This window comes from Fibrobacter sp. UWB15 (genome assembly GCF_900177705.1).
Classification (GTDB): domain Bacteria; phylum Fibrobacterota; class Fibrobacteria; order Fibrobacterales; family Fibrobacteraceae; genus Fibrobacter.
Genome location: NZ_FXBA01000001.1, coordinates 115,344 through 173,014, shown reverse-complemented (window position 1 = coordinate 173,014; position 57,671 = coordinate 115,344). Strand labels below are relative to the sequence as shown.

Genomic DNA, 57,671 nt, shown 5'->3' with positions numbered 1-57,671 from the left:
GACTGGCAACGCTGTAGGAATTGACAATTTTAAAATTCGCATACGCATTACCGATTAAGCCTCCGCTAAAAGTACCGTCAACTAGCCCTGTCGCATAGGACTGTTCGATAACGAGATTTCCTCCGTTCAGTTTTCCAACAAGTCCACCCGAAGTCAGCGAACCCACGTACGATGAAGAATGGCAATTTTTTATAGACAAAGTTCCCTTATGGTCAGCATCGACAAGCGCGACAAAGGCTCCCGCAACGTTGTCACTCATCAAATACGAATCTTCGATGCCAAGGTTCTCAATTTTTACTTCGCGAAGGCTATCGGTTCCCTTAACCGAGCCGAACAGTCCCATATGTAATTCCGCCGCAGCGGTGCCAGGAAAATCATTTTCAAAAAACAGACCCGATATCGTATGTCCTGCTCCATCGAATGATCCATTGAAATCTTTTATCGGATACCAACGAATTCGACCGAATTTATCTCCATTCAACGTATCGTTCTTGAGAATGTCCTTGTTGACAACGATATCCTTTGTCAACTTACCACACACAGGAACTTTTTTATACGAATACATGTTCGCGATAACAGCGAATCCATAAAGTTCTTCTGTCGAGCCGATTTGGTAGCAATCATCAACAAGTGCAGGAGTCTTGACCACCAGGGAATCAAAATCATACATATCTATATGATACTCTACCAACATTTTTCCACTTAATTCTAGACCGGACGCTCCAATACGTTGTCCCCATACAGAACCATCTACGCCATCCTTATTGTAGCCACGCAGCAACATTGCTATCACGCCATTTTCGAGATTATCTCCATCTGCCAAAGACGCAAAAGAATTCGCCTCATGCTCACGGTCTCCATAATAAAAGCAATTATCAACATAGGTTTCGGCCTCATCGTACTTACCTAAAATGCGAACAGGCGTTGACTCAAAGGTGCCCGAAACTGCATACAAATTAATTGAGTTAACTATATTTAATTTTCCTACCGAAGAACCAACAAAACCACCAACAACGTTACCGCGGACAGAGCCAGAATTGTAAGAATTCACAATAGAGAGACTACCGCTGTTAAAGCCCACCAAGCCTCCTGAAGCAGAATTAACCGTATCACGTGACGATGTAGAAACATAGGCATGATTGGACGATTCGCTTATTTTAACATCACTCGCACAACCAATCAAACCACCGGTAATCTTTCGAGAATTTATAGTTCCAAAGCTAGAAGATCGGCTATTCAGAATCTCAGCGGATTCGGCTTTTCCGGCGATTCCACCAACGCAACCCTCACCTCCCCAAAAATACGTTTGGACCAACCGCAGGTTCTTCACGACTGCCTTTTTTTCAGGAGCATTGCCATCGCCTAAATTTCCGCGAAGTTCTGCAAACAGCCCTACATCCGAAGAATCCTGTGTCTCGTTCATCAAGCCCGAAATAGTATGATTTTGTCCGTCAAACACACCGCTAAAAAGCTTGATCGGGGTCCACAAAACCGAATCCCCTTTTACGCTGAGTATACCACCTTTACCGACAAATTCATTAACGGCAATATCATTCATGAGTTTGCCGCATTCGTCGTGAGTTTCAGACGCATTCACAATATCTGCAAAGCCGAACAATTCGTCGGCTGTCGAAATGGCGTAACAACCGTCGGTATCAAGCGTGGGAACCGACGACGTAACAGTCTTGGCCGCGAACGCCATAGACGTCAAAGCGAGAAATAGGATTTTTTTCATAGAATCCTCTTCTCAATAATCACCAAACGATGTAACGGTTCGCTCGGGGTTCTCCCCTCGCAATAAAAAAACTACAGCGTCACCTTGACTTTTTCGCGCATGGCCATGACCTGGGCCTTGGCTTCTTCCACCGTGTTGCGGCGGGCAAGCAGCACGCCCAGGCGGCGGTGGCCCTTGAGTTCGGGTTTGCCGAACAGGCGGAGTGCCGTGTCAGGTTCTGCAAGGACTTCTTCCAAGCCACCGAACTTCACATGATCGGAATTGCCGTCCACGACGATTGCCTTCGAAGCACTCGGGCCATGGAACGCGATGTTCGGGATAGGCAGGCCCAAGATAGCGCGGGCGTGCAGCGCAAATTCAGAAAGATCCTGGCTGATGAGCGTCACCATGCCCGTATCGTGCGGACGCGGAGAGACTTCGCTGAACAGGACTTCGTCCTTGCACACGAAAAGTTCCACGCCGAAGATGCCGCGACCGCCAAGGGCGTCGGTCACCTTTTTCGCAATGACCTTGGCCTGTTCCAGGAGTTCCGGCTTCATCGGCTGCGGCTGCCAAGATTCCTGGTAGTCGCCGCCCACCTGGTGGTGACCAATCGGTTCCAGGAAACTCGTGCCCGCCACATGGCGAACCGTGAGCAATGTAATTTCGTAATCGAACGGCACGAAGCCTTCCACGATCACGCGGCTGGCGTGGCCCGTGCGGCCTTCGTGCTGCGAAATGTCCCAAGACTTCTGAATGTCGGCTTCGGTCTTGATGACGCTCTGGCCGTGGCCAGAAGAACTCATGACCGGCTTGATGACGCACGGAATGCCGATTTCCTTGACGGCCGCCTTGAAGTCTTCAAAATTGTCGGCGAAGCGGTACGGGCTCGTCTTGATGCCGAGTTCTTCGGCGGCAAGGCGGCGGATGCCTTCGCGGTTCATGGTAAGCTTGGTAGCCTTGGCCGTCGGAATGACGTTGTAGCCTTCTTTTTCAAGTTCCACGAGCGTGTCGGTCGCAATGGCTTCGACTTCGGGAACAATGTAGTCCGGCTTTTCAAGTTCAATCACGCGGCGGAGCTCGGCACCGTCGAGCATGTTAATCACGTGGCTGCGGTGAGCTACCTGCATGCCGGGAGCATTGGCATAACGGTCCACGGCAATCACTTCGACGCCGAGACGCATCATCTCGATGATAACTTCCTTGCCGAGTTCGCCAGCTCCGCAAAACAGCACCTTGGTGGCACTAGAACTTAGAGGTGTACCGATTTCTGCCATATTAAACTCCTTGGTTTGCAAATAATATAGGAATAGTAGACCTTGGGTACTTGAACGCAGGCAGGGAAAAGGGAGTTTCTTTTCGTTTAAAACTTCTTGTCGACCGGATTAAAGGTCATCTTGATGCCGGAACGGATCCAGCCATCCTTGCCGTCTTCATGCTTGTCATGCGCCAGGTTCTCGTAACTGCGGAACCCACCGCCGAGGTAGAAGCCAAACCAGCTGTTATACTGCATGGAATAAAGCGCATCGACCAATGCCTGCGATTCCTTTACACCAGACGGGGCCTTTTCTTCTTGAATGGCGACATCGTAGTCAGTGTAAAGTTCCTTGTCGCCTTGCTGCAGCCAGGCAAGCGTCATCTTGAGGGAATGTCTCCCCCATTTCCAGCCGAGGTCAAGCCACATGTCCAACGCATCGGAGCCGCGGCGGTAACCAATCGGGTAATCGACAAAGTACATATCGGCGTAATCGGGGTCGTCCTGTTCGCGGTAGTTGCTGCGGTAAAGGCGGCGGCTCGAATATTCCAGCAAAGGCAAGCGGCCGTTGTTATGCAACGGGTCAGTGCGAACCACATCGAAGCGCCAAGAGAACGTGCCATAACGGCGCGTCGGAATTTCCTGGTAGTAGCCCGCCATGAAGCTGATCATGCTGCGGTTCGTGCCCTTGTCGTCATCTTCGCCCACGGGGCTGTTGATGTCTTCCATGTTGATTTGGCCATAGAACCTGGAAGTTCGAATCGGGGTGAAGCCGAGTTCAAAAGTCGTGACCGCCTTGGTGTAGCCGCCCGCAAAATTGTTGTGCAGGAACATGAACGGATTCATGGAGCGGAATTCCAAATCCTTGCCGCCCACCATGCTTTCTTCAATAATGTAAGTCCAAAAGTGCGACGTTTCGACACCGATGCGGTGGTACACGAGATTTTTCACGTTGTCGTCGTAAATGCGGTCGCGCTGGTTACTCGCCTGCTTGCCGTGTGCGGGGCACTTTTGTTCGGCCGCTTCGGAGCCCTTCGGGTAAACGCAACCTGTTTCGTCCGCAGCGCCCGGGACATCGTCAAAGAGCCAGGCGTTTAACGAGCTTACCAAAAAGTCATAGCGGAAAATACCGGCCTTGAACTTCCAATGCAAACCATCGTGGTAAGGGGTTCCTCCCAAAGCGAGGTCATTCGGGGAAACTTTGAGATCGGGGTCAAAGCGACCCAACTGCACGTAACCCACCGGGTTGTTCCACAAGGCATAAGCGTTAATGGGCACGCCAATGTCCAGTTCGCTCGGTTTGTAGGTAAAATTCGTTTTGAGCTTACTATCGTACCAGGCTTCGATATCTTTGCGCAGCGGCGCTTCCATCAAGAAATGGAAATCGCCATAGCCCGCACGAAAGCTAAGCGTAAAGAACGGATCGATATGTTCTTCGTAGCTGCGGGCGTTTTCTAGAGGTACACGAAGTCCGCGCCAGTTGTTGCCGTAATATTCAGCCGTATCGACCGCGAACGTCGGATCCGTCGGGCCACCGTTAAAACCGAAGTTGAAATCCGTACCAATCTGGAAATAGCCCTTGTACGTAGCAGAATCCGAAGACTCTGCAAAAGCCAAAGCCGTTCCAAGAGCACATAAACCAAAAAATAAGGACTTCAATTTCATAGAAAGAAATTTAAGTAAAAAAGGAGAAGCCCGCCTCCGCGGGCATGACAAATTAAGGTTTTCCAGCATAACGCGAGCGGATTGAGCGCGAGCGGTAAACGTGAGCCATAAGCGGCACAGCGTAAGCGTGCCGTGTTGGCGAGAGCGAGCGCGCTGGGGACGTACTTGTATGATTGAGCGCGAACGGTATAACGTGAGCCATAAGCGGCACAGCGCAAGCGTGCCGTGTTGGCGAGAGCGAGCGCGCTGGGGACGTACTTGTATGATTGAGCGCGAGCGGTATAAATAAGGATCACCCAGGCAGGGAGTCCCGGGTGACCCTTTTGTGTTGTGGTGAGTGCGCACCCGCGCACTCGTTGTGTGTGTGTGTTTAATTCTTGGGGAATTCAGCAAAACCCACCGGGGCTTTCGCCGCGGAACAGACCTTGCTGATTCTTTCAGCAAGACTCATTAGAAGTTGTTTGCGTTCATGTTCCTGTTGCGCAGGTAGGCAGGCAGGCTGAAGTCGATTGCAGACGGAGCCGGAGCAACTTCTTCAGCAACTTCCTGACGGGTAGCGGCAGGACGTTCCATGGTCACAGTAGCGCCATTGGCGGCATTGCGAGCGTAAGCAGGCATGTCGTACTGAGCAGACTGAGATTCGTAAGCGGGAACACCGCCGTTCATGCGATCTTCTTCGGCAACAGCAGACATTTCAGACGTTTCGGAACCCTGAGACACCACTTCTTCTTCGGCCGGAGCGGCAGCGTTAAATTCCGGAGAGCTGAACATTGCTGCATTCACAGAACGCATTACAGACGTTTCAGTCAGAGACGGAATAGAAGAAGTCATTGCTTCAGGAGCCGACTGAGAAGCGGGCGTGTACTGCGGACGGGTGAACATTTCCGGAGCTTCACTCTTGTTCGTCTGGAAGTCGAAGAAGTTAAAACCAGTCGGACGCGGAGTGGCCTGCTGAACAGCAGCGGGAGCGGCAGGAGCCTGCTGTGCCGGGGCAGAAGCCGGAGCAGCCTGCTGCGGAACAGTGAAGCTACCGAAGCCGAAGCCAGCGGAGCTGACCTTGGGCTGGTTCACAGCGGTGCCACCGCAACCGGTAGCGATAATGGTGATGCAAACCTTGTCGCCGAGAGCCGGATCAGTGATATCGCCGATAATGATGTTCGGGTTGCCTTCTTCGCCGACCTTTTCGTAGATGTGGTCCATAGCGTCGCTATGTTCGAGCAAGGAGTAGTTTTCGCCGTGGGCAACGTTCACGAGCACGCCAGAAGCGCCTTCGATGTTGATGTCTTCGAGAAGCGGAGAGGCAAGAGCCATGTCGGCAGCCATAATACCGCGGTTTTCACCCTGAGCGTAACCGGTACCCATGAGAGCGGAACCGCCCTTGAGCATGACCTTGCGGATATCGGCAAAGTCAACATGCACAAGGCCGTGGCGGAACATGATACCGCAAATGCTCTGAACTGCGTTGCCGAGAATTTCGTCAGCCATTTTGAAAGCTTCATCCATGGTAGCCTTCTGATTAGAGGCCTGGAGAAGCGTCAAGAGTTTCTTGTTTTCCACAACAATGATGGTATCCACTGCAGCGCGCAGGGCGTTGATGCCTTCCTGTGCGATAGTGGAACGAGCGTTACCTTCGAAGCGGAACGGCTTGGTAACCACAGCGACCGTGAGAATACCGAGTTCACGTGCAACGTTTGCAACGATCGGTGCAGCACCCGTACCCGTACCACCGCCCATACCGGCAGTCACGAACACCATGTCAGCGCCCTTCATGGCGTCCTTGATGTCGTCAAGATTTTCTTCTGCAGCCTTACGGCCAACTTCGGGATCCATACCGGCACCCAAGTTTCTGGTGGTCTTTTCGCCAATCAGAATCTTGTGGTCAGCAAGGCTCAAGTCGAGAGCCATTGCATCGGTATTGATGGAATAGTATTCCACACCATCGATGTTCATACGCTTCATGCGGTTCACGGTATTACCGCCGGCACCGCCGACACCGAACACCTTGACCTTGGCGTTGTTGAAAGATGGTTCCTCGCCCATAATGCGAGACTTTACCTCGAAGTTGATGTTGTCGATTTCACTCATGTGTTTATCTCCCTGATGTTGAGTGTTGGTGTTTGTTATAAATAAGTCCTGATGATTTCAATGAAACGCTGGAATCCCTTCTTGACAGATACAGCGATTTGCGTTCCCGTTTCACGATTCTTCTTTTCGCGATGTTGCTTGTTCGCGTAGTACAAAAGTCCAATTCCAGTCGCATAAGAGGGGTTCTGGTAAGCATCTTGAATACCACTCATGCCTTTCGGGCGACCAACGCGGGCCGGCTTTCCGAAAACTCTGCATGCAACATCATCAATGCCTTCCAAAGCGCAGCAACCGCCCGTCAGCACAACACCGCCATTAATAATGGTGTCCAGTTTGTGGGCCTTAAGCTGTTCACTAAGCAACTTGAAAATTTCACCGACGCGAGCAGAAATAATTTCAGCAAGCAACTTGCGCGAGCACGAGACATCGCCACGATTGCCCACAGCAGGCACCGGGAAGGATTCATCTTCGATAAGATTGCTAATAGTACAGGTGCCGTACTTTTTCTTGATTTCTTCGGCCTTAGAAAGAGCAATAGGAACATTGAGGCAGCAGCTAATATCGCTCGTGATGGAATTACCCGCATATTCAAGAGAATAGGTAAAGCGGACGGAATCATTTACGAACACGGCAATGTCGGCTGTACCGGCGCCGATATCGACCAGAGCTACGCCAAGTTCTCGTTCATCGTTGGTGAGCACGGCGCTTGCGGCAGCTAACGGTTCAAGGACAAAGCCTGCCACATTGAGTCCCGCGCGGTTCACGCACTTGGCCAAATTTTGCAAGGCGGTCTGACGCACCGTCACCACCTGGACATCGACTTTAAGGCGACGGCCCGAAAGACCCTTCGGATTGCGAATATGCGGTTCGTCATCCAAGGTGTATTCACCCGGGAAAATATGAATGATTTCGCCGGCCTGCGTCGGCAAGGTGCTTGCCTGCTTGGTCACGTTTTCGATATCTTCTTCGCGAACTTCGCCAACGGGAAGCGTCACCAATCCTTGGGTATCCAAGGAACGCACATGCTTACCGGCAATGCCCACATAGACATCGTGCACATCGACACGGGTCGTATTTTCAATGACTTGGACTGCCTGCTGCAAGGTTTCCACGACGGAATCCAGGTCGTCTGCATTCTTCAGCGGAAAGTCGCCGCATTCCACAACGCGAACGCTTTCGCCTTCGGATACACCCACGAACAGGTTTATCTTTGAAGCCCCAATGTCAAGGCCAAAGATGTATTCGTCTTTTTTCTTGTCCATTTTATTGTCATCCATTGACGCACCTCTTATCATAATTTCTTATATAGGCAAAGCCCAAAAACCTCATATCAACCTCACCGGCACATTGCAAATCTTTCGTGAATCCGTTTTCTAGAGACTTGTACAGCGTAAACTGATCTTTGTTCGATTCCTGGCCCTTAAAGAGAGCGGTAAAGCCCACATCCCTGAAATAGACCTTCATGCAATCGTCTTCAGTAGACCAAGTCACCTGCGACACGCGTTCATAAAGTTCAGCATCGCTATTACGCATTTCCACCAAGAAACGGGTAATCGTTTTCACATGTTCCATAGATGCCACATCCATTACCGGGAGCCTCATGGCAGTCGCCACCGAGTACGGCAGCGGGAAACCCTTTTCGGAGTAGATCATTGCGCGACCTTCCGAAAGTACTGTCAGCACCGGCGATGTTTCGTGAAGTTTGATATAGAGCGAAGACGGGAATTTCTTTTCGACCTTCACCGACAATATCATAGGGAGCTGAGCCAAAGCCGCTTCAACGGAATCGGCGTTCAGTTCCGACATAAGCATGCCAGTTTCTACCTGGGCACTCTGCATCACGTCTTCCCAAGAAAGCATACGGTTGCCTTCAATTTCCACATACTGCAAGTGGCGTAGTTCCAGCGGATTGAATCGTTGCAAGTAGAAACGGTTGTGTATTGCCAAAGCAGAAAGAATCACTAGGACCACAGCCAGAATCCAGCCACGGTGCTTGAACCAACTCCATACGCATTCAAACCCGTGTTTCACTTTGCGAACACGTTCCTGTTTGCGCAGGCGCTCGTTGGTGCCAATTCGGCGGCCAAGCAATGTGGTTTTACTTCCAGTCAACTTTCTCTCCCCATATTCCTACAGGCATTCCTTCAGGATTCTTTCACCAAGCTTCCAGATGTTGCCAGCGCCCATGAGCACCACCACATCGCCCGGCTGCAATTCCTTCTTGAGAATCGGCAGCAGGTTCATCTGATCGCCTACAAAGCGGGAATCACGGTGGCCGCGGTCCGAAGCACTGTTCGACACAAGCGCGCCCGTCACGCCTTCAATCGGCTTTTCGCGGGAAGCGTAAATGTCAGTTACCAAGAGCACATCGCAGTTTGCAAAGGCACCGCCAAAGGCATCATGCTGGTCGCGGGTACGCGTAAACAAGTGCGGCTGGAAGGCAACGATAATGCGGCGGTCCGGGAAAGCATCGCGGAAGCCAAGCAAAGTAGCTGTTGCTTCGGTCGGATGATGAGCGTAGTCATCAAAGACAAGAACATCGTTCTTTTCGCCGATGAATTCGAAGCGGCGCTTGACGCCTTCGAATTCGGCGCAGGCCTTGCGGGCGATATCGGCAGAAATACCTTCTTCAATAGCGAGGGCCACAGCAGCGGTTGCATTCAGCACGTTGTGACGGCCCGGAATCTGGAGCTTGAATTCGCCCAAGCTTTCGCCGTCGTTCAAAATTTCAAATACAGGGTAACCCTTTTCAAAACGCAGATTGTCTACGCGGTACTTAGCTTGGCGCGAAAAACCGTAAGTAATCACCGGTTTCTTGAGGCGTGCCAAAATCTGCTGCACATTCGGATCGTCCAAGCAGACAATCACCTGGCCGTAGAACGGAATCTTGTTCGCGAACTGCACGAAGGCATCCTTGATGTCTTCAATGTTTTCGTAGGTATCCAAGTGGTCTGCGTCAATGTTTGTGATGATTGCAGAAGACGGCATCATCGAAAGGAAGCTGCGGTCAAATTCGTCACTTTCGGCAATCAGGTAATCACCCTTACCGACCTTAGCGCCCGAGCCTTTACCCTTGACAACACCGCCCACGATAATGGTCGGGTCAAGGCCGGCCTCTTCCCAAATTTGACCCACGATAGAGGTGGTCGTGGTCTTGCCGTGAGTGCCAGCAATCGAAAGCGTGTACTTCATGCGCATGAGTTCGCCCAGCATTTCGGCGCGGCGAATCACCGGAATGTGGCGGTTACGAGCTTCAACAAGTTCCGGGTTATCGTGCGGAACCGCAGAAGAATAAACCACCAAGTCCGTATCTTCCACATTAGAGGCTTCGTGCTTCGAGAAAACCTTAATGCCAAGGCCCTTCAGGTAATCAATCACTTGGCTTTCACCGGTATCGGAGCCGCTCACCACGAAACCGTTATCGTGGAGCACTTCGGCAATACCGGACATGCCGGCGCCACCGATACCAACGAAATGAAGCTTACGGACACGCTTACAATCATTAATCTGCATTAATCATTCTCCTTAGAGAGGATTACACGAGCAATCTGGTCGGCAGCATCGGGCATACCGAGCTTTTTAGCCGCAAGGGCCATGGAATTTAAACGGGATTCATCAGCCAAAAGCTGTTCCACCTTTTCCCACAGGTGATTTTCTTCGGCATCGAGTTCCACCAAAGCGGCACCCGCTTTTTCCACTACGCGGGCGTTATGTTCCTGGTGATTCGCGGTAGCGTGCGGGAACGGCAAAAGGATTGAAGGCTTGCCGAAGGCCAAGATTTCGGCCAAGGCAGAAGCGCCAGCACGGCTAATAATCAAGTCGGCATGTTTCATGTAGGCGTAAATGCCATCCAAGAATCCGCGAATAGCGATGTTCTTGACTTCACCCACGCGAGAACTGATGGATTCCACGTTCTTGACACCCACCTGCCAAACCACGGATACATCGTCACGGGCTGCAATTGCCTTGACGCTTTCTTCAATCTTGTTGTTGATACCTACTGCACCCTGGGAGCCGCCCACAATAAACACGGCCTTCTTGCCCGGAGCAAATTCGGCGGGACGCGGCAAGGAATCACCCACAGGCAATTCACGCACCGGGTTTCCAAAAATCATGCATTTTTCAGTGGGGAAATACTTGGCCGCTTCATCCGAAGTCACAAAGACCGTCTTGGCGTAACGTGCACCCACCTTGTTGGCAACACCAGCCACGGCGTTCTGTTCCTGCAAATAAACCGGAATACCAGCAGTGCCTGCGGCAAGCACGATCGGAAGCGACACGTAACCGCCGGTTGCAACGACAACGTCGGGCTTCACTTTCTTAATCACACTCTTGGCGCGCACCAAGGCCTTGGACAAGTTGAAAGGCAACGCCAAATTCTTGAGGAACGGGCCACGGTGCAGAGGAACGGCCGAAATATATTCGTAGGGCCAATTCTTTGCCACAAGGCGTTCTTCCATAGAATCCTTACGGCCAGCAAAGGTAATGTCCGTCACGCCCATTTTCTTAAGGCTATCTGCAATGGCTACGGCCGGGAAAATATGTCCGCCGGTACCGCCACATACGAAAAGGAACTTTTTCATACGCCACTCCTTGAAAATTCATAGTTTCTGTAGGCACTGCTTTCCAGCGAGGCTCCGCTCATATACGGTTCCTTGATCATCTTGCCCGTATTGGGTCTCGAAATATTCAACAGGATTCCCACTGCCACGCAGCTGTAAATTAAATTGGTTCCGCCGAAGCTGATAAACGGGAGAGGTTGGCCCGTTGTGGGGAAAAGTCCCACACAGACGCAGACGTGAACCAAAAAGTTGAAGAAAAGCGAGAACGTAAGAGCCACCGCCAGGTACTTTCCAAAACGGGTCGAAGACTGACGAGCTATTTTGAAGCCCTGCGCAAACAAAACCGCATACAAAGCCAACAAGAAGAAGGTTCCCATGAATCCGAATTCTTCGCCAGCCACCGCATAAATCACGTCTTTGTGAACTTCGGGCAAGTAACCCAGTTTCTGCACGCCCATGCCGAATCCGGTTCCCGAAAATCCACCGTTACCCAAAGCGAGCAAGGCATGTTCTCCCTGCCAGTTAGAAGCGGCCATTTCACCTTCGGCAGCCGTAAACGCCTGAATACGCTTGCTCGAATGTCCTGTCATGAGCAGCATGACAATTCCCGGCGGAATGGCGGCACCAATCGTAATGGCGAGGTACTTGTAATTCACACCAGCCGTGAGCATCACGCAAATCACGACCATCGAAAGCATCATAAGCATCGAGTAGTTCGGCTGCATAATCAAGAGGAACGCCGTAATGCCAAAGAAGATTCCCGGCTGAATGATGGTGCAAGCGACACTCTTGATGTTATCGCCTGCCTGCGAGAACTTTCCACAAATGCAGATGAGCATACCGAGCTTCATGATTTCAGAAGGTTGAATCCCCAAAATCCAACGGTTTGCACCCTTGACGCCATGGCCAGCCACAAGGGCCGCCACCGTAAGGACTACGCCTACAAAGAAGGTAATGCGACCGAGCCAGACCCAGTGACCGTAATCCAGGAATCGTGCAAGGCCAAGCATCAGAATCAAACCGAACACAGCCTTGATCAAATGCTTTTGCAGGTAGTATTCTGCAGGAAGTCCATGGGACACAGCAAAATGGGCCGATGCCGTATAGACAATAGGCACACCAATACAAATCAGCAGCAATACTACTACCAAGAGTAGCTTATTCATGCCGGTATTTGCGACTGTGTTTTCCATTACTTCGTTATATCCTTAAGCCTTGACCTTCGTGAGTTTAAGCATGGCATCCACCACAGTTTCCATATGCATACCGCGGCTGCCCTTGATCAAGAGCACGTCGCCTTCAGCCACGATTTTGGTGAGAGTGTCAATCAGTTCCTGAACGTTTGCAAAATGGTGAGCAGCCTTCATGCCCTTGGACTTTGCGCCCTTCACATAAAGTTTTGCCTTTTCGCCCACGGTCAGGAGCATATCGAAATTCATTTCGGGCACCATAGCACCCATTTCCTGATGCAGGGCGTCGGTCTGGGCGCCGAGTTCCAACATATCGCCAAGAACGGCGATACGGCGGTTCACCTTCATATTGCCGATAGTCTGCAACGCCATCTTGGTCGAAGACGGGTTTGCATTGTAGCAGTCCGACACAATCTTGAAACCGTTTGCGCTCTTGATTTCCATGCGCATATTGGTCGAACGGAAGTTCGCAAGAGCCTTGGCGATATCGGCCTTTGGCACTCTGTACTGCAAGCCGACGGCGATTGCAGCAAGAGCGTTATAGAGGTTATGGATGCCCGGCACGTTCAACGTGAACTTGGTGCGGTCTACAAAGAAGGTTGCGCAGTTGTCTTCGTTCCATTCGAGCTTTTCGGGCTTGATAATGCCGCGTTTTACGCCGAAAGTCACCACCTTGTAGCTGGTATTGCTGCGGCACTTGCAAAGGCGCGGGTCATCAGCGTTTACAATCAGCACGCCGTTCTTCTTGAGGCCAGCGACAATCGTCTTCTTTTCAGCGAACACGCCGTCCAAATCCTTGAGGCGTTCCAGGTGAGAGGCACCAATGTTCGTAATCACGGCCACATCGGGCTCGACAGCGAGCGAGAGCGGACGGATTTCATCCGGGCCGCTCGTGCCCATTTCGATCACAGCCGCTTCGTGGCTGTGCTTGAGCTGGAACAGCGTCATGGGCACACCGATGTGGTTGTTGAAGTTACCGGCGGTAGCATGCGTGTTGTACTTCTGCGAAAGAACGGCCTTCACCATCTCTTTAGTGGTGGTCTTGCCGTTGCTGCCCGTAATGGCAACTTTCTTCACCTTGAAATTCTTCTGGTAGCCCTTGGCGAGCTTGAGGAGCGCTTTCGTCGTATCGTCGACGGGCGCATACATCTTGAAGTTTTCAATGCCTTCGGCATCAGCGTTCACGACACTCATCAATGCTCCATTTTTTTCCATTTGAGTTACAAACTGGTGGGCGTCAAAACGGGCGCCCTTGATCGGCCAAAACACAACACCTTTGGCAGGTTCGCGAGAATCCATGCAGAGATTCACCTTGCGGTTCTTGGTACGTCCATCGACGCCTACCGAGTAGGTTTCGAGGATTTCCAGGAGTTCCTTGATTTTCAAATCCAGCTTATACATTTTCCATCGCCTTCACCGCTTCTTCGCGGTCATCAAAATGGTGTTTGGTCTTGCCCACAATTTGATAGTCTTCGTGCCCCTTGCCCGCAATCACCAACCAGTCGCCATCTTTAAGTTCCGCACAAGCCTTGGCTATTGCCTCTTCGCGCTTTTCGACCACGCTAAACTTGTCCGTCTTCATACCTGCACGAACATCGTTGATGATGTCCGTCGGATTTTCGGTACGCGGATTGTCCGAAGTGAGCCAGGCCTTATCGGAGAGGCGTTCGGCGATCGCCCCCATAATCGGACGCTTGGTCTTGTCGCGGTCTCCACCGCAGCCGAACACACACGAAAGCTTGCCGCGGCAGAGGCTACGAGCGGTCGTAAGGACGCGTTCAAGGGCGTCGGGAGTGTGGGCGTAGTCCACAATCACGTGGCGACCATTCTTGTTCCAGACTTTTTCGAAACGGCCCGGAACGCGGACTTCTGCCAAAGCCTTGCGCATGGCAGATTCGGCAAGGCCAATCGCCTTTGCCCAAGCAAGCACCAGCATCACGTTGTCTACATTAAAGTCGCCACACAACGGAGTTTCAAACGGTTCTGCACTAATGGCAGGCAACAGCATCTTGAGACCGTCTTCGGTATTCTGCACGGCACCTTCGGGCTTCACAAGAGCACTAACGACCCCTAGACGCGAGACAGCCACCCTCCGGTCCGCTTCTATCCCGGCTAGGGAATCGTATAGTTTCTTTCCGTACGCATCATCGATATTGATAACGGCAACGCCATCATCAGCAAGGTAACGCGTAAACAAAAGTTTCTTTGCCTCAAAGTAGGCATCCATCGTCTTATGGTAATCGAGGTGATCTTGAGTCAGGTTGCTAAACAAGGCACTCTTGTAAAGCACACCTGCCATACGGCCCTGATCCAAGGAATGCGAAGACGCTTCCATCACCAAGTCCGTACAACCGGCCTCGACTGCTTTTGCGGCAAAGGCATACAGATCCAATAGCCCCGGCGTCGTTAATGTAGCGGGCACCGAAGTTTCGCCAATTTTATTCTTGATTGTTCCAAGGAGAGCAACCTTATGGCCAGCAGCCGAAAGCATCGCATCCATCAGGAACGCACTTGTTGTCTTACCATTCGTACCCGTCACAGCATGAGCATTAAGCTTTGCAAACGGGTCCTTATAGAAAATCTTCGCCGCTTCAAGGCGTGCAGCCTTCACGTCGGCAACTTGTATCCACTTGGATGTCAGTCCCTCGGGAGCAACCGTTTCGCTCACCACGGCCACCGCACCGGCAGCCACCGCAGTTCTAGCAAATTCATCGGACTTATCGATCGATATTGCACCCGGCATCGAGAAAAACAAGTCTTTCGCCTTCACGCGGCGGGAGTCGTCGCACAGGCCCTGTACATTCAATTTCTGCATCAACGTTTCAGAAATCATTTAGCCTCTCTCCTTGAGCGTAAGCTTGCAAATCTGACCTTTGTGGAGTGTCTCCCCTACCTTCGGGGACTGGGATACCACGCGGCCCATACCAGTATATTCCACGTTCATACGAATGTTACCGGCAATTTCAAGAGCATCTTTCAGCGAAAGGCCCTTCAGGTCAGGCATCGTGGAGGCATCAACCTCACCAAGCTTAAGCACGAGTCCTACAGAATCGGTCATGTCCCTACGCGCCGCCAGCACGCGAGAACCTTCGCCTTCAAAAACCACCGGGCATTTCTTGCCTGCAGCCACGGACTTCGCCGTTTCTCCAAGCATTCCCACATAATCACCATCGCAAGCCGACTTCTTGCTCACAAAGGCAAGTTCATGCGAAGCCGGCGAAAGTCTCGGATGGTAGTAAATGCCTTCCATAATACGACGGAAAATCGGACCTGCCGTAGCACCACCCGTATGACCGTACAGTTTGTCGGCATTCGGGTCGTCCACCAGCACCATGCACACATAGCGCACATCTTCCACCGGGGCAAGCCCAATAAACGATGCCACCTGGTGTTCGCGATCGTACTTGCCGGTTTCCTGGTTATACTTTTCAGCCGTACCGGTCTTTCCGCCAAAAATCACATCCGGAATCTTCTTGCTTGCAACGCGCTTTGCCGTACCGCTATTCACCACGCGATTCAGCATCTTGCGAATCGAGGCTGCCGTACGTTCCGAAATCACGCGGCGCACCTTTACCGGTTCCTTCTTTTCGACCAAGTTACCGTCGGAATCGCGCCATTCCTTCACGATCATGGGTTCCATCAAAGTGCCCCCATTGGCGATTGCAGCATAAGCCATCACCATCTGGATCGGTGTCACAGACACGGCGTGGCCAAAGCCCATCGTTTTAAGAGTACGGTCATCTCGCGTAAGTTCGTAAGGCATGTAGAGGCGGCCCGCTTCTTCACCGGCCAAGTTTTCGGAAGTCTTCATGCCAAAGCCAAAATTGCGAGCCATGCGATAAAGTTTTTCTGCGCCCACCTTGTCGGCAACCTTCGCATAGACAATGTTCGAAGACTGAACCATCGCTTCGGCCATATCCATATCGCCATAGATATGAGTATCGCAAATGCGTTCGGCACGGGCGCTCCAACTCCAGCACTTACCTTCATCTACAAAAACGGTATCTTCAGGCATCACGCCGTTTTCGAGAGCAGCCGCAGCCGTAATCACCTTGAAGGTAGAGCCCGGTTCATAAGACATTGCCACAATGTCGTTCTTCGCCATTTTGCCCACACCCTGCTTTTTGGAGTTCGGGTCAAATGTCGGGTAACTTGCCATGGCCAGAATTTCACCCGTGTAGGGGTCTACCACCACGGCAGAGGCGCTTGCGGCGCTAAATTCTATCACGCCATCCTTCAAAGCCTTTTCCACGATTTCCTGCATGTCGCGATCAATCGTCAGCACCAGATTCTTGCCCGGTTTGGCTTCGGCCACGTTTTCAGAACGTCCCAAAATTTCGCGTTCCCTTGCATCCTTGACACCCACGCGGAATCCTTCATTACCGCGCAGGCGCAAGTCGTACATGCGTTCCATGCCCATGCTACCCTTGCCATCGTAATTCACCTTGCCCACAATCTGGGAGGCAAGCTTACCCTGCAAGAAAATGCGGCTATAATCTTCAGCCTTGCCGGTATCACGCAAGTTCTTTGCAAAAACCACACCATTCCTGTCCAGGATTTCGCCGCGTTCGGCGTAAATATTCCTAGTACGTGTCGTCTGGTCCTTGGTTTCCTTCTGGTACACTTCGCGGTTCAGCACCTGAATGTTAAAGGTCTGCCATGCCAGAACGCCAATAGCGCCCAGCACAATCATCTTTGCAACCGACAGAGCATCCATATTCACAATATTCATGGAGCCCCCGTCACGCGCACCTTGGTGGGCACGCCATTCAAGTCAAGACCAACACTGTCAGCAAAGCCAGCCAAGTTTTCAAGTGAAGACAACTTGTTGATTTCAAGTTCCTGCAGGGTCCTTTCACGCTGCAGCTGGCCAATCTCGTAGGCCAGTTCATTGGACTTGGAATAAAGCTTGGTAAGGCAGTTCTGCATATACAAAGGCAAAATCAGCAAAAGGCCGGCCACCGACACGGCGCCAATGAACACCCACACAATGGTGCGGTTAGAGTTGAACAGGGATTTTTGATTTTTTTCGCTCATACCCGTTCGTATACCCTAAGCTTTGCAGAGCGAGCCCTGCTGTTCTTTGCAATTTCTTCGTTAGAAGGCAAAATCGGCTTGCGATTCACCTTCTTAAGGCGCTGGTGATTGCCACCGCACGTGCACACAGGCAAGTGTTCGGGGCAAACGCAGGCCTTTTCAAATTCAGCGGCCGTTTCCTTGACGCAACGGTCTTCCACGGAATGGTAACTCATCACCACCAGACGGCCACCTACCTTGAGGCAGTCCACGGCAGCGCGCAGACTATCTTCGATTTCCTTGAGTTCGCCGTTCACTTCCATGCGAATCGCCTGGAACACGCGGGCCAAAAGGCCGTTCACTTCGCGCCTCTTGTCGGGGAACACCGATTCCACCACAGCCTTCACGTCAGAAGGCAAAATTTCCTGGTCACCCTTGGAGGCAGCCATTTCAACGAGGCGGGTCGCAAGCTTGAAGCCGCGATCCATATCGGCATTCTTGCGGAGTGCGGCTGCAAGCGTATCGGCATCTACCGTCTTGAGCCATTCCTGCGCAGAAACACCTTCGCGGCGGTCCATGCGCAAATCCAGCGGATTGTCGCCCACAAAAGTAAAGCCGCGGTCCGAGGCATCTACCTGATGGCTGCTAATGCCCAAATCGTAGAGAATGCCGTCCAAGGTATTCGGCACAATTTCTTTACCCAGTTCACCAAAGCGAACCGGATGCACAACGAACTTGGGCTTCACACCGGCAAGGCGCTTTGTAGCAAAGGCAACGGCTTCTTCATCGCGGTCAAAGGCGTGAAGCGTTCCATTTTCATCTAATTTGTTCGCAATAGCGTAAGAATGTCCGCCACCGCCCAGGGTGCAGTCGCAATAAGTTCCGTTCGGCTTGATGTTCAAGCCTTCAAGGCATTCCGCAAGCATCACCGGATCGTGATAGAACACGCCGTTTTCGACGCCGGCAAGGGCTGCTTCGGAATGAGCAGCCGTAGCGCGGCCGTCCAAAATTTCATTTGTATGTAATTCATTCTTGCGGAGGCTATTTACGGCCATCGGACCCCTCCGTCAAGCTTTCACCATAGAACGCGGCATCGAAGGCGGCAATTGCATCTTCAGTCTGCAAGCCGAACTTTTCATTGAAGCGTTCAGGATTCCATAGTTCAAGAGTTTTTCCGCTAGCTTGTACGTAAAGGACTTCACCCTTAAGACCAGCATACTCCAACAAAATCTTTGGAAGTAAAATGCGGTTCTGACCATCGAGCTCCACTACCGTAGGAGCGAGGCCTCTCCGAACTAGGTCAGCTTGACGGCGGTCGGACCGGCAGTCCAAGTCCGCCATGAACTTTTCGTATTCCGGCAAGGTAAACAACCGAAGCGTTTGATTCGGACCACGAGTGATCACGAATTCTTCGCCCTCGGTTGGCCCGAGCTGACGACGGAATTCCCTGGGGAAGGAAGACCTTCCCTTTCCATCGATAGCCGTTTGGGCTTGACCTATGAAAGACGTAAAGTTCATACTAGTTTGACACATTTTACCACAACACAGTACAAATCTACCATTTTCTACCACTTTGGCAAGATAGAGCAGACATTTTCAACCCGAAAGCATACAAAAAGCATACTTCGATCCGAGGTTCAATAAAAAAATAGTGAACATAAGTTCACTACACAAAAAAAAAGATTCAACACTTGTCTTTCAACCTAGAACACGCTTTGTTGAAAGATTATCTATTTTGGGTGTGATGAATTAGTTAAAGACGGTCTTGGTTTGTTTGTTGTTTTTTTCAGTCTCAAGCTTTGCCGCAAAAACGTCAGAATCTGCATGGAGTGAATCCAGGTGCCGATTCTTTCTGCATACAGGCCTGCTAGATGGAGGACTCGGTTTGAAAGTCCGCTTGAGTCATGAAAATGGTGTGTACATGAGTCGCTCTTGCTAGATGTGCGCTACGCGTTATAGAAACAGTTTTTTTTCTGCGTTAGCGAAAAGTCAAGCTGGATTGAACGCTGTTATCGCTATTTTTCGAGCGGAGTGTCTTGAATTACCGTTTTCGCAAGGTCATCTACAACGTTTTCCCAGTCTCCCTTGGTCATCGCAAACTTGAAGCTCGATATTCCATAGCACAATCCATAGGCGAGAATCTTTTCTTCATCTGCCGAAACAATACTATATGTGCCATTCACCACTAACCAATGATTAGCGGTTGTTCCTGTCGCACTGTAATGTTTTTCCGTCTTACGTTTGAACTTGATTGGGTGTATACTAATAACTACACCGTGAAGACCGCTGATACGATCCAAATTCGGAATCGGAGTCTGTAAAAAAGTTTCTTTTCCAAATTCCAGTGGAACCAAATTAAAATTCTCATCGAGTTCGACCTTAACAGAAGGCTTTTTTTCGGTTCTTTTTTCAAGTGCCGTCGCAATTTCTGCGCTAAACCACTCTTCAAAATTTGATGTGTATTCCGGAAGGTCATCGGCCACATCGTCAGGATTTCCAACAAATGGTCTGCTCACAAGCACTGTGTATGAATCTGGAGCATTTTTCCATTCCGGGTCCACCATGGAATGTTTACCGGAACACCCCACAAGGAACAACACCGCAAATGCAAACGCTAGGCCCATTTGACGCATAAACTATTCCTCAATCAAATCCAAATATTTTTCATCATACATCGAGCGCGGTTTCGGAGTCCAAAAGCGAACTCCCACGCCGAAATTCAAGTGATACTGCGTAGCAAATTCTTGGGCGCTATGTCGATTGTCAGAAGTGAGTTCTTGGTAATAAAAGCCAGTCCACGCTGCTTGTGCCGAAAGAACCAAACTAATGCAATCCGTCAATTGGATAGCTTTACTATACTGCAAGCCGACCAAAGGTTCAAAATCAGAATCTTCCAAATACAGATATTTACCATGGGTGTCCACAGAATTCACTCCCAGGAACAAATCAATCGACCAACTTTTAAGAGTTCCGATAGATCCACCCAACATCACCAAAAATCCGTTTTCGGCAAAGGAATCATCAAATGTTGTCCCGGGAACCATATAGTATTGGTATTGCAGGAAAAATCTCCGGTATTGCCACTTCAGCCCCAAAGTATACATGGTAGAGACATCATACTCGTTATCAATAGAAATTGGACCATCCGTTTGAGGAAAACCAATCATGCCAAATAAACTTAACGCCATCCAAAGTTTTCTCTCTTTCAAGTCATTCGCAATACTTTGGGCCGTCTTCAAATCTTTTTCATGTTGTTTTCCAGCTTGTATACGGGAGCGTTCTGATTCATAATCAACGATGACTTGATTTACGAAATCACTATACTTGCTATCGGGATAACGGTTCAAGAAAGCCTTCTTATCGTTTTCAACTTTATCAAAAGAGCACTCGTAATGGAATGCAACTTGCTCACAACCATAATCGCCATACTTGTACCTAAGGTAATTCAAGTACAGCAACGCAACATCCTTGCTTTCTCTATCCACGGGCATGTCTTGAATAAGTTCGGAATAATCCCGATCCTTGAACAAATACTTTTCATCTTCCATGTCGAATTCATCAACGATTTTGGTTTCCGCTTCATAAGACTTCAACGAATCATAGTTGAGGATAATTCCAAAAAAGTATTCCGTGAATCCCAAATTCAGCATGTAGCCCGTAAATTCATCGAGCGACATTAAAGCCCCTTTGTCAAGGCTCTGTTCTGCGCAGTCACTCATACGGATAATTTCCTGAGAGAGTTCCCTAAAGCATGTCGCACGTTCATCTACACCAGACTCGCCCTCCCAAACCTTAAACCAAAGAACATGTACCGAATTAACAGAATAGGCGTTCACGCACTCGTTATATTTTTGAAGCAGTTTCCGTTTACCATTCGAAAGTTCATCATTGCTCATGCGACATTCGCCCTTTTGGGGTTCGATTTTGGGCTGAGCATTTTCGACAGCAACATCACTGTTACCAGAATGTTCGTAATAGAAACTTGCACCTGAAAAACCGTAAGCGAGCAAGAACAATATCAAGCATTTTTGAAGGATATTTTTCATACAGACCTTTTTAACATTATTTTCTAAAACAGCTTTTACATCCCTCTAAATCTGCTTATTCAGCCCAATGATTGCCGTTATAATTGCGGGCGGTATCGGCATCCATGCCAATCTGGCGCACCAGATCGTCCAAGCTCGGGAACTTCTGTTCAGGGCGCAAGTATGCCATCAAGTCGAGCACCATCGGGCGACCGTAAATGTCTTCACTAAAGTCGAGCAAGTAAGCTTCGATAGCCAAGCGCTGATTACCCGTAGAAGGTTGCGTGCCAATGTTTACGACTGCGCGGAAAGAACGTTCATCATGTGCACCATCCGCATCGACTCCACCCGGGAGGCGGGCGGTTGCCACATACACGCCGTGCTTGGGCAAGAACTTGTACTTTTCCACCTGCAAATTCGCGGTCGGGAATCCGATGGTATGCCCCAAGCGTTTGCCTTCGACAATCGTTCCAGACAAACGATACGGACGACCCAAATAAGTCTGCGCACGAGACACATCGCCATTCAGCAAGGCATTTCGCACAGCGGAAGAACTCACGCGTTCGCCCTTATGCAGCACAATCGAAAGCATGGCTGTCGAAAGTTCCGGGAAGGCAGCCGTAATAGTTTCGTAGTTGCCCTTGCCGCCGGCGCCAAAGCAATGGTCGTGGCCAAAGAACATGGAACAAACGCCGCGTTTTTCAATCAGCTCCTGACGAACAAAGACATCGAACGGGAGCTTCGCCACTTCGGGCGTAAACGGGAGCACCAAAAATTCAAGACCTAGACTTTCAATGAATTCGCGTTTTTCTTCGGTAGTCGTCAAAAGTAGCGGATCGCCGGGAGTGTGCAACACGTAATTGGAATGCGGTTCAAAGCTAATGACGGTAGGCGTCAAGCCGTTCACTTCGGCAACGGCCTTGAGCGTGCGGAAAAGCGCCTGGTGCCCCAGGTGGCATCCGTCAAAATTACCCATCGTCACAGCACGCTTCATTTTTCATCCTCACCCAAATAGAATTTCGGCTTGATTCGGCCCGGCTCATAAAAACACAGGCTCAAGACTTCGCCTTGCATGTTCGCGGCAAACACATGGCCATCAGGGCCTACGCCCTCGACTTTCTCTTTCCAAGGGAGCCAATTACCCTGGCGAATCACAGCTACCTGTTCCGGCGTCAGGCGCACCACCGGAAAATCGAGCACCGCATCGACCGGCAACAGGTTTTCACGGGTCAGGTTCTCGCCACGCACCGCCTTATCTAAAGTCACATTGCCGATGCGGTATCTGCGTATTTGCGATACGCAGGCGTAGGTCCCGAGCGCACGCCCGATATCGCGACCGAGAGCGCGAATGTAGGTTCCCTTGGAACATTCGCAAATCAAGTCGAAGGTCGCAAATTCCTTGCCGGAGCAGCCTTCCGTCACTTCGCCCTCGCCTATCACCTTGAGTTCGCTAATGCGAATCTTGCGGGGCTTTAGTTCAATGTTACGGCCACGCTCCATGAGGTCGCTTGCACGCACGCCGTTGATTTTTACGGCACAATACTTCGGCGGAATCTGCTCGATATCGCCCGAAAACTGCGGGAGAATCGCTTCGAGGGCTTCGCGAGAGATGGTCTTCGCCTCTCCTTGTTCCACCACTTCACCGTCCCATTCGAGGGTATCGGTTTCGTAACCCAAATGCAGTCTAAAGCTGTAGCACTTGTCCTTGGCTTCAATAAACGGGAGCAATCGCGTGCAGCGGCCAGTCGCCGCAATAATCAAGCCCGAGGCACGCAAATCCAGCGTGCCTGCGTGGCCTACTCGCTTCGTAGAAAAGACCCTTTTCAGTGGGAAAAGGGCCTTAAAAGAAGTTTCACCAGCAATCTTGTCCAAAAGAACGAAGCCGGAATTGCTCAATTACAAATCCCCTTTCTGCTTCAGTTCGGCCAGAATGCTTTCGATATGCATGGCGTGTTCCAGGTTTTCGTCCAGAACAAAGTTCAATTCGGGAATCTTCCTAATCTTGAGCGCCTTGCCCAAAACCGTACGGATGTACCCAGCGGAATTCTTGAGGCCAATCAGCGAGTCACGCTTTTCCTTGTCGGAACCCATCACCGACACCATCACCTTTGCGTAGCTCAGGTCATCGGTAATCGTCACGCGCGTAATGCTTGCGAGGCTGCTCACGCGAGGGTCCTTCAAGCCCTTCTGCAAGAGCTTGCCGATTTCCTCGCGGAACTGTTCGTCCAATCTGTCTGTTCTTCTACTCATTTATGCCTTCGGCATTTTGTAGGAAGCCGGAAGTAGGAAGTTAGAAGTTTTATAATCACAGCTTCGCTGTCAAACTAGCCCTTCCTACAGTCTACTTCCTACCGTCTACTTAACTTCCTCTTCCGCGGTCTTCTTCGCCTTTTCTTCGGCTTCTTCGCGGGCCACATCCTTCAGGGTACGGGCAACCTTGACTTCCTTGAAGAAGATCAAGCTATCGCCTTCCTTGATGTCTTCGTAACCCTTAAGGCCAATACCGCATTCAAAGCCACGAGCAACAGACTTGACGTCGTCCTTCATGCGCTTCAAGGACTGGACCACGGTCGTACCGAGTTCCACACCGTTACGGTACACGCGCACATGGCTCGTACGGTCGACTTCGCCGTCGGTAACCATACAGCCTGCGATGAGACCGATCTTCGGAATCTTGAACACCTGACGGATTTCGGCTTCGCCGGAGAGTTCTTCGCGCATAGTCGGCTTGAGGAGGCCTTCCACAGCGTTCGTGATATCTTCGATACAGTCGTAAATCACGCGGTAGTTGCGGATTTCGATGCCTTCCTTCTGGGCCATTTCGCGGATAGAAAGCGACGGCATCAAGTGGAAGGAAATAATGATTGCCTGTGCGGTCGTAGCCAAGAGGATATCGGATTCCGTAATGGTACCCACACCCTTGCGGATGATATTGACACGCACTTCCTTGTTGGTAAGCTTTTCGAGGCTTGCTGCAAGAGCTTCTGCAGAACCGCCCACGTCTGCCTTGACAATGAGGTTGAGCTCGGAGAGCTTACCTTCCTTACGATCGTTGAAGGTATCTTCCAAGGTCTTGACGTTACGGGAACGCAGGTCGCGTTCACGGGCAGCCATACGGCGCTTGGAGGCAATTTCACGTGCGGTCTTTTCGTCTTCGACCACAATCAGGTCGTCACCAGCCTGCGGAGTACCGTCAAAGCCGAGCACCTGACACGGAGCAGACGGAGGAGCTTCCTTCATCTGTTCGCCGCGTTCGTTAAACATGGCTCGCACACGACCGGCATAAATACCGCAAACGAACGGATCACCCACATGGAGCGTACCATTCTGCACGAGGATCGTGGCCATAGAACCCTTACCCACGTCGAGCTTGGATTCCACCACGGCACCGCGAGCATGAGCATCGGGGTTCGCCTTGAGTTCAAGTACTTCGGCTTCGAGGGCGAGCGTTTCCAGGAGGTCGTCCATGCCCTGGCCCGTACGTGCAGAAACTTCAATACAGCTGGTAGAACCACCCCACTGTTCCACTTCCACGCCGCGTTCAGCGAGCTGGGCGCGAATCTTGTCGGGGTTAGCGGTCGGCAAGTCGATTTTCGTGATTGCCACGACCATCGGCACCTTTTCGCGCTTGGCAAGTTCAATAGATTCAACCGTCTGCGGCATGACCATGGAGTCGGCAGCCACCACCAGCACGATCACATCGGTCACCTGAGAACCGCGAGCACGCATAGCACTGAACGCTTCGTGACCCGGAGTATCGAGGAAGGTCACCTTTCCCTGCTTGGTCGTGACTTCGTATGCACCGATGTGCTGCGTAATACCGCCCGATTCGCCAGACACCACGTGGGTCTTACGAATCCAGTCGAGCAAAGAAGTTTTACCGTGGTCAACGTGGCCCATCACCGTCACCACCGGGTGACGCGGCTTCAGGTTTTCAGAGGATTCTTCTTCCACGCCGAGCACTTCTTCTTCGTATTCTTCCATCAGCTGAGCTTCGTAACCGAATTCGTCGGCCAAAAGCTGGATGGTTTCAAAATCCAGGCGGGCGTTGATGGTCACCATCATGCCCATTTCCATGCACTTCGCAATCACGCGAGCCGGCATCTGGTCCATAAGGCCAGCGAGTTCGCCCACGGTAATAAAGTCCGAAGTCTTAAGGATTTTCTTTTCTTCGCCGGAATTATTGTCGTTATGTTCCTTGCGATAAACTTTCTTGACAGGCTTCTTGGAAAGGTCGGCCATCACGCGAGAAACGTTCTGGCGTACGGCTTCCTGCTGGAGTTCCTTCTGTTGCTCCATGCGGTCCTTGCCGTTATTGCGACGATTCTTGTCGTTGCCACCATGGCGGCCATTCTGCTGCTTGCCACCCTTGCCACCCTGATTCTGGCCACCAAAACCCTGGGCAGCATTGTTGGAAGCGTTAAAGGCGTCCTGCATCGAGTTGCCGGTAAAGCCACCCGTGCGACCCGTAAAGGTACGACCGCCGTTGTTGCCGCCATTGCCGTTACGGTTGTCATTGCGACGGTTGCCATTACGGTTGTCGCCATTGTTGTTCGAGAGGCGACCGAAGGTTCCTGTATAGCCCTGCTGGTTTCCACCGCCGTTGCGGTGACCGCCGCGGGAAGCCTGAGCCTGTTGCTGAGACTTCTTGATACGAGCGAGAATAGCTTCGTCCGGTTTGAACACCTGGGCCTTCATCGGAGGCTGTTTGAGTTCCATGCCCGGGGTCACCATGGCAGGCTTGGCAGCGACCGGTGCAGCAGCAGGTGCTGCAGGTGCTGCAGGTGCGGCAGGCTTTACAGCAGCCGGGGCTGCGGCGGGCTTCACCTCTGCGGGAGCCGGAGCGGCGGGAGCGGGCTTCGGTTCGACCTTGGGGGCTGCGGGCTTTTCAGCGGCAGCGACGGGAGCAGCGGGAGCCTTCGGAGCAGCAGGTGCTGCGGCGGGCTTCACCTCGGGAGCCTTAGCGGCTGCGGGAGCTTCAACAGGAGCCGGTGCAGGAGCTGCGGCGGGAGCAGCAACCGGTTCAGCCTTGGGGGCTGCGGGCTTCACGACTGCCGCCGGCTTTGCAGCAGGGGCAGCAGCGGGAGTGGCGGCCGGTTTTGCAGCCGGCTTTTTCGTCCTGATTAACTTGGCCTTCAACTTGCCGTCGCCAGTCGAAGAAGATTCCTTCTTCTTGTCGGAAGAGGCATTGGAAGTTTCGGCGGTAGACGCCTTTTTCAGGTTTTTACTGCGAGCTTCAGCCTTCTGGCGTTCAGCGTCAACAGCGGCTTCGATCTTTTCATATTCGGAGGCGTTCACCTTCGAAACCTGGGTCAAAACCTTGACACCGTTCTCGCGCAAAAGCTTGATCACGAGGTCACTCTTGACTCCGTGTTCCTTCGCCCAATCTACTGGTTTAATTTGTTCTTCATTAGCCATGAATAGCTTCCAATGTTCCTTTTTTAAAATTAGCGAGCAGCCTTACGGTTCTGGTTCAAATCGGCAGCGGACGGAGAGGTAATCTTAGCCTTGGTTTCGTCGTCCTTCTGGTTCCATTCGTTTTCACCGAACACATCGAGGTTGCGCTGCACAAGTTCTGCAGCAAGCTTTACGTTCTGGCCGTTCTTGCCAATTGCCAGAGCGAGGTTTTCATCACTGATAATCACTACCGTGCGGCGAGTATCGGGCACGTGAATCAGCTTGATTACGTTAGCCGGAGTAAGGGCACGGGTAATGAAGGTGTCCAGATCCGGGTTCCACTGAACGATGTCGATACGTTCGTTGCCGAGTTCGCGCACAATAGTCTGCACGCGGGCACCCTTCATACCGACGCAAGCGCCGACCGGGTCAATCTTTTCGTCACGGGAGTACACGGCAATCTTGGCGCGGAAACCCGGTTCACGGGCAACACCCTTGATTTCGACAGTACCTTCGTAAATTTCGGGAACTTCCTGACGGAAGAGTTCCTTGAGGAAGTCACCGTTAGCGCGGGACAGCACTACCTGGGCACCGTTCTTGGAAGATTCTTCCACGCGAGCGATAACGGCCTTGATGGAGTTACCCTGCGCCCAACGTTCGCGACGGATCTGTTCACGAGCCGGGATCATGGCTTCGGTCTGCTTGCCGAGCTTCACGATGATATTACTTTGTTCAAGACGGAGCACTTCGCCGCTCACCATGGTACCGATACGGCTGCGGTAGGTGTCCATGATCTTCTGGCGTTCGGCATCGCGGATCTGCTGGTTCAAGAGTTGCTTTGCAGTCTGAATGGCCTGGCGACCGAATGCAGAGATAGGAATTTCCATTTCGAGGAAGTCACCCGGCTGAGCGTCTTCATTGAAGTCGCGGGCTTCTTCGACCAGCATGTAACCCTTGTCGAGTTCTTCCACTTCAGAGGCGGTCATGTTCGGGTCGTAGTCCGGATAGTCATCCACAACGGCCACACGCAAGAACACATGGACTTCGTTGGTTTCTGTATCGAAATCCACATCGATCTTCTTTTCGATGTGCAAGTACTTGCGCGCTGCCGTCACCAAGGCTTCCTTCAACGCGTTGATGACAATGGAATCATCCATATCCTTGGCTTCGACCACTTCTTTCAGCACATCGAGCAAGTTGACTTTCGGTTCGTTCTTCATAAAATGACCTTCCTATTATATTTGTACATCCACTTTCGCTACAAGCACCTCGGAACGCGGCACAACGACATCGCCTGCGTTTCCCTTGAGGGTGAGCGTCAAATTTTCTTCGTCAGCAGCAACGAGTTTGCCCGTAACAGGCTTACCGGTACTGCGGGTCACCCGCAAAAAACGTCCGATATTGCGGGTAAAATCTGCAACCGACTTAAGGGGGCGGTCTAACCCCGGCGACGACACTTCCAAAGTGTAGGCACCTTCAATAATTTCGGGATCCAGATCCAAGGCATCGGACAAATGACGGCTCACGTTAGAGCAGTCGTCGATTGTCACCCCTTCGGGCTTGTCTATGTAAAGGCGCAGCGTTTTACGTTTGCCTGCGCGGAACATGTCCTGTTCCACCAATGTCACGCCGGCAGCTTCGCATGCCTGGGCAATCAATGTATCCAATTTCTGGGCTACCAAATAGACCTCGTATAATAAACGGCGTTCGCATACGGCCCCGAAATCTGCTCATTTAAGCCTAAATCGGGTCCACGAACGTCAAGACAGAACAAATAGAGAAAATTTTTTGCCCTTAGGCAACTGGATTTTCATGAAATGAGGGGAAAAAGGGGAAATGTGGGATGCGAGATTAATTTCTCATCACTCCCTACTGTCTACTGCCTACTGTCTACTGCCTACTATTCTATAATTGCTACATTTACTGCATGGCTTACGTACTTTTGATTCTCGCTTCTTTGGTCGGACTCGCCGGCTGTGCCTATTTTTTACGCAAGAACATTCTCGTGATTCGCGAAAAAAACAAGAACGAACCCAAGGCATACAAGCGTAAATTGAACTACGTTCTTACTGGCATCTGGTACGGCTACCTGACAATATTTTTCCTAGGCCTGACCATCAACAACATCGGAAACTGGTAAGCCCTATTTTTTAGCCTCAAGCCAGCGTTCGTACAAGAAGAGCGCAATCAAGTTCTTTCCATCGATAAACTCGTGGGCGGCTTCTTCGTAAGGGAGCACCACCGTTTTAATCCACTCGATTTCTTCGGTGTATTCCTGATCCTTGCCGTCCATGGCCTTGAGCTGTTCCGGCGTCACATCGCGTTCAATGGCATACAGACGAATGCGTTCATCTAAAAGCCCGCAGCTGGCGGCAAAGCCGTCACTCTTGCCCTTGTACCAAAAATCCATCAAATCAATCAGTTCAGAATCATCGGCCTTGATTTGCGCTTCTTCTTCGAGTTCACTCAAGGCAACCTTGCGGTAATCGCCCGTCCAGTCTAAAATTCCCGCCGGAATTTCGAGAGATGCCTGTTCGCTAATCGCAAATCGCGGCTGCTTTACCAGCAGCAAATACTTCTTGCCTTCACAGCGGAGTACCACCAGAACACCTACGGCGTTTCCGCGCACAAGCACGATTCCATGCACCGGGCGGCCATCCGGAAGTGTTGCCGTCGCGATAAGTTTAATGAATAGCGGCTGGCGGCCTTTACGCAAAAAATCCACCGACGAAAAGTGGACCTTGGTCACCACGAACTTTTCTTGAGATTTTTCGAGCCAATCCTTATAAATACGGGATTCAAGGATAATCGGGCGGTCAGCCTCGGCAATTTCAGGGGAATAGGTGTATTCTATCATTTTTCTTTCAAGGTGTCCGGAGCAACCGTAGCCTTTTTCCAAAGTTCAGACAAACTATCCAACACGGAAATACTGTCAGAGTCGGTTATCATCGATCCGCCTGACACATTGTAAACCATCCAATCCTTCTTTGAATTGGGGCCACAGAAAGATTCTTCCTTATCGGGTGTAAACACCTCGCGAATGACGCGCATGCGGTCACCGATGGTATAGTTGCTAATCGAGAAGGAACTATAGGCACCACATTCCGGAATCTTCTCGATATAGTAGGTATTGTAATGCCAAATGGTATCAGGGCGTTCCTGAACGGCCCCCAATTCCGTCGAATCGTTTTCCCACTTGGAATTAATACAGTACACCGAATCGGAATCGGCACAGGCGTAATGCACCGGCACCAGGTTTGTATCGTTAATATTCCAGCTGCGGGGGTAAATGGTATCGGCCACCGTTTCCTTACACATATCCACGCGATGCGTACACTTCGACTTCATGGTCCGCCAATAGAACGTGCGAGGCGTCAGAGAATCGAGAACGCGAAGGACCGTTGGAATAACCTTGCCGTCCTTTTTGTCTTTTGTACGCAAGGGGTAAGCGTGCGGATCCGCAAACGAGGAATCCAGATACATGTAGAACGTATCTTTCTTGAGACTTCCGCGGCGAAGAATAATGGAATCCAAAGCGGTATCGGCATCGTTTTTCACCTTGATGACGCCAACATCTTTCATCTGTTCGGACGAAAGCAACATTTTAAGAGTCGTATCGGGGCGGTAAAAAGGAGCGGCACAATCTTCGGCCGTTGCGCGAATAAGAAGCGTCGGTGCAATCCACAGCACAGAATCTTCCTTACTGTAGGTCAAATCTATGGTCTTCAGCGCACAATTCGAAAACGTATACATTTTACCCATGTCCAAATACAGTGTATCCTTGGACAAGTGAATCGTCTTACCAGAATCAAGACGCGCATACGCAAAGAAACCTTCGTCATTGTAAGAAAAATCGTCTTCGGATACTTTCAAGGGACCATCGGAACCTTTTTCGCAGCCCACAAAAAAAGCGACCGCAAACACGATCCACAGCAAACCTAAAATCATGTATTTAAAATGAAGACGGTTCATGAGACCAAAGGTATTAAAAACCGTTCAATTTTTCAAATGCCACAATGGAATCTGGAGAGACCGGATGGGTCGAAGCATAAAATTCATTCCAGCGAACGAATTGACCATTCAAGCGGACAGACAAAAAGAAGGTGGCGCTGTCTTTCGGAGAAAGCCTGCCAAGCACCGATTGCACACCAACAGAATCGCCCACCGACAAAGAGTCGTTCAAGGCGCCCATACCCGACGTCTTGCTGGTTACATTGTAACCGTGGTCAATTTCAACAAAGTAACCTAAAGAATCTTTGCCCGATTCAAGAACGCGCCCCGAAAGCACCGGATAAATAGGCGCCTCTCCAATACCGCTAAAGACATCCATGGCAAGCAAGGATTCCTGGCCTTCGAAGTCAAAGCCTTCATCAATTGAAAATGCAGACCACTCCAACGGAAGCCTCGGGCACACTCCCGGGAACTTGCAACCCGTCGCCTTGGATACCCATATGTAGGAGGAATCAGGCTTCATATAACGCAAATAGACCGCGGTCGTACTGTCTTCGTGCATCACCAACAAGGGGCTTTCAATATTTTGCACCGGGGCTATCCAATGGAGTTTGGACTTTTCGGACTTGCGAAGCCCCGCCACGTAACGCAGGAACGGATTCGGCAAGCGACGCGCCGGAACAGAATCCACGACAATCCAGGAACACTGGGCAAGGCTCTGTTTTAACAGGAAGGGCGTACCACCATAAGCGGCACAACGCGTTTCCCAAGTTTCAACAGGAATTTCTTCTTTATTGCCCGGGAGCGGAAGCGCATTGGCTATTTTAGAAACAAGCCCCGACCAATACGCCATAAAGGCGGCTACGGCAACAAGCACAAGCCGGATTAATGGGAACTTATGTTGATTATTGAAAGATTTACGCTTTCTTTTGTATTCTTGAAACTCAACAGGCATCGGACTAGATGCAGAAGAACGCGAGAATTCCGCCCACCGCTGCAAGCAACAAGAGTACTACGATAATCACAGTCTTTGCCGAGGACGGTTCGTCATCGAACGGAACGTCTAGACCCTTCTTCTTGGAATTTTCCTCGGGTTCTTCTTTAGCAATCGCGTTGAAGCTCTTGGTAAAGCGACGATGTGCACCTGTATGACGGTCCAAGTGTGCAGACGGAGCGCCTTCGATAGAGCCCATGGTGCTGCCCATATTCTGGGAGGCAACCGGAGCCGGTTCTTCGGGAACAATATCGACTTCGGGTTTAATTTCGGCAGGAGCACTAGCCTGCAGCGAGAACGACATCATGTCTGCTTCGTATGCAAAGACCTTGATGTTCTTGTCGAGACCTGCCTTTTTGAGGCCTTCCAGAATCGTCTGGTTGTTCGTCAAAATGGCAAACATACCCTTACGATCGTCCATTTCCTGCTGGAACTGGATAAATGCATTATAGGCATCGCTATAGACAAAATCAAGACCAGTCAAGTCGACTGCCAAAAACTTTTCGTCTGTCTTTTCGGCGAGTAAAGCGCGAACGTCTTTCTTAAACTGTTCTGCGTCGAAAGCCCCAATCGGATTCAAGGGGGCCGACAACAAATCAAAAATTCCAACTTCGCGATAATTCTTTAATTGGGGCATGCTAAAAATATAGACTAATATTGGTTAGGGTTCAAGGACCTCATCGTCCGATTCAACGATATTTGGCTTTTTTGACCGATTTTGTACCTGTTCCGGAGCCGGGACGAGTTCTTCGACTGCACTTTCAGAAGGTGCGGCGGACTCTGTAGCGGCAGGCACTTCGGATGCCGCAGGCGCTTCGTAAGACTCCCGTTCCATCGCTTCGTAGGCGGCGTCGCTTTCTTCGGGTTCTTCAGTCAGGTTCTTGCTGACTGCCGGAGTTGCCTCCGGCGTGCCCGACCTAGGCGCATGGCTAAACAAGTACGGACTGATGCTCACGCTTACGCGATGCACCGGAGAAAGTACCGGGTGCGATTCGAACGCGTAGTCGACTTTTACAAATTTTGCAATAACTAGACCCGCACCCGCGGTCACGCTCTGGAGCGTGGTAAAGCTCGAAAGGCCCGCACGGAGCGAAAGGCCAAAGTCGAAGGTGTATTCGATACCGCCGCGACCGCCCGAAAGCCAATCCAGCGGATTTTCCCACACGCGCTTGCCGCGGGACTGGTCCATTTCGTAATCCAGGTCGCGAGCTTCACGGTGCAAAAGTTCGGCACCCTGCCAATACAGGTTCAACTTGCCATACAGGTAAGGCACCGGAAGTCCGTAACTGGCAGCGACATACAACTCCGGAGAAGAGTATTCGAACTCGCCCGATTCCCAACTGGTCGCCGAAGACGTCCAGCCCTTCAAGAGGGCCGACAAGTAAAGTTCATCGACCGCATTAAAGCGAAGTCCGGCATCGCCGCGGAAGCCCCAGCCGCTCTGATCCATTTCGCGGTAAAGGCCATGGAACCCGATACCTAAATCCAGGCGCTTGGTGAGCTTACGGCCGAAGGTTGCCGAAAACACCCAGTCTGCAATAGAAAGCGTGTTGTAGTTGGAACCTTCGGGCAGGGGTTCGCCCTCTTTAATGTAGGGAATATCGTCTGCACCGAATCTTGAAAAAGAAATACCTAAGCCCTGACCCACCCCGAGCGGCACCACCGCCGAGGCGTAGTCATACTTTGTATCTTCATAGTATTCGGTATGCGAAAAAGAAGCCCATGCGTAATTCACATTTGCAAGCTGGTAGGGGTTCGACATGAGCCCCAGGTAATCGCCATCGACGGCCATTGTCGCAGAACCCAATGCGGCAGAACGCGCACCCGGTTCAATATCCAAGGTCGCATTCGCACCTACCACTCGGTCGGCGGCAAAAGAATTCGCAACAGCAATTAAAGCAATACAAACAGAATTTTTCGCAAATGTCATACTTTGACCTTCAAGATAGATTATTTTTGGTTTGCAGACCAGTGAAAAAGTATTTTAGATGAACCTTTCGGAACACATCGAGCAATATTTACAGTACATCGCGGACCGGCGACGTTTTTCGCCGCGCACAATCGACACGTACCGCAAGTCGCTCACAAAATTTCTGGAACATCTCGGCGAAGGCGCAGCCGAATTTCCGCTAAACGCATTCTCGGAATCGAGCGTCAAGACGTTCGTGTGGGACTTGAAGATGAAGCAGAAACTTGCGCCTACAAGCATTTGCGAACACTTGGCCGCCCTAAAGAGTTTCGGCAAGTACCTGGTCAAGAGCAAAATTTGCGAAAAGAATCCGGCCGAAAACGTCCCCATGCCCAAACGCCCCAAGCGCTTGGTGAACGTTCTTGGACAAAAAGACCTAGCCGAAGAAAAATTTCCGGAACTGCCTGCCGACGCAAAACTCCCGCAGGTACGGGCGCGCATTCTGCTCGAGCTCATCTACGGATCCGGGCTCCGCATTTCGGAATGCCAGAATCTCACCTGGGACCGCATCGACACTAACGCCAAACTCGTACGCGTGCTCGGCAAGGGCAACAAGGAACGCATTGTTCCGCTTACCGAAAGTTTCATCGACCGCATCGCAAATTACAAACAAATGCAAATGCAGGCGGGGCACATGCCCACTGCCACGGGCTACGTATTCCTGAGCGAAGACGGCAAGCCTTTCGGCCTGCGCACGCTTCGAAACGACATCCAGCACCTGCTCCGCGAAATCGGTTGGGAAGGTAAAGCGAGCCCGCACGTGCTCCGCCATAGCTTTGCTACGCACCTGCTCGAAAACGGCGCCGAAATCATGAGCGTCAAAGAGATGCTCGGGCATTCGAACATCTCCACCACTCAGGTCTATACTCATGTAAATGCAGAACGCCTGCGAGAAGCTTTCAAGAAAACGCACCCGCGTGCTTAATTTTTTTAGAAGAAACTTCCCTTGATGCCGACGGCGATAGTCCACTGTTGGCCAAAGTCACTCCAGTCGGGAGCGTCCCACTTGCGCATGGGGCTTTCGTCGTATTCGTCATCGGGGTCAGCGGCGTTACTCTTGTCGTGGAGCGGTAAGGAGACCGCGAGGAACACCGGGAAGTCCGCATTCGAAAATTCGATGCCGTAGGCAAACGCCACGGACCACGCCTGATGATCGGGGTCGGGGCGCGGGTCGTAAGTTCCGACCTTTTCGGAATTGATCCATGCAACTCCGAGCGGCACCGAGATATTCACGCCGAAGCTCTGCACGATTCCCGGACGACCGCGATAGCCGTAAGCAATGGAGCCACCCACCGAAGGCGGAGTGTAGGCGCCCAAATCGTTTTCGCCATAAGGCTTGAAGCGGTATTCAAAGCGGTCGCCTTCGTGTTCCATGTCCTTCCAGTAAGAATCGTTGAATTCGTTCTCTCCCGAAATCAGGTGCATGGCAAACGGGTGCGTGTAGCTAAGGCCGTAAAGCCAGATTCCCTTGTCGGTATCGCGGCTGTAGTCCCAACCGAGCGTAAGCGAATACAGGCCCGAGCCCTTCTGGAAACTGCTCGGCAACAGTTCCTTGCCGGAATCCGTACCGCGTTTGATGTCGTACTGACCCGTGGGTATGGTGAGACTTGCCGAAAGCGATGCGGCACCACCGCTACCGATTGTCTTGCTAAAGTCAATGGACACATCGCCCACGCCGCCCGTAGTGCGGTCTGCCGGAATTTGGTTACTGCGGTACTGCACTTCGCCGCTATGGCTCATCCAAGGAATTGACACACCGAGCTTGGTTGACCAAGTCGGCTTGATAGACAGATGCGGCGTGAACGAGACACCCGTGAAATTCTGGCCGACCGTATACTTGGTAAACGCTTCGACTTCGAGGTAACCGCCAGAAACACCCTGGCCTATCCACTTGATGCCATCGCCCGAACCACCACCGGAGCCGCCCGCACCGCAGCCACCGATAGATTTCCACGGAGTCGAAACTTCTACAGGAGCATTAAAACCGGCATAAAATGCGCCACCTGCCACTAGAGCCAAGGCAACGCCAGACAAAATCCCGCTAAATAAATTCTTCTTCATCTTTTACCTCACGGGAGTTTCAGCAAATAGCCATTGTTCGCACCGGTTGCCAAGAAAAATCCATCAGGCGAACGTCCACCAATCATCGGGATCTGCGCAATTTCTTTGGCGTTGTCGACCCATTCAAATGCAAGGTCTGCAGGGGCATTAGCAGCCAACTTGATTTCACGCATCACCGTACGGCCTGCGCTACCGTTTTGCACCGATTCATCAGACAAATCATTCTTGTTCACGTACTGCGAACCCTGCGGAAATTCCGCCCATACCACAAAAAGGCGTCCGGCAAAAGAGAACCAGTGCGGCTGAACCGGTTCAGAAATCATACCGGAATTCTTTTCGATTTCATACGGTTCTGCGTCCTTCGAAAGTTCCTGAATAAAGGAGCGCCAACCCGTCATCGCAGCGTTAATCACGTTGTAAACTACATACTTGCCATCCGGCGAAATCATGGGGCTATCCATCATCCAGCCATCGACACCGGAGGGTTTCTTGAGCGTAATGGCCTTCTTGGCTCCGCCATTGGCGTAGTCCACAAATACAATCTGGTCTTTCTTGTTCACATAAACCAGACGCACATCGCTTGTGCCGAAGAATCCTTCAACCTTGGAATCATCGGCCGAAGAATCAAGCACGGCATCGGGACTTACCCACAAGTGCGGAGTCGCAAATTCGCTAATATCCTTGTCGTAGAAGAAGAACTGTTTCTTGTCAGACATACGGACTGCAAAAACGCCATAATCCAGATTTTCGCAAGCCTTGTTCCCCTTGGTATCGTAAGCACGGAGCGCCACAATATAGTTCGGGTGCGTACTCCATTCCGGATCCTGGAACTGGCAATCGCCCGCTTCAGTATCACGCATCAAATACCAAAGAACCTTACCCGAGGTGTCGGACACCGAAAGACGGTCATGCTGCACCACCTTCGAAGTCGTGTACACGGAATCGGGGGCTTCTACATTCAGCTTGCCGCCAAAGTTCAGCCAAAGCATTGCAGCCGGATAATTTTCAGGATCCTGGGAAACGGAAGGGTTGCAAATTTGCTTGCCACCGTTCACCGCAACAATCGAGCCCGTTTCAGTCTTTTCATTGGAGGTTTCAGAACCCGCAAACTGTTCCGGCTCGTAAACACAAGCCGAAAGGGCAAATAATAAAGACAATGAGGCGAGTTTTAAATAACGCATTGTCCGAAATATACTAAAACTTGACACGTCTCACATGGTAGAAATAGATTCCCGCGATAACAGAAATCGTAAGAATCCAGCTTATCGGGTATACAACCATCAGCGAAGCGAAAGATTTGTACCGAGGGAACACGAAAATCACCCAGAGAATGCGGATTCCGCAAACGCCGACCATGCAGGTAAGGGCCGGAGCCAGGGACTTGCCCATTCCCGAAAGCGCTCCTGAAAACACATCCAGGAACACGTTGATCGCCAGGAGCCCCACCACCACATACATACGGATAGATGCAATTTCAATAATTTCGACATTGGACGTAAACACGCTCAGCATGGGCTTTGCGAAAATGCAGCAAAGCGCGCTCAAGACAACTGTAGAGCAACACCCCAGCAAAAGCGACCAGCGGACCGTACGGCGGCAACGTTCCATATTCTTCGCGCCGTAATTCTGCCCCACGAAAGTCACGCACGCCTGCGAAAAAGAACTCAGCCAGTAGTACACCACGAATTCGTAATTGAGGGCTATCGACGAAGCCGCCACCGTTGCAGAACCGAGGCTATTGATAGCCGACTGCAGGCACACATTGCTAAACGAGAACACGACGCCGCGAAGCCCTGTCGGAATCCCCACGCGCAGAATGCGGCTCAAGAAGAAGGGCGTCACACGCAACTTCCAGAACTCCAACTTAAATGGGCCCACCTCATGCAACAGGAGGTAGAACAACGTAACGCCACTGATGGTATTTGCAAACACTGTCGCAATCGCCACGCCCGACACGCCCATGTCAAAGCCGGCCACCAAAATCAGGTTCAGTACCACGTTCACCGCACCCGCCACCATAAGCACGTACAGCGGGCGTTTTGTATCGCCCTTGCTGCGCAAGACCGCCGACACAAAGTTATACACCATCACGAAGGGCATTCCCGCAAAGTAGATTTGCAGGTATCGCACCGCCATGTCCAACACGTCTACCGGAGTCGAAATCAACTCAAGAATCGGCCTTGCAAAAAAGATTCCCACAAACGAAAGCAAAATCCCACTAAAGAACGATACCATCACCGACGTATGAACGCTGCGGGTGATAGAACGGTAGCTTCGCTCGCCAATGGAATTGGCTACCACCACATTCGCCCCGACCGAAATGCCCACGAACAAGTTGATCAGCAAATTGATGACGAAGGTATTTGCGCCAACGGCCGCCAAAGCCTTGTCACCCGCAAACTGCCCCACCACGGCGACATCTGCCAAGTTAAACATCTGCTGGAAAATACTGCTCAAGGCAATAGGAATGGCAAACCTCAGGATTTTTCTCCCAAGGGAGCCATTCAGCATATCGATGTTCGTCTTTGACGAGTGGCTAGCCATAAGTTTCTTGACCATGAACCTTAAAAACGGGCGTAAATTTAGATTTTCATGGGACAGCCTACAAGGGCATTTTTCTACCTTTACATCGCAAAAAAACGAGCGGCAGATAGGTAGCCGCCAAAACTGGAGATTATCATGGGTTTTAAATGCGGTATCGTAGGCCTCCCCAACGTGGGCAAGTCCACCATCTTTAACGCCATCACCAACGCCGGCGCCGAAGCGGCCAACTACCCCTTCTGCACCATCGAACCGAACGTGGGCATGGTGAGCGTGCCGGACAGCCGCCTCGACGAACTGGTCAAGGTCTACAATCCGAAATCCATCGTTCCCGCCGTTACAGAATTTGTGGACATTGCAGGTCTTGTAAAGGGTGCCGCCCAGGGCGAAGGCCTCGGCAACCAGTTCCTGACCCACATTCGTGAATGCGAAGCTATCATGGAAGTCATTCGCTGCTTCGATGACGAAAACATTGTGCACGTGCACGGTTCCGTAGACCCGGTCCGCGACGTGGAAATCATCGAGACCGAACTGATTCTAAAAGACCTCGACTCTGTCGAAAAGCGCCTCGCCACCGAAGCCAAGGCCGCCCGCATGGGGGGGGCCGAAGCCAAGGCCCGCCTCGCCGCTTGCGAAAAACTCCGCGACGCCTTCCAGGAAGGCAAGGCCGCCCGCACCGTGATGCACGACAGCGAAGAAATGGAACTCATCGTGAAAGACTTGGCCTTGCTGACCGCAAAACCGCTCTTCTACTGCGCCAACGTGAAGGAAGACGACATCCTCACCGGTAACGCCTACGTAGAAAAGCTCAAGGAATACGCCGCCGCAAACGGCCACGAAGTCATCATGATCAGCGGCAAGATCGAAGAAGAACTCTCTGCCATGGAACCTGCGGACAAGGCCGAATTCCTGAAGGAACTCGGCATGAAGGAATCGGGCCTCGACGCCGTGGTCCGTAAGGGTTACGAAATCCTCGGACTGCGTACCTTCTTTACCGCCGGCGAAAAGGAATGCCGCGCCTGGACGTTCCACGCAGGCTACAAGGCCCCGCAATGCGCAGGCGTGATTCACACCGACTTCGAACGCGGCTTTATTCGCGCAGAAACCTTGAGCTACGAAGACTTCCTAAAGCATGGCAGTTGGAACGCCGCCAAGGAAGCAGGCCTTGTCCGCACCGAAGGCAAGGACTACGTGGTACAGGATGGCGACATCATGTACTTCCTGTTCAATGTGTAATGTGGAATGTGGGATGTGGAATTAATCATTACACATTTCACACTACACATTAAAAAACTCGCCTTATGGCGAGTTTTTTCTTTTGGCGAGTTTTTTTACTTCTTTTTCGCGGCGCGTTTTGCCTTGATTTCTTCTACAATCGGCCGGATGATTGTCGCGAGGTTCATCGCAGTTCCTATCAGAATCATGAACGATGCCGCATGAATTCCGGGACCGGGTTCCACCTGCAGCAAGGGGACTCCCATTGCGGAATTAATCTGAGCTAGTCTTGAAAGGAAAAACCACATCGAAACCATCGTGAGCATTCCCATAGTAATGGATCCCAGCGGAGTCAGCAAAGCGAACAGCCCCGCAAGAACCGCCCCCACCAAAATGACATAAAGGAACGGCAACGGTTCCATCTTCGGGAAATGGGGCATGGTCTGCCGGAACTTTTCCATGGCAGAAGGATTCCCTGTTTCCATTTTTTTCAGAATACCCAAAGCCGGTTCTTTCAGTTCCTGTTCCAAATCGAGGCCCATGGCAAGCTCATACAGGTTGGGCTCGGCCACCACATCCTTTTCGGCACAAGAAACATTTGCCAGTGGCAAGAGCAATGCCACAATCACCAGCAAATAGGGAATCGCAGTCAGCCTTTTAAAAAGGCGCATCGTTTTTTCATTCATTATTTCAGTTGACCTTCAAAGAGGTTTCTCGGGAATGCGCAACGGAAACCGATGGCATCAGACCAGTAGCGCGGATCTTCGTCATCACTTTCAGTCAGGTTCAAGAGAGATTCCTTGTCTTTCCAGGAACCACCCTTGTAAATCTTGGTAGAGCCCATCATGGCACCCGTCGGGTTAGAAGATTCTACCCAGACCGAGAACATGAAGTACTTGTCCTTGGTCCATTCGGCAACGTTACCCGACATGTCGAAAATGCCCCAGGCGTTAGGCTTCTTGGTGCTTACCGGCTGCGGACCGTATTCGGGGCTCTTCTTACCGCGGCTATAGGAGTTAGCCTTGTAAATGGCGTACACACCCGGGTTCGGGTTTTCGTCAAGTGTCCAGAGAGCACCTTCGTTGTTGTCGGCGCGACCGGCAAATTCCCACTGGGCTTCCGTGGGCAAGTCACCACCGATAGCCTTGCAGAATTCTTGAGCGTCGGTCCAGGTAATGTTATGTACCGGATGACGGGGGCCCGTAAAGGTAGAACGATCCTCGATGCGCTTCGTAGAATCCACCTTGGCCATTACATCCTTGAAGAACTGCTGGGTGACTTCAGTGGTATGAATTGCATAGGGAGACAGAGCCACGACCTTACCCTTGTAACGGAAGGACCCGGAATCGATCAAGGCCACCGTACCACGGTCGCGATCGCGAATGACGCGCGGCACCTTCATGGAAACATCCATCACTACGCCGCTTTCGTCAACCTTAAGCACCTTGGGCTTGGGTTCCTGCACCTTATGGGCAGCTTCTTCCACCGGGCGGTTCAGCCATTCCTGAACTTCGGGGTCGTCGTAAATGTACTGCGGGAGTTCAAAGACACCTTGGCTCTTGACCGGCTTATCGTTCACCACCAGTTCGTGCTTGATATAGCGGTAATGGTGACGTCCCTTCAAGTCGCCTTCATGGTAAATCCACACGGGCTTGTTTCTTTCGATCGTGATCGTGGCTCGAGAAGAAGCACCCGACGTTAGCAGGGCAAACAGGGAATCGGCGGTATAGCCTTCGGCATTGCCGACCCAAGACACGTCATAACGATCTCCCTTCTTACCATAGTTAATGCGGACTGCGGCCATTCTGCACACACGTTTCGTCTTGATTACGGGTTCGGCGGGAACGGCAGCGGCGGCTGTAGAGTCCTTGACTGTCGTATCCTTGGGTGCATTTGCCTTCGCAATGGAATCCTGTTTAGCCTGCTCACGCATGGCAACAGAATCGATTACGTCTTCGCAGAGTTTTTCGTCGTTAACCGCTTCAATAGACGTAGGCACGAGGGAAACCTTATGAGGAATAGCCTGCAGGCTGTCGATTTTACGACGCAAGGCCACATTCACGACACTGGCAGACCCCATCCTGTTCATACGCCAGTAAAGTTTGGCTTCGTCGCGCTTGCCCTCGTAACGTTTGCGATACTGGACATAAACGCTATCGTCGGAAGAAACGCCCAGCAAGAGCGGCTTGCGGAGTTTCGGGTAAATCTTGTCAAATTCGTTGGTGTCCACCTTTTCGATAGAATTCTGGACATCGTGAGTAAGAACGTCAAACAGGTGTTCGGTTTCTTCGAGAGTCTTGGCAACAGAAACCGCATGCAAAGTCACCGTGGTCGTTGCCTTGACCTTGGAGGCAGTATCTACAACCGGCAACTCCGGTTTAAGTTCCACCATGGAGCCACCGGGAACAGAAACGGCGTCTACATAAGGCAGATAATTCGGAGCAGAGAAAGAGAAAGCATACATTCCCGGATTTATAGGGTACAGCAGAGACGGCACTTCTTTCATGGGCGCGGTCAGAGAAATCGCTTCCAGTCCCTTGATATTGGACTTGAGTGAAATGATTCCCGGGCGATCCGTTTCATGGATGGTCTGCCACTGGCCATTTTTTCTGAAATAAAGTTTGGGCACGCGGGGAGAATACAGATATTCTTTATCAAAGTAAATATCGGCTTCATCCTGGAAGGCTCTGGAAGTCTGAGAACCGTAAAAACGCAAAAGCATGACTTCGGCCGGTTTCAGATAGTTGTCTGCCAAGCTAAAGGCATGTAGTTTTTCGAAATTCTTAGCATCGATAGGACCGGAGAACCAGAGATATTCCTTAGGTCCCTTCTTATGGCGCATGAACATGATGTTCGGGCGGAGAGGAACCATCGGGGCTTCCGACAAGATCATGGTTTCCTTTTTGACAATCGCCATATTGGCGACAGGCTCCATCAGAACACCCTCTTTAAACATAGTAGGGGGAATCCTGAAATTCTTGTCGCTATCAGCTGCCCAAATCAGAATCGGCAACAGCAACAAAAGCGGAAGCATTCGTGTAAAGGACATATTTTCTCCTATTCTCATATCAAAATGAAATATAAAAATATTTCTTTTTTTTCACATAACGACGCCGTTTCTAGCCTTGATTCACCCCCATTTTGAGCAGATGGCCACCTTCGGATCCCCCAACCGGGCCTAATTCCACCTTCCAATCCGAGAGACGGATAATGTCCGGGTGGTGTTCGATAACGATAACCGTATCGCCGCGAGCAGAGAGTTTACGGAGCATGTTCCAGAGAATTTGAATGTCCTTGAGGTGCAAGCCTGTAGTCGGTTCGTCGAGCAGGTAGACCATTTCCTGGGCAGGTTTACGGGCAAGTTCCGCAGCTAATTTAAGGCGTTGGGATTCGCCGCCGCTGAGCGTGGTGACAGACTGGCCGAGCTTTACATACGGGAGGCCCACATCGCGCAAGCATTCCAGTTTCGGGAGAATTTTAGGTTGGTCCTTGAAGAATTCGCAAGCTTCGGCCACGCGCATGTCGAGCACATCGGCGATATTCTTGCCCTTGAACGTGACGGTGAGCGTTTCTTGATTGTAACGCTTGCCGCCGCAGACATCGCAGACTTCCCACACGTCCGAAAGAAAGTGCATTTCCACCGAAATGGCGCCGCGGCCCTCGCAGGCCTCGCAGCGGCCACGAGCCAAGTTGTAGCTGAAGCGGCCATAATCAAAGCCCTTCAACTTGGCTTGCGGCAGTTTGGCGAATAGCCTACGGATTTCGTCAAACACGCCCGTAAAACTGGCGGGCGTGCTGCGAGGCGTCCCCGAAATCGGGCTCTGGTCCACCAGCAACACTTCGCCGCTCTGTTTTTTGCGACCGCGTGCCTGGAATTTCTTCTTGAGGCGCGGGTAGATTTCGTCCATGACCATGGAGCTCTTGCCCGAACCCGAAACACCGCAGACAACGCTAATCGCGCCCTTCGGGAATTTTACAGACAAATTCTTAAGGTTGTTGTGATTCAACTTTTCGAATTCGTAGAATTCCGTGGAATCGGTAATGGGCTTTGCCGCAATTTCATTCGCCATCGGGATGGTGTGCGTCAAATACTTGACAGTCTCGCTGCGCGGGAACTGCTGCAAGGCATAAGGCTTGGAAAGCTGTTCCGGAGAACCTTCGGCGACGACTTCACCGCCGAACTCGCCCGCCGCCGGGCCCATGTCAATAATGTGGTCGGCCGCCTGCATCATCTTCATGTCGTGTTCCACCACCACGAGCGTGTTTCCCAAATCGCGCAGGCGGTAAAGCGTATCGAGCAGCATGGCAGTATCGCTTTCGTGCAGGCCCACCGTGGGTTCGTCAAGCACATAGAGCACGCCTTCGAGGCCGCTACCGATCTGGCTTGCGAGGCGAATTCTCTGAGATTCACCACCGCTGAGCGTGTCGCCCGCGCGGTCGAGGCCAATGTAGCCAAGGCCCACGCCCTTCAAGAAATTGAGACGACCGACAATTTCACGGAGCAAAGGTTCGGCAACCGTCATCTTACCGTCGGCATTCTTGTCTTTTCCGAAGTTGTCGCGCTTGAAGTTTTCGTTGCTGAACCATTCGAGCGCCTGGGCGATGCTCATGTGGTTCACATCCATAATGTTCTTGTCGCCGATACGGACCGCCAGATATTCCGGTTTCAAGCGTTCGCCGTGACAATCCGGGCAAACTTCGCCATCCTTAAAGTGGCCGAGGCCAAGGCAGGTTTCGCAGGCACCCCAGTGCGTGTTGAAACTGAAGTGCTTCGGGTTCAGCGCCGAATCCATGTACCAGCCGCAATCGGGGCAGCCCGGCTTTTCGGAGCAGGCCAAGCGACCGCCCTTTTCGTCTTCCACATAAAGGATTCCATTGCCGTCGCGGTAACCGCGTTCAAAGGCTTCTACCAAGCGGGCGCGATTTTCTTCCTTGACCACCACCGTATCGACCACAGCGAACAACTGCTTTTCGCGGGTCGGAATCTTCGGCAGCGGGAGTTCCACCAGCTTATCGCCGAGGTAAACCTTGCGGTAACCCTTTTCCGTGAGAATCTTGGAAAGCTTCAGCACATCCTTGATTTCGAACGGGGCAAGCACCGTGACTTTCTTGTTCAAGTCGCGGTCGAAGGCGTATTGCATCAGGTCGCCCGCGCTGTACGAAGACACGGGCTTCCCGCATTTCAAGCAATGCGGGGTGCCGACCCTCGCCCAGAAAATGCGGAAGTAATCATAGATTTCGGTGAGGGTCGCCACCGTAGAGCGCGGGCTCTTGCTCGCACTCTTCTGGTCAATCGCAATCGCAGGAGCCAAGCCCGAAATCGAATCGATGCTCCCGTGGTCAGGGCGGCCCAAGAAGCGGCGGGCATACGTGCTCAAGGTTTCCACAAAGCGGCGCTGGCCTTCGCTAAACAGCGTATGGAAAGCAAGGCTCGACTTGCCAGAGCCCGAAACGCCTGTGACCACCGTAAGCTTGTGACGCGGAATCGTCACGTCGATGTTCTTGAGGTTGTGCTTGCGGGCGCCATGCACCTCGATATCGAGCGACAAGTCTTCGCCGCCCTTGAGCGTGCGGTCAAAATGCCGATTTTCGCCGTGCTTTTTCGCAAGCACCGGCGCGAGGTACTTACCCGTCTCGGACTTCTTGCTCTTCGCAATCTGTTCCGGCGTACCTGTCGCAATCACGCGACCGCCGTGGATACCCGCATCCGGGCCCAAATCGATAATCCAGTCGGCGCACTTGATCACGTCCAGGTTATGTTCGATAATCACAACGCTGTTGCCGAGGCTGCGCAGGCGATTCAGGCAATCCATGAGCTTGCGGATATCTTCAAAGTGCAAGCCCGTCGTCGGTTCGTCGAGCAGGTAAAGCGTCTTGCCGGTACCCGGGCGGCGCAGTTCAGAAGCAATTTTAATGCGCTGCGCTTCACCGCCGCTGAGCGTTGTCGAAGGCTGGCCCAAAGTGAGGTAGCCGAGGCCCACCTCCACAAGCAAATTCAGCGGTTCTGCAATCTTCGGAATATCCTTGAAGAATTCCGCTGCATCGGCAATGCTCATGTCCAAAATTTCGGAGACGTTCTTGCCCTTGAAATACACTTCGCGCGTGGCATCGTTAAAGCGCTTGCCACCGCAGACTTCGCAAGTCACCTGCACGCTGGGCAAAATGTGCATATCCACGATTTTCACGCCCGCGCCTTCGCAGGCATCGCAGCGGCCTCCCTTCACGTTGAAGCTAAAACGGCTCTTGCTGTAACCGCGAATTTTGCTTTCTTCCATGCTGGCGAAAAGGTCGCGGATATCGTCCCAAATCTTGGTGTACGTTGCCGGGTTGCTTCGCGGCGTGCGGCCAATCGGCGTCTGGTCGATTTCAATCACCTTGTCGATGTTTTCGAGGCCTTCCAGATGGTCGAACTTGCCTACCGGTTCTTCGGAGTTATAGAACACGCGGGCCAGTTCGCGGCGCAGAATCTGGTTAATCAGCGTACTCTTGCCGGAGCCCGAAACGCCCGTCACCACCGTGAGCGCGCCATCGAGCGGGATTTCCACATCAATGTTTTTCAGGTTGTTTTCCGCCGCACCGCAAATCTTGAGTTTCGGCGTATTCTTGTCAATCTTCTTGCGCTTCTCGGGAATCTCGATTGCCTTACGGCCACTCAAATAAGCGCCCGTCAGCGAAGCCTTGTTCTTCTCGAGTTCCTCGACGGTTCCAGCCGCAATCACGCGACCGCCTTCCACGCCGGCACCCGGCCCCACGTCAATCACGCAGTCCGCATGGCGCATGGTATCTTCGTCGTGTTCCACGATAATCAGGGAATTGCCCTGCGCACGCAAATGTTCCAACATCCCGAGCAGTTTATCGTTATCGCGCGGGTGGAGCCCGATGCTCGGCTCGTCAAGCACGTAAAGCACGCCCTGCAGGCCGGCGCCCACGGCACTTGCCAAACGAATGCGTTGGGCCTCGCCGCCACTCAAAGTAGAAGCCTTGCGGTTGATGGTCAAGTACCCCAGCCCCACCGCATTCAGGAAACTCAAACGCCCGCGGATTTCTTTCAGAATTTCCTTGCCGATTCGCTTTTCCTTTTCGGACAAGTCAATCTTGTTGAAAAATTCCACCGACTTCTCGACGGACCATTCCGTCATCTCAGTCAGATTCACTCCATGAAACGTGACCGCATTCGCCGTACGGTTGATGCGCGTGCCGTGGCATTCAGGGCAAACGCCAATCTGCATGTACTTGCGGAAGTGGTAAATGTGCCACATGTCCCACAGTTCTTCCATGATGGGCATGATTCCCCGTTCGCTCCCGCTGGGCGTGCCGTACAAGACGGCATCCTGTTGCGCCTTCTTGAGCTTGTTCCACGGCGTATCCAGCGAGAAATGCATCTCGTTCGCGATGTTGCGCAAGTTGCGGCGGCCGAAGTCGCTGAAAATCAGCGTGCCGTCATCCTTCTTGATCGTCGCGATGCAGCCGTCCTTAATCGATTTCGTCTTGTCCGGGATAATCAAGTCCAAATCAAACTTGAAGCTTTCGCCCATACCCTTACAGGCGGGGCAGCGGCCCTTCGGGTCGTTAAAGCTGAAGAACCGCGGTTCCAGTTCCGGGATGGAGATACCGCACTTGGGGCAAGCGAGCAGCGTACCCTGTAGGCGGTATTCTTCCTTGGCCGACGCATTTCCAGTCTGCGACGCATCCCCCGCACCTGCAGAACCGCCCGCCGACAGCAAGAAACTCACCAGCTTCCCGTCGGTCAGTTTCAAAGCGCCTTCCAGCGCCTCGCGCAGGCGGCTCATGTTCTTGCGTTCCAGCGTCAAGCGGTCAATCACCGCTTCAATCGTGTGCTTCTCGTAACGCACCAGCGCAGGCACTTCTTCAAGCCTGTAAATCGTGCCGTCCACACGGGCACGCACAAAGCCGTTTTCCTTGAGTTCGGCCAGTTCCTTGCGGTATTCGCCCTTGCGCTCCTGCACAATCGGCGCCATCACCGTAATCTGTTTGCCTTCATCACTCACATACAAATTATCAACAATCTGGTCCACCGTCTGCGCCTGGATTACTCGCCCGCAATCGGGGCAATGCGGCACGCCGAGGCGGGCAAAAAGCAAGCGATAATGGTCCAAAATCTCCACCACCGTACCCACCGTCGAACGCGGGTTACGGTTCACCGTCTTCTGGTCAATCGAAATCGTCGGCGAAATACCGCGCACGCTCTCTACCTCGGGGTGTTTCATGCGGCCAATGAACTGGCGCGCGTACGCCGAGAGCGACTCCACAAAACGGCGCTGGCCTTCTTGGAACACCGTATCGAACGCGAGGCTCGACTTGCCCGAACCGGAAACGCCAGTTACCACCACGATGGAATCGCGGGGAATGGAAAGGTTCACATGGCGGAGGTTATGTTCGTGCGCGTCGCGGATTTCAATAGACTTTGTCATGTGCCGCAATATAGAAAAAGACGGCTTAGCCGTCTAATTTTAGTGAACATTTGTGTAGAAAACCTATTCCGTCAGGACCTCTATACAGCGAACCGAAAAGCCCATGTCTACGTAATGATACGACCACGCAGCCCTATCTGCGTAATACATAGACACATAATCAGCATAAGTGTCGCCCTTACTCGTCCAGAAACGAGCCGCATTGCCCAATTCGCTATACTTCCCATCCGTGGACCTCAAGCCAGCAGGAATAGCCGAAAAGCCTAATGAATCCGTACCGTTTCCATCGTTACCGAAACCGTTCTTAAACCACCCAATCGTTGATTTCAAAATTCGGCCCGCTGCACTAGTGCTACCACAAGAATCAAGCAACTCCTGCCATTCTTGCGGAGAAGGCAAACTCCAACCCTCAGGGCACGCAACCTTTGCCGCTTTCCACGTATAAAGGCGTCCCGTCACTTCGCAATGTTGTTCTATATCATCATAGCACCAACTTTCACCTTCCACTTTTTCGCCATTATAGTTCAGGTTCTGCGCCATCCACCTGCGGTTTGCAATATTCACGACATGGTATACTTGCCAGTCACGTGTATCAACTACCAAATCGTATACAATATTGGGATTCAAATAGTCTTTTGCCAAAATACTCCAGTCCCACACATTGATAACAGCATCAGCAGATGAAGATTCCAATATATCAGAAGAAGATGCCAGGGTGGCAGAAGATGAACTTGCAACAACCGAAGAGGATGAGGAAATCGGATTAACGGCAGAAGACGAGCTCGCTACAACCGAAGAGGACGACTCCAAAACAGCAGATGAGGATGACGATTTCCTTTTGGGCATTGAAGTCGAAGTCCCTGGCTGCTGGAAGTACAGAACACCGTCTTTTGCCTCGGGGATTCCGTCAAATTCAGAAACCTCGGCGGAATCCGTCAACTCGTCATCAGACTCATTTTCGAGATCCACAATGGAATTGACATCGTGCGTATAACCGTTTTCACTGGAACACGCCCAAAAAAGCAGTGAACCCGAAAGCGCAAGCAGCGATATTCCAAACAAATAGTTTCTCAAGTCCCCACCTACTAAGAGCAAATCTATTTACGACGCATCCAGAAAGCGGTAAACACAATCACCGACAAGATACACACGGCGATAATCGCCCAGAACGCTACCGGCGAACCCACAGTGGCGTCTCCGTTCATGCCGAAGGGCAGTTTCACGTTCATACCGAACAAACTAGCGAAGAACGTCGGGAGAGAAATAGAAATCGTCACAATCGTCAAGTTTTTCATCAGCGTGTTCACATTGTTGCTGATGACACTTGCGCGAGCATCCATCATGGACGTCAAAATGTTGGCGTAAATTTCAGCTTGCTGCAGGCTCTGGCGGTTTTCAATGACGATATCGTCCAGCAGTTCCCGTTCGTTTTCGGTCCAGTTCAGGCTACGGCCAATCTGCAACTTTTTAAGAAGCGTGTCGTTGCTGTTCAAAGCACTCACGTAGTAAATCAAGCCCTTGTTCAAGCTGAACATGCTAAGCAGGTACTTGTTTTCCATGGCCGTGCGCAGTTTCTGTTCCAATTCGTCGTTAATGCGGTTGATAATCTTCAAGTGTTCGTTGAAGTGGAAGATGGCGTAGCTCAACACGCGAAGCACAAAAGTGTTCAAGCTGTCAATCTTCGAAAAGCGCTTTTCGTCCATTACCGGAATGTCGGAGTCGGTCAAAAGCAACACCCAATCCTTAAAAATGAAGATACCGAAAGATTCTACACGGAACTGGAAGTTGTCGCTTGCCGAATAGTTCTTCGGCTTCTTAAACACGATTGTCGTAAAATCGTCGTCGTACTCAATACGGGAAAGTTCGTCCGAGTCGAATGCAGAGGCTATGGTATGTTCCGTAATCTCATACTCTTTAACGAGCACACTTCGTTGCTCTTGGCTCAAGGAACCCATCATCACGATGTCGGCTGCGTCTTCGTTCGGAGCGCTGGCGAGGCGCCCTGATTCGATTCTGTAATACTTCTTGAGCATAGGAGCCCCCTTTATCGAACGGCCTCAAATATATAAAAATTAGCATTCTTTCCCAATAATTTTATATATCTTTATATCGTAAAAAAAGAGGTTTTTTTTGAGCCAGTTGAAATTGAATGGAAAGTCCGAAACTCTCTGTATTTTTGGACATCCTGTTGGGCATAGCAAATCACCATTGATGCACAATGCCCTTTTTGAGGCATTAGACATCAATGCGGCCTATTTGCCCTACGCCCCGGAGCCCGAAAACCTGGCCGATGCCATCAAGGGTTTTAGGGCCATGAAGTTCCGCGGGGCAAACGTCACGATTCCGTACAAGACCCCGGTCATGGACCTTGTGGACGAGCTTTCGGACATTTCGAAGTTTACCGGCAGCGTCAATACGCTATACTGGAAAGATGGCGTTATCGGCGGGACCCTGTGCGGGACCACGACCGACCCCTACGGATGCATCCGCAACCTACAGGAATCGGGCGTAGAACCTTCGAACAAGAAAGTCGCCCTGCTCGGAAACGGAGGGGCCGCCAAGGCAATCGCCTACACGCTCGCCGAAATGCAGAACCAGCTCACCATCGTGTGCCGTAACCGCGAAAAAGGGGCTGCGCTCGCCGACAGCCTGAACCAGTTCTTTAACGGCAAGGCACCCCAGGTCCAAGTCGCCACGTTCGATGAATTTCCGACCGTATCCAAGAGCATCGAAATCATCATCAATGCGACCTCCGTGGGCATGACTCCAAACGAAGACAAGTCCCCCCTGACCGAAGAATCATTGCACTCAGGTCAGGCCGTGATGGACATCGTGTACACGCCGCCCATGACCAAGCTGCTAAAGACCGCCCAGGCAAAAGGCTGCAAGGTCGTTACCGGCGAAGGCATGTTGGTACACCAGGGTATCGAAAGCTTTAGAAAGTGGTTCCCCGAAGAAACTAAAAACAAGACGAACGACGAACTCGCACAGATTATGCGTAAAGGAATGCAGGGTTAACATGAACAAGCACATCTTTTTCACCGGATTCATGGCAAGTGGAAAATCCCGCACCGGACGCGCCCTGGCAGAACGGTTAAACCGCCCCTACGTGGATACCGACGCCGTTATCGTCGAACGCGCAGGTAAAACCATCAGCGAAATCTTTGAACAGGACGGCGAAGCCAAGTTCCGCGAAATGGAACGCGAAGTCGTTGCCGAATTTGCAAAGAAAGAAACCCCGCACATCATTTCTTTGGGCGGTGGCGCACTCACGCAGCCGGACAACCTCAAGGTCATCCGCGAAAACGGCACCATCATTCGTCTGTGGGCAAAGCCCGAAGTGCTTTCGGAACGCATTGGCCGCAAGAACACGCGCCCGTTGCTTGCCAACTTGAGCGACGAAGAACGCCTCGAAAAAATCAAGGTGATGCTCAAGGAACGCGAAAAGAATTATGCGAACGCCGATTTTAGCGTGGAAAGTTCCGACGAATACACCGAAGACCACGTAATCGAACGCATCCTGTACATCTTGAATTTCTGGAACAGCCATGCGCTGGACGTGTGCCCGAGCAGCGGCGGACGCTACCCCATTTTTATCGGCAAGAACATTATTCCCGAAACAGGCGTTTTGCTTGAAAGCCTCAAGCTCACGCCGAATCATGATTTCTTGGTCTGCACCGACACAAACATCGCCAAGGTACAAAGCCAGATGATTGGCGAACTGAGAGGCCAGGCCGGACGCTGCCCGATTTTCAAGTTCCAGGCCGGCGAAAAGAACAAGACGCTTCACAACCTGAACCAGCTGTTCAGCTTTATGCTCCACCGCGGCTACACCCGCAAAAGCTGCCTGTTGCAGTTTAGCGGTGGCGTGGTCGGCGATATGGCAGGCTTCGGTGCTGCCACCTACCAGCGCGGCATTCCGTTCATCCAGTTCCCGACAACTCTTTTGAGCATGGTCGATAGTTCCGTGGGCGGGAAAGTTGCCGTGAACCACCCCGAAGGCAAGAACATGATTGGCGCATTCTACCAGCCCAAAGCGGTGGTCTGCGACCTCGCCGTGCTCAGCACCTTGCCCGAAACGGAATACCTGGCGGGCCTTGCCGAAATCGTGAAGTACGGCGTGATTTACGACGAAGAATTCTTCCGCTATATGGAAGAAAATGTCGAGCGTATCAAGGCTCACGACCTCGACGTACTCAAGCACCTGATTTACCGCAGCTGCGCCATCAAGGCCGAAGTCGTCGGCATCGACGAAAAGGAAGCGGGACTTCGTGCTATTTTGAATTACGGGCATACCTTCGGGCATGCTATCGAAAACTTGACGCACTACAGCGTGTTCACCCACGGCATCGCCGTGTCGCTTGGCATGCGCGTGGCCGCCCGCGCGGCAGTTCTCCTCGGCAAAATCAGCGCCGAAGAAGAAGCTCGTCAGAACAAACTCTTGGACGACCTCGGATTCCCGAAGAAATACGATATCGATACGGAAGCCGCATGGGACGCCATGGCTGTTGACAAGAAGGCAGAAAAGGGCAAGCGTGTATACATCTTGCCCACTAAGATTGGAGAAGTTGAAAAAGTAAGCAACATCGATAAAGATATCATTACTCAAAGCTGGGGAGCTATTAAGTAATGCTCAATAGGAGTGTATGAATATGAGTATTCTTGTAACTGGTGGAACAGGAGCCCTGGGCTACCACATTCTGTCGAGCCTTGTGGGAACCACCCACGATCTGTACAGTTTTAGCGACGAACAGCCGCAGCCCTGGCAGAAAGTCGAAGGCGTCGAATACCTGAACGGCGACTTGCTGAACTTCAAACACATGCAAGACGTGATTCAGTTCGTGCAGCCCACGCACATTTACCACCTGGCGAGTCAATCGTCGGTGGGGCTCAGCTACAAGAAACCATACGAAACGCTGAACATCAACTTGCTCGGCACGCAGAACTTGCTCGAAGCCGTGCGCCAGAATTGTCCCAAAGCTAAAGTGATGCTTCTGAGTTCAAGTGAAATCTATGGTCGCACCGATCATCAGCTTACCTACTTGCACAAAGAATCGGACGCCCCGAATCCGCTTACGCCTTATGCAACCTCCAAAGCCTGCATGGAACTTTTGGGCAACCAGTTCAAGAACGCTTACGGACTGCACGTGGTTTTTGCCCGCCCCTTCCACTTTACGGGCCCGCACCACAGTCGCCGTTTCGTAATTCCCTCGATTACCTACCAGCTTGTCAAAATCAAGTATTACGGTGCAGAGCCGACCATTTATTCGGGCAGTCTCGACATTAGCCGCGACGTAATCGATGTGCGCGATGTGGCACGCGGCATGATTCAACTTTTGAACCAATCTGAACCGGGCGAAGCCTACAATCTTTGCTGCGGCAAGTCTTACACCTTCCGCGAACTCACCGAAATGCTCGTCGACATCGCAGAAGTCAGCGTCGACTTCCGTTTTGACCCCGGTTACGAACGCAGTAACGACATTCCGCTTTTGATTGGCGACCCCACCAAGGCAATGAACATGGGTTGGAAGCCGATGATTAGCGTCGAAGACAGCCTGACCGACCTGTTCAACGAAATGGTATTACGCCGTCGTACAGAACTCAAACTCGGCATGGGACAAGACTTGAGACTGTAATGTGGAATGTGTGGTGTAGTATGAGAAGTGAAAATATGATAGTTCTTTTTGTGGCGTTTTTGTTTTGCGCGTCGTTTGCGTTTGCAGGCGATGTGGTTGCGCCGCAGGGTTCCGTGCGTAGCGTGTCAGTCGACGACTTCATGCCGCACCAGAATAACGCCAAGGAATTCAACGAAACCTGGAGCTATCAGTTCGTTTTCGACAACGGCACCCGAGCCTTCATCAACTATTCCACGCTCCATATTCCGGGCTCCGGCAAGAAAGTCGCCTGCGACATGAGCTTCTGGAATTTCAAGAGCAAGACCTATACCGTAGGCCGCCAGTATCCGCCCGAACGCCTTAAAGCCGACAAGGCATCTGCTACAATCGACATCAAGGGCGAATACAAAATGGAGCACAAGCCGGGCAAAGATCACCGCGTGTACTTTACCGCCGACAAGGGTGGCAAATTTCTGCTTGACGTGACCTTTGAATCGGCCGAAGTCGGGAAAGTCCCCGGCAACGGCGTGTGGAAAATCGGCAAGGAAAGTTTCGGACAATACGTGCATATTCCTTACGGTCGCGTCGCAGGCAAAATCGCCTACAACGAAGACACGATTGCCGTGAAGGGATATGCCTACATGGATCAGACCTGGCAAACCGTGCAGGCAACCGACATGGCCGTACGCTCCATTAACTTTAGCACAAGCGCACGCTCCCCGCTGTTTGCCGGCCGCGTTTCGCTCACCGAAAAAGGCGAGCCCTTCGGATACGCGCTCTACAAAGACGAATCCGGAATCAAGGTCGCGCACCCCAAGACAATCAAGGACGGCAGCGACAACTATAGCGGCAAAAAATTCGCCAAGAGCGACTTGACCTTCGAATGGCAAGACGCAAGCGTTCCCGCACTCAAGTTCAGCGTCGCCAAGACGCTCCAGAAGGCAAGCCTTTTAGACAAAGTAGACGGCTGGATCGCAAAGAAGGCCTTCAAGATTGCCGCTGGCGGCGAAGTTCTATTTTACAGGGGTAGGAGCGACGCAAGCCACGGAAAGAAATTAGACTGGTGCATTACCGGAGTTAAAGACTAATGACAAAGTTTCGCCCATGCATTGACCTGCACGACGGACGTGTAAAGCAGATTGTAGGCAGCTCGCTGAATGACAGCGGCACGGGTCTCAAGACGAATTTTGAAACGGACCGCTCCCCCGCCTGGTTCGCAGAACTCTATAAGAAAGATGGCATTAAGGGCGGCCATGTAATTATGCTCGGCAAAGGGAACGAAGACGCCGCAAAAGCAGCACTCGCCGCCTACCCTGGCGGACTGCAAGTAGGCGGCGGCATTACCGCCGAGAATGCAAAGGAATATCTGGATGCAGGCGCATCTCATGTAATCGTAACGAGCTGGATTTTCCCCGAAGGCAAGTTGGGCCGCGAACGTTTGGAATTGCTTTCTAAAACGGTCGGCAAGGAACACCTGGTGCTCGATTTAAGCTGCAAACGTGTGAGTTCCGCGAAGAAAAAGCAATTTGTCCCCGACGACGAAATCGACGATCCGGACGAAGCACACCCCCGCTGGAAAATCGCCACGAACCGCTGGCAAACTTTAATTGACATCGAAGTCAACGAGGAAACGCTCGAAGACCTTTCGCGCTACTGCGACGAATTCCTGATTCACGCCGCCGATGTCGAAGGAAAGCAGCAGGGCATGGATGACGAACTGATTATGTTCCTCGCCGAGCACAGTCCCATTCCTTGCACCTACGCCGGCGGCGCCAAGTCGCTTGAAGACTTAAAGCACTGCAAACAAATTTCTAACGGAACGATTGATCTCACCATCGGATCGGCCTTGGACCTGTTCGGTGGCAAAGGAGTGAAGTATGCCGACTGCGTCAAATTCAACAAAGTTTAAAGCCTCCGACGTTTTAGATACGCGTCCGGCTATCTTTGGACGCACCGTCACGAGCACCTTCAAGAAGATGTTCGGTTTCAAGCACCAGCCCCCCGGAAATCTGCGCACGGGCATGATTCCGCCTATTGTTTTCGGCTCACTCATTCTAAACATCCCCAAGCTCTTAAAGCTCCGCTCTTACCTGAAAAAGGAACGCAAGCAGCACCCCGCCGACGACGTACGAATCCTTTTCTATTCGGACAATCTGGATGAAACGAACGGAATCGCGAACAACCTGAGAAACGTGATTCCCTACATGCGCGCCCACGGCATGCACGCGTTTCTCGCCGGGAACGCCTTCAACACGCGCCCCTGCGGTGTCGTCGAAAACGGCTACTGTATTTTACTCCCGCGCCTGTTCAGCATGGAACAGCTCGGGTATGCGAACAGCGAACTTGCCATTCCACGCGTGGGCCCGGTACTTCGCCTGCTCAAGCGCTACCCCGTCGACTTGATTGAATTTGAAACGCCGAGTCCGGGCGCTTGGCTCGTATGCTTCTGCGCCAAAGTTGCCGGCATCAAAGTCTTTAGCCATTACCGCACCGACGTTCCGACTTACACCCGCACGCTCGTGAAAGCAAAATGGATGTTCCACTTTGTTCTCTGGCTCATGAAGATTTTCTACGGCATGACCAAGCCCGTCGTTAGCCCCTGCAAGGACTACGCCAAGATTCTCACGACGCAGTTGAAGGTGCCCGAAAACAAGGTGCAGATTTTGCCCCGCGGTCTCCCGCTCGAAAAGTTCTCGCCAGCCATGCGCGGCAAGGGCGTCTGGGAAAAGTACAACGGCGCAACCGAGGCAATCCAGAACGAAAACCGCAAGGTGCGATTCTCGTTCATCGGGCGCATTTCTAAAGAAAAGAACTTGGAATTCTTGAACGGAGTCTGGAAAAAATTTGCAGAAAAACACAACGACGTAGAGCTCATGTACGTAGGCTACGGCTGGTACCTCGAAGAAATCAAGAAGTTCTTTGAAGGCGACAACAGCGTGCACTTTGCAGGCGAACAGGGCGGAGAAACACTCGCAAGCCTTTACGCCGATTCCGACTTCTTCTTGTTCCCGAGCGTTACTGACACATTCGGAAACGTGGTCGTCGAAGCCATGTCTACAGGCACGCCCGCGATCGTGAGCAATTACGGCGGCCCGCACGACATCGTGATGGATGAAGCCGCAGGCCGAATCTTGCCGATTGACGAAGACGCCTGGCTGAACGCATTGGAAGATGCCCGCAAGCTGTACCTGGAGCAGCCCGAAACCTACGCCAAAATGCGCGAGGTCGCACATGAACGCAGCCTCAAGTACACCATGGAATCTTCGACCAAGGCCCAGTTCGAATTCTTCAGGAAGCTGAAACGCGAAGCATACGGGATATGAGCAACGAGCTCGGTGCCACGCACCTCTGAGGTATGAGCGTCGCTATTAAAAACATGGATAAGGCAATCTTAAAATATTTGCGAGATTGGTTTCGTAAGAATGCGGCTGAGTTACCGTGGCGCTTGAGCGATTTAGACGCCCCCCGCGACCCGTATGCGGTGTGGATTAGCGAGACCATGCTACAGCAGACGCAGGTGTCTACCGTCCGCGACTATTTTACACGCTGGATGAAGCGATTCCCCGATGTAGAAACGCTTGTCAAAGCGTCCGAAGAAGAAGTCTTTAATTACTGGCAGGGACTAGGTTACTATAGCCGTGCAAGAAACATTTTAAAGACGGCAAGACTCATCGCAGAACGCAAAGAATTTCCCCGTACCCGTAGGGAACTTGAAGCTTTACCCGGAATCGGGGCGTACACGGCTGGGGCAATTTTAAGTCTCGCCTACCACGAGCGCGAAGCCATTCTCGATGGCAACTTGGTACGCATCTTTTCGCGACTTTTCGCACTTGACTTTTTGCCAACCGATTCCAAAAACGCGCTAACTACTTACTGGGATTACGCCCGCGAAATCGCAGATTCACCCAAGGCCTACATGCACAACGAGGCTCTCATGGAATTGGGGCGCACCGTCTGCAAAATCAAGAATCCCGATTGTGCAAA

General features: G+C 51.8%; 46 protein-coding genes (2 of these 46 cut by a window edge). 10 read left to right on the top strand and 36 right to left on the bottom strand.

What is annotated here, in order from left to right:
* From B9Y58_RS00730 to rimP, 23 genes are all read right to left on the bottom strand, one after another.
* Positions 1-1,735, bottom strand: partial view of a hypothetical protein gene (locus B9Y58_RS00730; RefSeq protein WP_144066146.1) — the 5' portion only. 563 nt of this gene lie to the left of the window's left edge; the window shows 1,735 of its 2,298 coding nt (coding positions 1-1,735); the start codon lies at positions 1,733-1,735; its stop codon lies beyond the left edge, outside the window.
* 71 nt (positions 1,736-1,806) lie between these two features.
* Complete coding sequence (gene purT, locus B9Y58_RS00725; protein ID WP_085534724.1) at positions 1,807-2,991, bottom strand: formate-dependent phosphoribosylglycinamide formyltransferase; 1,185 nt, start codon at positions 2,989-2,991, stop codon at positions 1,807-1,809.
* An 86-nt stretch (positions 2,992-3,077) separates the two neighbouring features.
* Positions 3,078-4,634 carry a hypothetical protein gene (locus B9Y58_RS00720; protein ID WP_085534723.1) on the bottom strand — a complete coding sequence of 519 codons (1,557 nt, stop codon included), beginning with the start codon at positions 4,632-4,634 and terminating at the stop codon, positions 3,078-3,080.
* Positions 4,635-5,084: 450 nt separating this feature from the next.
* Positions 5,085-6,719: a cell division protein FtsZ gene (gene ftsZ / locus B9Y58_RS00715; RefSeq protein WP_085534722.1), complete on the bottom strand. Its 1,635-nt coding sequence runs from the start codon at positions 6,717-6,719 to the stop codon at positions 5,085-5,087.
* Positions 6,720-6,754: 35 nt separating this feature from the next.
* Positions 6,755-7,996 (bottom strand): cell division protein FtsA, encoded by a 1,242-nt coding sequence (gene ftsA / locus B9Y58_RS00710; RefSeq protein ID WP_073053426.1) that lies wholly within the window; start codon positions 7,994-7,996, stop codon positions 6,755-6,757.
* Positions 7,989-8,831 (bottom strand): cell division protein FtsQ/DivIB, encoded by an 843-nt coding sequence (locus B9Y58_RS00705; protein WP_073053425.1) that lies wholly within the window; start codon positions 8,829-8,831, stop codon positions 7,989-7,991. The genes ftsA and B9Y58_RS00705 overlap by 8 nt, the downstream gene beginning before the upstream one ends.
* 18 nt (positions 8,832-8,849) lie before the next feature.
* Positions 8,850-10,232: a UDP-N-acetylmuramate--L-alanine ligase gene (murC, locus tag B9Y58_RS00700; protein ID WP_073053424.1), complete on the bottom strand. Its 1,383-nt coding sequence runs from the start codon at positions 10,230-10,232 to the stop codon at positions 8,850-8,852.
* Positions 10,232-11,302, bottom strand: coding sequence for an undecaprenyldiphospho-muramoylpentapeptide beta-N-acetylglucosaminyltransferase (murG, locus tag B9Y58_RS00695; protein ID WP_073053423.1), 1,071 nt, complete (start codon positions 11,300-11,302; stop codon positions 10,232-10,234). The genes murC and murG overlap by 1 nt, the downstream gene beginning before the upstream one ends.
* On the bottom strand, positions 11,299-12,474 hold the full coding sequence (locus B9Y58_RS00690; RefSeq protein WP_073053422.1) for an FtsW/RodA/SpoVE family cell cycle protein: 1,176 nt from the start codon (positions 12,472-12,474) through the stop codon (positions 11,299-11,301). Before B9Y58_RS00690 ends, murG begins: the two co-directional genes overlap by 4 nt.
* Before the next feature lie 15 nt (positions 12,475-12,489).
* Positions 12,490-13,872 (bottom strand): UDP-N-acetylmuramoyl-tripeptide--D-alanyl-D-alanine ligase, encoded by a 1,383-nt coding sequence (gene murF, locus B9Y58_RS00685; RefSeq protein WP_073053421.1) that lies wholly within the window; start codon positions 13,870-13,872, stop codon positions 12,490-12,492.
* Positions 13,865-15,304, bottom strand: a complete 1,440-nt coding sequence (locus B9Y58_RS00680; protein WP_073053419.1) for a UDP-N-acetylmuramoyl-L-alanyl-D-glutamate--2,6-diaminopimelate ligase — start codon at positions 15,302-15,304, stop codon at positions 13,865-13,867. The genes murF and B9Y58_RS00680 overlap by 8 nt, the downstream gene beginning before the upstream one ends.
* The gene (locus B9Y58_RS00675) at positions 15,305-17,203 is read right to left on the bottom strand and encodes a penicillin-binding protein (RefSeq protein WP_073053418.1); all 1,899 of its coding nucleotides are present in this window, start codon (positions 17,201-17,203) and stop codon (positions 15,305-15,307) included. It lies immediately after the preceding gene.
* On the bottom strand, positions 17,200-17,508 hold the full coding sequence (locus B9Y58_RS00670; RefSeq protein ID WP_073053416.1) for a hypothetical protein: 309 nt from the start codon (positions 17,506-17,508) through the stop codon (positions 17,200-17,202). The genes B9Y58_RS00675 and B9Y58_RS00670 overlap by 4 nt, the downstream gene beginning before the upstream one ends.
* Positions 17,505-18,542: a 16S rRNA (cytosine(1402)-N(4))-methyltransferase RsmH gene (gene rsmH, locus B9Y58_RS00665; protein ID WP_073053414.1), complete on the bottom strand. Its 1,038-nt coding sequence runs from the start codon at positions 18,540-18,542 to the stop codon at positions 17,505-17,507. Before rsmH ends, B9Y58_RS00670 begins: the two co-directional genes overlap by 4 nt.
* Positions 18,529-19,005, bottom strand: a complete 477-nt coding sequence (locus B9Y58_RS00660) for a division/cell wall cluster transcriptional repressor MraZ (RefSeq protein ID WP_073053412.1) — start codon at positions 19,003-19,005, stop codon at positions 18,529-18,531. Before B9Y58_RS00660 ends, rsmH begins: the two co-directional genes overlap by 14 nt.
* Before the next feature lie 497 nt (positions 19,006-19,502).
* Positions 19,503-20,120: a hypothetical protein gene (locus B9Y58_RS00655; RefSeq protein WP_143154613.1), complete on the bottom strand. Its 618-nt coding sequence runs from the start codon at positions 20,118-20,120 to the stop codon at positions 19,503-19,505.
* A 3-nt stretch (positions 20,121-20,123) separates the two neighbouring features.
* A complete protein-coding gene (locus B9Y58_RS00650; protein ID WP_073053409.1) occupies positions 20,124-21,533 on the bottom strand; it encodes a hypothetical protein in 1,410 nt (469 codons plus the stop codon).
* Between the two features lie 55 nt (positions 21,534-21,588).
* Complete coding sequence (ribF, locus tag B9Y58_RS00645) at positions 21,589-22,506, bottom strand: riboflavin biosynthesis protein RibF (protein ID WP_073053407.1); 918 nt, start codon at positions 22,504-22,506, stop codon at positions 21,589-21,591.
* Positions 22,503-23,408, bottom strand: a complete 906-nt coding sequence (truB, locus tag B9Y58_RS00640) for a tRNA pseudouridine(55) synthase TruB (protein WP_073053405.1) — start codon at positions 23,406-23,408, stop codon at positions 22,503-22,505. The genes ribF and truB overlap by 4 nt, the downstream gene beginning before the upstream one ends.
* Positions 23,409-23,762: a 30S ribosome-binding factor RbfA gene (gene rbfA / locus B9Y58_RS00635; RefSeq protein WP_072976600.1), complete on the bottom strand. Its 354-nt coding sequence runs from the start codon at positions 23,760-23,762 to the stop codon at positions 23,409-23,411.
* A 105-nt stretch (positions 23,763-23,867) separates the two neighbouring features.
* Positions 23,868-26,930, bottom strand: a complete 3,063-nt coding sequence (infB, locus tag B9Y58_RS00630) for a translation initiation factor IF-2 (RefSeq protein ID WP_073053403.1) — start codon at positions 26,928-26,930, stop codon at positions 23,868-23,870.
* Between the two features lie 29 nt (positions 26,931-26,959).
* Positions 26,960-28,129: a transcription termination factor NusA gene (gene nusA, locus B9Y58_RS00625; RefSeq protein WP_072800166.1), complete on the bottom strand. Its 1,170-nt coding sequence runs from the start codon at positions 28,127-28,129 to the stop codon at positions 26,960-26,962.
* A gap of 15 nt (positions 28,130-28,144) precedes the next feature.
* Positions 28,145-28,591 (bottom strand): ribosome maturation factor RimP, encoded by a 447-nt coding sequence (gene rimP, locus B9Y58_RS00620; protein WP_073053401.1) that lies wholly within the window; start codon positions 28,589-28,591, stop codon positions 28,145-28,147.
* A 245-nt stretch (positions 28,592-28,836) separates the two neighbouring features.
* Here rimP and B9Y58_RS00615 point away from each other — a divergent pair, with 245 nt between their 5' ends.
* The gene (locus B9Y58_RS00615; protein WP_073053400.1) at positions 28,837-29,049 is read left to right on the top strand and encodes a hypothetical protein; all 213 of its coding nucleotides are present in this window, start codon (positions 28,837-28,839) and stop codon (positions 29,047-29,049) included.
* A gap of 3 nt (positions 29,050-29,052) precedes the next feature.
* Here the strand turns inward: B9Y58_RS00615 and B9Y58_RS00610 are convergent, their stop codons facing one another.
* The 5 genes from B9Y58_RS00610 to B9Y58_RS00590 form a co-directional block, all read right to left on the bottom strand.
* Complete coding sequence (locus B9Y58_RS00610) at positions 29,053-29,766, bottom strand: NUDIX domain-containing protein (RefSeq protein ID WP_073053398.1); 714 nt, start codon at positions 29,764-29,766, stop codon at positions 29,053-29,055.
* Positions 29,763-30,881: a hypothetical protein gene (locus tag B9Y58_RS00605; RefSeq protein WP_233247789.1), complete on the bottom strand. Its 1,119-nt coding sequence runs from the start codon at positions 30,879-30,881 to the stop codon at positions 29,763-29,765. The genes B9Y58_RS00610 and B9Y58_RS00605 overlap by 4 nt, the downstream gene beginning before the upstream one ends.
* A gap of 13 nt (positions 30,882-30,894) precedes the next feature.
* Positions 30,895-31,737, bottom strand: coding sequence for a M23 family metallopeptidase (locus B9Y58_RS00600; RefSeq protein ID WP_233247788.1), 843 nt, complete (start codon positions 31,735-31,737; stop codon positions 30,895-30,897).
* Between the two features lie 82 nt (positions 31,738-31,819).
* On the bottom strand, positions 31,820-32,491 hold the full coding sequence (locus B9Y58_RS00595) for an STAS domain-containing protein (RefSeq protein ID WP_073053392.1): 672 nt from the start codon (positions 32,489-32,491) through the stop codon (positions 31,820-31,822).
* 24 nt (positions 32,492-32,515) lie between these two features.
* Positions 32,516-33,784 carry a PorV/PorQ family protein gene (locus tag B9Y58_RS00590; RefSeq protein ID WP_073053391.1) on the bottom strand — a complete coding sequence of 423 codons (1,269 nt, stop codon included), beginning with the start codon at positions 33,782-33,784 and terminating at the stop codon, positions 32,516-32,518.
* Between the two features lie 58 nt (positions 33,785-33,842).
* On the opposite strand from B9Y58_RS00590, the gene B9Y58_RS00585 reads away from it, so the two are divergent.
* Entirely contained in the window at positions 33,843-34,748 is a 906-nt protein-coding gene (locus B9Y58_RS00585; RefSeq protein ID WP_073053390.1) for a tyrosine-type recombinase/integrase, read from the top strand.
* A 5-nt stretch (positions 34,749-34,753) separates the two neighbouring features.
* Here B9Y58_RS00585 and B9Y58_RS00580 read toward each other — a convergent pair whose 3' ends face one another.
* Genes B9Y58_RS00580 through B9Y58_RS00570 form a run of 3 tightly spaced genes read right to left on the bottom strand, consistent with a single transcriptional unit; the run spans position 34,754 to position 38,443 of the window.
* Positions 34,754-35,884, bottom strand: a complete 1,131-nt coding sequence (locus B9Y58_RS00580) for a hypothetical protein (protein ID WP_073053389.1) — start codon at positions 35,882-35,884, stop codon at positions 34,754-34,756.
* 8 nt (positions 35,885-35,892) lie between these two features.
* A complete protein-coding gene (locus B9Y58_RS00575; RefSeq protein WP_073053384.1) occupies positions 35,893-37,065 on the bottom strand; it encodes a hypothetical protein in 1,173 nt (390 codons plus the stop codon).
* A gap of 13 nt (positions 37,066-37,078) precedes the next feature.
* The gene (locus B9Y58_RS00570) at positions 37,079-38,443 is read right to left on the bottom strand and encodes an MATE family efflux transporter (protein WP_233247787.1); all 1,365 of its coding nucleotides are present in this window, start codon (positions 38,441-38,443) and stop codon (positions 37,079-37,081) included.
* A gap of 120 nt (positions 38,444-38,563) precedes the next feature.
* Here B9Y58_RS00570 and ychF point away from each other — a divergent pair, with 120 nt between their 5' ends.
* Complete coding sequence (gene ychF / locus B9Y58_RS00565) at positions 38,564-39,661, top strand: redox-regulated ATPase YchF (protein ID WP_073053382.1); 1,098 nt, start codon at positions 38,564-38,566, stop codon at positions 39,659-39,661.
* A gap of 95 nt (positions 39,662-39,756) precedes the next feature.
* Here ychF and B9Y58_RS00560 read toward each other — a convergent pair whose 3' ends face one another.
* From B9Y58_RS00560 to B9Y58_RS00540, 5 genes are all read right to left on the bottom strand, one after another.
* Positions 39,757-40,326 carry a hypothetical protein gene (locus B9Y58_RS00560; protein ID WP_073053380.1) on the bottom strand — a complete coding sequence of 190 codons (570 nt, stop codon included), beginning with the start codon at positions 40,324-40,326 and terminating at the stop codon, positions 39,757-39,759.
* Positions 40,326-42,689, bottom strand: a complete 2,364-nt coding sequence (locus tag B9Y58_RS00555) for a formylglycine-generating enzyme family protein (RefSeq protein WP_158278293.1) — start codon at positions 42,687-42,689, stop codon at positions 40,326-40,328. Before B9Y58_RS00555 ends, B9Y58_RS00560 begins: the two co-directional genes overlap by 1 nt.
* 70 nt (positions 42,690-42,759) lie before the next feature.
* A complete protein-coding gene (uvrA, locus tag B9Y58_RS00550) occupies positions 42,760-48,072 on the bottom strand; it encodes an excinuclease ABC subunit UvrA (protein WP_085534720.1) in 5,313 nt (1,770 codons plus the stop codon).
* A 63-nt stretch (positions 48,073-48,135) separates the two neighbouring features.
* Positions 48,136-49,146 (bottom strand): fibrobacter succinogenes major paralogous domain-containing protein, encoded by a 1,011-nt coding sequence (locus B9Y58_RS00545; protein WP_144066145.1) that lies wholly within the window; start codon positions 49,144-49,146, stop codon positions 48,136-48,138.
* 23 nt (positions 49,147-49,169) lie between these two features.
* Positions 49,170-50,105, bottom strand: coding sequence for a magnesium transporter CorA family protein (locus tag B9Y58_RS00540; RefSeq protein ID WP_073053371.1), 936 nt, complete (start codon positions 50,103-50,105; stop codon positions 49,170-49,172).
* Positions 50,106-50,202: 97 nt separating this feature from the next.
* Here B9Y58_RS00540 and aroE point away from each other — a divergent pair, with 97 nt between their 5' ends.
* The 7 genes in view from aroE to B9Y58_RS00505 are tightly spaced (at most 35 nt apart) and all read left to right on the top strand, a layout consistent with a single transcriptional unit that may run on beyond the window.
* Positions 50,203-51,090, top strand: a complete 888-nt coding sequence (aroE, locus tag B9Y58_RS00535; RefSeq protein WP_369827919.1) for a shikimate dehydrogenase — start codon at positions 50,203-50,205, stop codon at positions 51,088-51,090.
* A 1-nt stretch (position 51,091) separates the two neighbouring features.
* On the top strand, positions 51,092-52,702 hold the full coding sequence (gene aroB / locus B9Y58_RS00530; RefSeq protein WP_073053369.1) for a 3-dehydroquinate synthase: 1,611 nt from the start codon (positions 51,092-51,094) through the stop codon (positions 52,700-52,702).
* 22 nt (positions 52,703-52,724) lie between these two features.
* On the top strand, positions 52,725-53,708 hold the full coding sequence (locus B9Y58_RS00525) for a GDP-mannose 4,6-dehydratase (RefSeq protein ID WP_073054670.1): 984 nt from the start codon (positions 52,725-52,727) through the stop codon (positions 53,706-53,708).
* A 35-nt stretch (positions 53,709-53,743) separates the two neighbouring features.
* Positions 53,744-54,775: a hypothetical protein gene (locus tag B9Y58_RS00520; RefSeq protein WP_233247785.1), complete on the top strand. Its 1,032-nt coding sequence runs from the start codon at positions 53,744-53,746 to the stop codon at positions 54,773-54,775.
* Positions 54,775-55,596: a phosphoribosylformimino-5-aminoimidazole carboxamide ribotide isomerase gene (gene hisA / locus B9Y58_RS00515; protein WP_073053365.1), complete on the top strand. Its 822-nt coding sequence runs from the start codon at positions 54,775-54,777 to the stop codon at positions 55,594-55,596. Before B9Y58_RS00520 ends, hisA begins: the two co-directional genes overlap by 1 nt.
* On the top strand, positions 55,565-57,010 hold the full coding sequence (locus B9Y58_RS00510; protein WP_073053363.1) for a glycosyltransferase: 1,446 nt from the start codon (positions 55,565-55,567) through the stop codon (positions 57,008-57,010). Before hisA ends, B9Y58_RS00510 begins: the two co-directional genes overlap by 32 nt.
* A 32-nt stretch (positions 57,011-57,042) precedes the next feature.
* Positions 57,043-57,671, top strand: partial view of an A/G-specific adenine glycosylase gene (locus tag B9Y58_RS00505; RefSeq protein WP_073053361.1) — the 5' portion only. 451 nt of this gene lie beyond the right edge of the window; the window shows 629 of its 1,080 coding nt (coding positions 1-629); the start codon lies at positions 57,043-57,045; its stop codon lies beyond the right edge, outside the window.

Excerpts from the sequence above, each read along its gene's own strand:
- B9Y58_RS00540 (WP_073053371.1), bottom strand. The coding sequence starts at position 50,105 with ATGCTCAAGAAGTATTACAGAATCGAATCAGGGCGCCTCGCCAGCGCT.
- B9Y58_RS00555 (WP_158278293.1), bottom strand. The coding sequence starts at position 42,689 with ATGTCCTTTACACGAATGCTTCCGCTTTTGTTGCTGTTGCCGATTCTG.
- murG (WP_073053423.1), bottom strand. The coding sequence starts at position 11,302 with ATGAAAAAGTTCCTTTTCGTATGTGGCGGTACCGGCGGACATATTTTC.
- B9Y58_RS00610 (WP_073053398.1), bottom strand. The coding sequence starts at position 29,766 with ATGATAGAATACACCTATTCCCCTGAAATTGCCGAGGCTGACCGCCCG.
- B9Y58_RS00575 (WP_073053384.1), bottom strand. The coding sequence starts at position 37,065 with ATGCGTTATTTAAAACTCGCCTCATTGTCTTTATTATTTGCCCTTTCG.
- B9Y58_RS00525 (WP_073054670.1), top strand. The coding sequence starts at position 52,725 with ATGAGTATTCTTGTAACTGGTGGAACAGGAGCCCTGGGCTACCACATT.
- B9Y58_RS00510 (WP_073053363.1), top strand. The coding sequence starts at position 55,565 with ATGCCGACTGCGTCAAATTCAACAAAGTTTAAAGCCTCCGACGTTTTA.
- B9Y58_RS00560 (WP_073053380.1), bottom strand. The coding sequence starts at position 40,326 with ATGAATGAAAAAACGATGCGCCTTTTTAAAAGGCTGACTGCGATTCCC.
- rsmH (WP_073053414.1), bottom strand. The coding sequence starts at position 18,542 with ATGGCCGTAAATAGCCTCCGCAAGAATGAATTACATACAAATGAAATT.
- B9Y58_RS00720 (WP_085534723.1), bottom strand. The coding sequence starts at position 4,634 with ATGAAATTGAAGTCCTTATTTTTTGGTTTATGTGCTCTTGGAACGGCT.
- B9Y58_RS00680 (WP_073053419.1), bottom strand. The coding sequence starts at position 15,304 with ATGATTTCTGAAACGTTGATGCAGAAATTGAATGTACAGGGCCTGTGC.
- infB (WP_073053403.1), bottom strand. The coding sequence starts at position 26,930 with ATGGCTAATGAAGAACAAATTAAACCAGTAGATTGGGCGAAGGAACAC.
- nusA (WP_072800166.1), bottom strand. The coding sequence starts at position 28,129 with ATGAAGAACGAACCGAAAGTCAACTTGCTCGATGTGCTGAAAGAAGTG.
- murF (WP_073053421.1), bottom strand. The coding sequence starts at position 13,872 with ATGTATAAGCTGGATTTGAAAATCAAGGAACTCCTGGAAATCCTCGAA.
- hisA (WP_073053365.1), top strand. The coding sequence starts at position 54,775 with ATGACAAAGTTTCGCCCATGCATTGACCTGCACGACGGACGTGTAAAG.
- ychF (WP_073053382.1), top strand. The coding sequence starts at position 38,564 with ATGGGTTTTAAATGCGGTATCGTAGGCCTCCCCAACGTGGGCAAGTCC.
- B9Y58_RS00520 (WP_233247785.1), top strand. The coding sequence starts at position 53,744 with ATGATAGTTCTTTTTGTGGCGTTTTTGTTTTGCGCGTCGTTTGCGTTT.
- B9Y58_RS00615 (WP_073053400.1), top strand. The coding sequence starts at position 28,837 with ATGGCTTACGTACTTTTGATTCTCGCTTCTTTGGTCGGACTCGCCGGC.
- purT (WP_085534724.1), bottom strand. The coding sequence starts at position 2,991 with ATGGCAGAAATCGGTACACCTCTAAGTTCTAGTGCCACCAAGGTGCTG.
- rbfA (WP_072976600.1), bottom strand. The coding sequence starts at position 23,762 with ATGAGTAGAAGAACAGACAGATTGGACGAACAGTTCCGCGAGGAAATC.
- murC (WP_073053424.1), bottom strand. The coding sequence starts at position 10,232 with ATGCAGATTAATGATTGTAAGCGTGTCCGTAAGCTTCATTTCGTTGGT.
- ftsA (WP_073053426.1), bottom strand. The coding sequence starts at position 7,996 with ATGGATGACAATAAAATGGACAAGAAAAAAGACGAATACATCTTTGGC.
- B9Y58_RS00570 (WP_233247787.1), bottom strand. The coding sequence starts at position 38,443 with ATGGTCAAGAAACTTATGGCTAGCCACTCGTCAAAGACGAACATCGAT.
- uvrA (WP_085534720.1), bottom strand. The coding sequence starts at position 48,072 with ATGACAAAGTCTATTGAAATCCGCGACGCGCACGAACATAACCTCCGC.
- B9Y58_RS00690 (WP_073053422.1), bottom strand. The coding sequence starts at position 12,474 with ATGGAAAACACAGTCGCAAATACCGGCATGAATAAGCTACTCTTGGTA.
- B9Y58_RS00675 (WP_073053418.1), bottom strand. The coding sequence starts at position 17,203 with ATGAATATTGTGAATATGGATGCTCTGTCGGTTGCAAAGATGATTGTG.
- B9Y58_RS00605 (WP_233247789.1), bottom strand. The coding sequence starts at position 30,881 with ATGAACCGTCTTCATTTTAAATACATGATTTTAGGTTTGCTGTGGATC.
- B9Y58_RS00670 (WP_073053416.1), bottom strand. The coding sequence starts at position 17,508 with ATGAGCGAAAAAAATCAAAAATCCCTGTTCAACTCTAACCGCACCATT.
- B9Y58_RS00590 (WP_073053391.1), bottom strand. The coding sequence starts at position 33,784 with ATGACATTTGCGAAAAATTCTGTTTGTATTGCTTTAATTGCTGTTGCG.
- B9Y58_RS00585 (WP_073053390.1), top strand. The coding sequence starts at position 33,843 with ATGAACCTTTCGGAACACATCGAGCAATATTTACAGTACATCGCGGAC.
- B9Y58_RS00580 (WP_073053389.1), bottom strand. The coding sequence starts at position 35,884 with ATGAAGAAGAATTTATTTAGCGGGATTTTGTCTGGCGTTGCCTTGGCT.
- ftsZ (WP_085534722.1), bottom strand. The coding sequence starts at position 6,719 with ATGAGTGAAATCGACAACATCAACTTCGAGGTAAAGTCTCGCATTATG.
- B9Y58_RS00660 (WP_073053412.1), bottom strand. The coding sequence starts at position 19,005 with ATGAACTTTACGTCTTTCATAGGTCAAGCCCAAACGGCTATCGATGGA.
- ribF (WP_073053407.1), bottom strand. The coding sequence starts at position 22,506 with ATGAAGCGTGCTGTGACGATGGGTAATTTTGACGGATGCCACCTGGGG.
- B9Y58_RS00650 (WP_073053409.1), bottom strand. The coding sequence starts at position 21,533 with ATGAAAAATATCCTTCAAAAATGCTTGATATTGTTCTTGCTCGCTTAC.
- aroB (WP_073053369.1), top strand. The coding sequence starts at position 51,092 with ATGAACAAGCACATCTTTTTCACCGGATTCATGGCAAGTGGAAAATCC.
- B9Y58_RS00595 (WP_073053392.1), bottom strand. The coding sequence starts at position 32,491 with ATGCCCCAATTAAAGAATTATCGCGAAGTTGGAATTTTTGATTTGTTG.
- B9Y58_RS00655 (WP_143154613.1), bottom strand. The coding sequence starts at position 20,120 with ATGCGTCAAATGGGCCTAGCGTTTGCATTTGCGGTGTTGTTCCTTGTG.